The sequence below is a fragment of the Mesorhizobium sp. M1428 genome, from assembly GCF_040317515.1.
Classification (GTDB): Bacteria; Pseudomonadota; Alphaproteobacteria; order Rhizobiales; family Rhizobiaceae; genus Mesorhizobium.
On record NZ_JAMYKT010000008.1, the window covers coordinates 220,086 to 267,452 of the forward strand.

Genomic DNA, 47,367 nt, shown 5'->3' on the forward strand with positions numbered 1-47,367 from the left:
GCCAGGACGCATGACGGTCAGGCTCCGCCAGGATAATTCGGGCTTTCGCGGGTAATCGTGACGTCATGGGCGTGGCTTTCACGAAGTCCGGCATTGGATATCCGCACAAAAGTGGCGCGCTCGCGGAAATCGGCAAGGTCGCGGCCACCGACATAACCCATAGCGGCTTTCAGGCCGCCTGCAAGCTGGTGCAGCACGCCAGACACAGGTCCTTTGTATGGGACCTGCCCTTCGATGCCTTCCGGGACCAGTTTCAGCGTGTCGCGCACCTCGGCCTGGAAATAACGATCGGCGGAGCCGCGCGCCATCGCGCCGACCGAGCCCATGCCGCGATAGGCTTTGAAGGAGCGGCCCTGGTGCAGATAGACCTCGCCCGGGCTCTCGTCGGTGCCGGCCAGCAGCGAGCCGATCATCGCCGCGCTGGCGCCGGCGGCCAGCGCCTTGGCGAGATCACCCGAATATTTGATGCCGCCATCGGCAATGACCGAGACGCCCGATTTATGCGCTGTCTCGACCGCTGACATGATCGCCGAGAGCTGCGGCACGCCGACGCCGGCGACGATGCGGGTGGTGCAGATGGAACCCGGTCCGATGCCGACCTTGACCGCGTCGGCGCCGGCATCGATCAGCGCCAAGGTGCCTTCCGCGGTCGCGACGTTGCCGGCCAGGATGCGAACCGAGTTGGACAGCTTCTTGGCCCGCGTCACCGCATCCAGGACGCGCTGCGAATGACCGTGCGCGGTGTCGATCACCAGAAGGTCGACGCCGGCGTCGATGAGGCGCTCGGCCCGCTCGAAACCGTCATCGCCGACACTGGTGGCGGCGGCGGCGCGCAGGCGTCCCTGCGCATCCTTGGTGGCGTGCGGGTTGAGCTGCGACTTCTCGATGTCCTTGACCGTGATCAGCCCGACGCAATTGCCGTCCCGGTCGACCACAACCAGCTTCTCGATGCGGTGCTGATGGAGCAGCCGCTTGGCCTCGTCCTGATCGACGTTCTCCTTGACCGTGATCAGGTTCTCGCGGGTCATCAGTTCATAGACCTTTTGCGCCGGGTCGGAGGCGAAGCGGACGTCGCGGTTGGTCAGGATGCCGACGAGCCGGCCGACCGTGTGACCGCCGCTGCCGCCGTTCTCGACCACCGGAATGCCCGAGATGCTGTAGGTGCGCATCAGACCCAGCGCATCGGCAAGCGTTGCCTCGGGACCGATGGTGACAGGGTTGACCACCATGCCGGATTCGAATTTCTTCACCTGCCGCACCTGCTCGGCCTGTTCGGCCGGCGAGAAATTGCGGTGGATGACACCGATGCCGCCGGCCTGGGCCATGGCGATCGCAAGCCGCGCCTCGGTAACCGTGTCCATGGCGGCCGACAGGATCGGCACGTTGAGGTCGATGTCGCCGGCGATGCGGGTGCGGATGTCGGTCTCGCCGGGCATAACCTCGGAATGACCCGGCTGCAGCAGCACGTCGTCAAAGGTGAGCGCCAATGCGCCGGTGGACGTCTCGATGATTTTTGCCATGGCCAGCCCTCGGAATGCAGGAAAGGCGCTCGCCCTGATGGACAGCGCCGACTCGTCTTCTTCCCTTTCAGGATTGGCGCTGGCTCGTAACACGTCCCGTCGCCGTTGAAAAGCCGATGGTTGTGTAGTGGCAAAGCTGTATTTGCCGCAGGTGCGGCAAGACTTGCGGTTCGCACAAACGTGACAGCAAATTAATGCGACATCCGGGCCAAGCCATGATAACCGCCCTAGCTGTCGGTTTGGCCCCCGAGGCCGGCAAGCAATCGCGACGCACATTTCAAGGCCGGATCCATCGTGAACCGCACCATTCCGCTTATCCTGGCGGTCGCTCTATTCATGGAAAACATGGATTCGACCGTCATTGCGACATCCATGCCGGCGATCGCCATCGACATCCACACCACCCCGATCGCGCTCAAGCTGGCCTTGACCGCCTATCTGGTATCGCTGGCGATCTTCATTCCGATCAGCGGCTGGATGGCCGACCGCTTTGGGGCCAAGAATGTCTTCCGTGCCGCTATCGCCGTGTTCATCGTCGGTTCAGTCGCGTGCGCCATTTCCAATTCGCTGCCGGCTTTCGTGGTCTCACGCTTCCTGCAAGGCATTGGCGGCGCCATGATGACGCCGGTCGGGCGTCTGGTGCTGGTACGCGCGACGCCGAAAAGCGAACTCGTCGCCGCCATGTCGTGGCTGACCGTCCCGGCTCTGGTCGGCCCCCTGGTCGGCCCGCCGGTCGGCGGCTTCATCACGACCTATTTCTCCTGGCATTGGATTTTTCTGATCAATGTGCCGATCGGCCTGATCGGCATCTGGCTGGCCACGCGTTTCCTGCCGAAGACCGACCCTGCCGAGACACCGCCGCTCGATTTCATCGGCTTCGTGCTGAGCGGGCTGGCGGCATCCGGAATTGTGTTCGGCCTGTCGGTGGTCAGCCTGCCGGCTCTGCCGCCCGCTGCCGGCTTTATCACCGTTGCCGTCGGGCTGGCATCGGCGGTGCTTTACCTGCTGCACGGACGCCACGCCAAGAATCCGCTGCTGGCGCTCGAGCTGTTTCGCAATCGGGTGTTCCGCTCGTCGGTGCTCGGCGGCGGACTGTTCCGCATTGGCATCGGTGCCGTACCATTCCTGTTGCCGCTGATGTTCCAGATCGGTTTCGGGCTGACGCCGTTCCAGTCCGGCATGATCACCTTCGTCTCGGCAATCGGCGCCATGGGCATGAAATTCGTCACCGCGCTGATCTTCAGGGTCGCCGGCTTCCGCCGTGTGCTGATTTCAGGCTCGCTCATCGCCGCCGCGTCCATCGCCATCAACGGCCTGTTCACACCCGACACGCCCTATGGGCTGATCCTCGCCATGCTGCTCGCCGGTGGCTTCATCCGCTCGATGTTCTTCACCGGCACCAATGCGCTTGCCTACGCCGAGATTTCGGCCGCCGACACCAGCAAGGCGACGCCGATCACGGCGGTGTTCCAGCAGTTGGCGATCGCACTCGGCGTGGCGCTGGCCGGCGGCATCCTGGAAGTGTCGACCAAGATCCATGGCGGCCCGCTGACGCTGAGCGACTTCCACACCGCCTTCTTCATCGTAGCGGCGGTGTCGGCGGCGGCCTCGCTGTCGTTCATGCGGCTGGCGCCGGACGCCGGCAATGCCGTGTCGGGACATGGCCGACTGACGCCGCCGAAGACCCTGGAGCCGGTGAGCCCGCCGGGGCGTTGACCTTTGCTCGTGCTTAGGGACGCCGGAGGGACAGCGCCCCCCTCTGTCCTGCCGGACATCTCCCCCACGAGGGGGGAGATCGTGACATCGGCCTTCGCCAATGTTCAACGTTGCAGGATTAGACGGCGCGCCGAAGCTGCCAATCTCCCCCCTCGTGGGGGAGATGTCCGGCAGGACAGAGGGGGGCGCGAAGGATCGCTACAGAGCGATTTTCACGCCGCGCCGTTTCCGCCCTTAAAATCCTTCGCCAACAAATAAAGCTCTACCGACTCGTCGCGCGAGGCCGGCGGCTTGACGTGATGGACCGAGCGGAAATTCCGCTTCAGCCTCGCCAGCAATTCGTTCTCGGCGCCGCCCTGAAACGTCTTGGCGAGAAAATGCCCGCCCGGCTTCAGTACCGACAGCGCGAAATCGGCCGCCACCTCGCACAGATGCATGGTGCGGATGTGGTCGGTCCGCTTGTGGCCGGTGGTGGGTGCGGCCATGTCGGAGAGCACGATGTCCGGCTGGCCGCCCAGCGTCTCGGCCAGCATCTGCGGCGCCTGCGGATCGAGGAAATCCATCAGCAACACCGGCGCGCCCGGCACGGCGTCCATCTCGAGATAGTCGATGCCGACGACGTTCGGGTGTTCCGCGGTAGATTTCGTACGTGCTGCGGCGACCTGGCACCAGCCGCCGGGTGCCGCACCCAGGTCGATCACCTTCATGCCTGGCTTGAGCAAATGGTGCTTGTCGTCGATCTCGATCAGCTTGTAGGCCGCGCGCGAGCGATAGCCGTCGGCCTTCGAGCGCTGGACATAAGGATCGTTGATGTGGCGCTGCAGCCAGCGGCGCGACGATTCCTTCAGCCCGCTTTTCTTCTTGATCTTCGTCTTCAGCACGCGAATGCCGGCGGAGCTCGGTCTTTCCGGTTTCTTGGTCATTGCCGGCCTCGCCGCCAGACGCCATCATCGGCCATCAATTCGCTCAATATGCCCTCGCGCAGGCCGCGGTCGGCGACACGCAGCCGCTCCGACGGCCAGACGGCGCGGATCGCCTCCAATATTGCGCAGCCGGCCAGAACCAGGTCGGCGCGGTCGGCGCCGATGCAAGGGTTGGCGACGCGCTGCTGGAAATCCCAGCCGACCAGCTTTTCGACCATGCGGTCAACGCTGTTGCGATCCATCCACAGCCCGTCGACGCGGCGGCGGTCGTAGCGTTCGAGATCGAGGTGAACGCCGGCCAGCGTCGTCACCGTACCCGAGGTGCCGAGCAAATGGAATTTCGGGCTAGACAGGAGGTGGCTCAGACGGTCGCGCCCGTCGAAGGCACGCAGCCGTATTGCGACATCCTCGACCATGGCGCCAAAGATATCGCGCGTCACCGTGCGGCCGCCAAAACGCTCGGCCAGCGAGACGACGCCGACCGGCAGCGATGTCCATGAGACGATATGGTTGGCAAGCCTTGGCGAGCGGTGACCAGTGAGGTCGATCAGCGCGATTTCGGACGAGCCGCCGCCGATGTCGAACAGCACGACGCCTTGCGTGTCGCGCTCGACCAGCGAGCCGCAGCCCGACACCGCCAGCCGCGCCTCGGTCTGGCGGTCGATGATCTCGAGCTTCAGGCCGGCCTCGCGCTCGACGCGCTCGAGGAACTCGACGCCGTTGGCGGCGGTGCGGCAAGCCTCGGTGGCGATCAGCCTGGCCTTCCTGACCTTGCGGTTGCGCAATTTGTCACCGCAGATCTTCAGCGCTTCGACCGCGCGGTCCATTGCGGCGTCGCCAAGCCGGCCATTGGCGGTAAGGCCCTCGCCCAGCCTGACGATGCGCGAGAAGGCATCGATGACGCGGAACTGGCCATGACGCGTCGGCACCGCGACTAGCAGGCGGCAATTGTTGGTACCGAGGTCGAGTGCGGCAAATACCGGCAATTCCTGCAGCGGTGGCGGCGTGCGGGGACCTTGCCCCAGCCTTGGCGAGGCTGGAGGCAATTGCGTGATTGGAGATGGAGGCGCGATCGAAGCAGCTGGCTGGGGCTGGCGAGCGGCCGGGGGCGCGCCGGCGGCGGGCACCGAAGTGCCTGTTATTACCGGACGAGCCTCGTCGCGTGCGAAAACCTTGCGCCCGCGCCGACGCTTGCGCCGCTTCTTGGGTTTGCCGTTCTGATGAGGGCCGTTCTGACCCTTGTGATCGTGGGACGTGTCGCCAGCCTGTCCATTGCCGGACCGGGGCTGCACCTGACGGCCGTAGCGTCCGGCGGATGGGCTTGCCTGGCCGGGCGGCGGCGAACCCCTGGACACGCCCACTTCCGGCGCACCAGCGCCGGCTTCGTGGTCTTCCACTGTCGTTCCTTCCGGCGCCGCGCGAACCGAGACCGGACGCAGCAGGCGCTTTTACATGTTCAAGTTGCGGCCAGACTATCAGCGCCGGGCCGGATCACCAAGAGTGCTCGCGGCGAATTTTGCCGGCGGCGTTGTCTCGCCCCTGCCCTCGGCCCGATGATGGCGAGCGTTCCCGGTTGAATAGCCGGCTTCAATGAGGCATTTCTGAAATGGAGGGGTGAAACATTCGGGACCGCGGGCGGTTTGCCTGCTGCGAACCGGAAAACGGGTACGGGCTGCAACGCATGATCCTCACGCCATGAACTGGAGGCGCTATTTCTGGCCCGTCATCGGCATCGCCGCGGTGGTGTTCTCGCTGTGGCTGTTGCTGCACGAATTACGCGGCATCTCGCTCGACGACGTCTGGGCCGGCATAATCGCCATCCCGGCGCGCGGCTGGGTGCTGGCGGCGCTGAGCTCGGTCATCGCCTATGCCTCGCTCGCCGGCTACGACCACATCGCGCTGCTGCACATCGGCAAAAAAGTCTCGTGGCTGTTCGTCACCTTCTGCTCGTTCACCACCTACGCGCTGTCGCACAATATCGGCGGCTCGGTATTTTCCGGCGCAGTGATCCGCTACCGCGCCTACGGCACCAAGGGCCTGACCGGGCAGGATGTCGGCATTCTGGTGGCGATCTGCTGGATCACCTTCGTGCTGTCGACGCTGTTCGTCTCAAGCATCGTCCTGCTGCTCGAGCCTGAGGTGATCGACCGGTTTTCCGGCACGCCGCACCACAAGCTGTCGCAAGCGGCAGGGCTTGCCATGCTGCTCGTGGTGGCGGCCTATGTCTTCGGCAGCTGGCTGCATCTGAGGCCGCTGAGGATTGGCAGCTTTCAGCTGCACTATCCCGCGCTGCCGATCGTGGCGCGGCAATTGCTGGTCGGCCCGATCGAGCTGCTGGCCGCGGCGGCGATCATCTTCTTTGCCCTGCCCGCCACCGGCAATCCCGGCTATTTCATCGTGCTCGGCGTGTTCCTGGTGTCGTTCTCGATCGCGCAGATCTCGCATGCGCCGGGCGGGCTCGGCGTCTTCGAGGTGGTGTTCCTCGCCGGCTTGTCACATATGGACCAGGTCGGCGTGCTGGCGGCGCTCCTGGTATTCCGGCTGTTCTACCTGATCATCCCGCTGCTGATCGCGCTCGGCGTGGTGCTCTATTTCGAGCGCTCGCAATTCAGCCGGAGTGAGAGTTGAAGCGCCGGAAGCCGACGATTGAGCCTAGACACAGGGTTGACTATTTTCCGGCGGCGGCTACAAGGCACGCGCGGCGACATCGTCGCCCTGCCCGCGCGGTTTTCAACAACCGCGCCTGCTGGGGAATAGGTTAACGGTAGACCCACGGACTCTGACTCCGTTAGTCCTGGTTCGAATCCAGGTTCCCCAGCCAAACTGGATGCCCTGCGGACGATTGCGCTCACCACAGGACGGTGCCCGTCGAGCGAGTTTTTAGCAGCCCATTTCCGCAGCCTATTAATGTGCAACTTGGGAAGCTGCCGACATCAATTCCTCGGGATTCAGCGCTCTGAAGGTGTTGAGGCCATCCTCCAGAACTTCAGTGAAGTTCCAGCGTACGATGCCCGCCCGGTCGATTAGGAACTGACCGACAAGCTGCGCCTGGCTGGAAGCCATCGCCTGCTGATCGACTTCCGTAATCTCATATCCTTCCTTCTTGTTAAGAAATTCATTCATTGCCATGACGTCCATAGGCTCGGGCAACTCGCCCGGGAGATGGAACGGTATCGCCATGACCGTGTCCATCCCGACCTCGCGCAAGCCGAAAGCACGGTGCGAGGCGCGCTCCGGGTCGGATGCGGCGAGAAGATCGGGTGCCGGGTGGTAACGGAAATAGAGCCGCGCCCGCTCGACCGGCGTATTGACCACCGCCAGGCATTCGACGCCTTTCTCACGCAGGGCCGGCTTAAGTTGCGCCATCGCCGCGACATGGCGCCGGCAGAACGGACAGTGCAGGCCTCGGAACAAACCGATCAACAACGGGCTACGGCCTCGAAAATCATCGAGTGCGATCTTGCCTTCGCGTGAGATCGCATTGAGCACAACATTCGGTGCCCGGTCACCCGGCTGCAGCGGGCGGTCAACACTACTCGTGGACATGGACAACCTCCTCGCCCGGGTCAGTCAGGGAAAGCAGCACACCCACGTTTCGGAGGCGATCAAGTGCTGGGGGCGAAAGCTTCCTGTGCCAAGGCAATAGCTGTCGACCTCTGCCATATTGCCGAGGTCGAGATTACGCGCATTGCAAGCCCATCATAACACGAAAAAGCATCTGCGGGTCGCCGCCAAATGTGGTGAATGACCTCACGCGAGCGCACCCCCGAATGCTCTTGCGCTGAAGGTCAGGTTCCCGACCTCGATTTGGAGGTTCAAGTCTGCAACGCCCAAGGTCGCAACGGGTCGGTTCCGGACGATAAACGAAGGTCCGCTCCTGAAAAGCATCGGGAATGTCTGGAAATGGCGCAACAACGACGTCCAAGGTGGTCGCCGGCAACGTCCGCTATCGGGCAACAGCGAAGATCACCTCAACGGCCGACATGAGGCGCATAGCCGCCGTTCGCACGTAGAACTATAGGGTGGCTTTCGTGCTGATGTTCACGACCGGGGAGGCACCCGCGAGCCAGAAAGTCGATGCCTCCTCAAATGTTTCCTAAGACCGAATCTAATGCCCCAAATTGTCCCATAAGCGCCTGCAATTCGGGCTGAGGCGCGACCCAGAAAGTTCGAAAAGCTTCCAGGAATCCCAGCCATCTCTTTATTTAAGGGTGAGCCTTGCGAACCGCGCAATCGTTAGGGCCTCGCTTCCGCTCACCTGGCCGTAGAGGAGTCCCAAAGAAAATCTGGGCGAATTCCCGCTTTTATCAGAGTTCGGCCAAGTCTCCCCAATTGGCCCATAGCACCAACGTCGGGCTCCGTACCGGCGGTCCAACATTCCTGAAGCCCAATCAGCAGTTCCGTCAGGGCCTGATTGAAGGCGGCCGACATTGCTGCATCGGCCTTAGATTGGCTGAAATTATAGCTTTCGGGAAGGATGATATTAGGGCCGCTGAAAGCCCATTTCCCAGATGAGTCCCGAATTAGACCTTTCCCAAGGAATATCTGTTTGAACACGTAATAGTGCGCCAATAGCATTGCATCATCGGGAGGCTGGTCAGGCGAGCCTGGCGTTCCTTCTCCCTCGCCCTTAATTCTCGCAATCGCAAGTTGCGCGTCGGCGGCACTTCTGATCGGGCTCGCATCAGGCACGTCGACAAAAAAGGCATTCGGATCAAAGGTAGGATTCAGGGACGAAAAACCACTAGCTATTGCATCATAAAATTCACCAATTGTCGCCGGACCGGTCGACTTTCCCAGCGCAACAGGCGGAAATTCGGGATATTCGATCTGCATGAATACCGCCAACTGATCCATTGATAGCGGGTGGAGGTCGACCGGCAGCACCTGTGGAATACCGCCCGGCAACTCATCTGTAGGGTAGCTCGGAATAAACGTGGCGTTCGCGACATCGACTGCGCCGCCAATTGCTGTGAGCATGTTACCCGCCAACGCGAAGTGGTACATTTCTTGTACAACAATATCGTGAATCATGCCCCGAACACCGTCATGATCAGTTTTGATCGACCACTCAGCGCAAAGATAGGGTGGGATTGTAGAAAACTCTAGCTGCATGGCAATCTTCAATGCGGCCTGCAGCTCTTCTAGCGCAGAAATGCCCGTTCTTACATATTGCTCAATACTTTTCATTAATTATCTCCATGCTCGATGCTCCGCCGTTTCCCGGCACGGAGATCTCAATCCAAAGAAGTGCACTTCTCAGGCTGATCGGAATTACGGCGACAGTGCACTTTTACCATGTCGCCGCCGCCGCAGCATGGTGCACCTGCCGGCGTTCCAGGTCTGCCGCGTACCCAGCGCCGTACGGGCGGGCCAAGGTGTCTTCACGTCCGAGCACTATGTGTTCCACAAGAACTGCTCATCGAGTATTGCCGCGTCGTCGATGTCGCGGTTATCGGTGCACCCGTGGGCCGAGCATCGCCGGGCATCGGCAACACGTGAAACCCGGAAAACGAGGCACGCGGCGAAAAGAAAATAGTGCACTGTCACCGTAGTTTCACAGTAAACGTCGCTGAGAGGCCTCTGCTTGCTTTGTTCGGGCGCTGAAGCCGCTCGATGAGACAGAGGCTAGACCTCTGCAAAACCATTCTGGAATGCCCAGTTGCCGACTTTGTTACCAAGCTGGATGCCGTCCTCGCCATCCTGCCGCCAATGAACACCCAACCACACACGGCTGAAGGCATTTTCAAACTCAGCATCCTGCAAAGCCACGAATGAAAGCGGCAAATATCGCCGGGGTTTTGCGTCATTGACCCCTTTGTGCTTGCCGTTGAACTCATCTGACACGAGCACGAAGGGAGTATCGTCGCCGGTGTCCTTGAAAATCATCCGCAAAACCTGGAACAGCGCTCCCCCGAAAGTTGCATGGCCGGACGGGTACGCGGGGAAAGGAGGGGTAAAGTTGGCCTTCTTCGAATCCGTATTGGGCGATCCGAGCGGTTCCCACGTCGGGTCCGGCACATTGGATGCATCCCCCTTTGCATCCCCTTCCATTCCTGGCCAGCGAATGCCGGTTACTGGGCGCCAGTAGCGATGCGTGAATTTGGAATCCCAAGCCGCAATCGCTGCATCGGCCATTGCTGTGTTGCAAAGAGCCAATATCCTAGCCAATTCTGCGGGATCGGATATTTTTTTATCAGCGGTAATAGTCCTCACCAGCTGATTGTATAGACGTGGGGGCGCGCAGAGATTTGGCGTCCCGTCATAGCCCCAGAAGATTGCGCGGAACGTCTCACCCTTCTTTCGCGAGGTGTCCATCGGATAAACGCCCTTCTTTCCGATGTCCTTTACCTCGTCGAACGCCGCAATATACCGCGCATCGTTGAGTTTGGGCGGATCGGGGAGCCGGAACTGATCGCCTTTCATCAGCAAGAACGGTGTCACGTCTTTCCATTTAGCGCCGAGTGCCGTCTCAATCTTGCTGACAGGATCAATCGACCATTTTAGGGGCCCATTGTCCGGTGGCAGATCGGCGAATTTGATCTCTTGGTGGTTTGTCCCGTCATCCTTTCGTTTCTCGATGATGGATTTCGCCGCCGCCTGACCGATCTTGCGTCCAGCCCCAATGTCGATCTTGTCGCCCGTCGGTGATGTACCGGACATGCGGGCAATATCTCTGTCCAAGACACTGCGAACATCAGCTGCCTTGAACGGGTACAGGTGCGCGAGGGCATCATGCATAGCCTGGGCGATCGCACCGTCCAACGATGCGTCCGCAGGCGCTGATGGCGCGCTGCTGAAGCCGGTATAGCTCTGATATTTCTTCGAATTTGCGCTCTTGGGGAACGCATTGACTGCCTCAAAGACGGCTATCTGAGCAACTGCCATTGCGTATGAGGACCGATGCGGACCAAGCTGCTCACCAAACCGGCGCGGGTCCGGTGCACTCGAGCCGCCCCCGTCCAATTGGTCCGCGGCCGGGGTATGGTCGATCGCGGATATATTGAGCCCTACGTTGTTCCAGTAGTAGACCCGGTCAAGAGGCCCCTCCGGGAGAATCTCGGTATCGGTGATTGCAAAAAGATGGCGTCGCATCTCGTCCTGCGTTGCCAACAGATCTTCGAATTCCCTCCGGCTCGCATCATCAAGGTGTGTTTCCTGTCCATAGGCACTTGCGGCTACGGTAGTAAATCCCGCTGCCGGGAGCACTTTAATAAACGTACGACGGTCCATAATTTCCCCTCCCTGGATAACTAATTTCTTTAACTTCGGACGAAATTCGGATTTGATTTGAGCAGGCGAAAAGAAGTCTTAATCGCGTCAGCTCACAGTTTCGACATGCCACGGACTATGCCGTGCACGTGCACCAGTATATCGGTACTTGCCTTCGAATATTTAAGCATGAAGCGACTTGCCTCAGGCTTCTTTCACGCTCGATAAAAGGCAGCTTCGCCCCCGCCGAATCAGCAACGAATGCCCAATCCCAAGTATCGTCCGTACAGTCGCCAGCGCCGGCTCATTCACCTCGACATAAGCGACGATGTACCACTCGAATTACGGTAACGGTGCACTTTCTACCATGTCGCCCCGGGGCATAGTATACGTTTCCTGCGTTCCCGGTCTGCCGCATCCCCCAGCACCGTACGGGCGTGCCAAAGTGTTTTCACGCCCGAAGCCCATCCACAAAAACTGCTCATCGAGTATCGCCGCGTCGCCGATGTCACGGTTTTCGATCCACCCGTGGGCCGAGAGCATCGCCAGGCAAATCGGCAAAGCCGTGAAACGAACGAAGCAGGCGGCGAAAAGAAAATAGCGCACTGTCACTGTCATCGCGCGGGCTCATTGCGCACAATCTTAACAAGGTGACTAAGAAGAATGTCTGGACAAGCAAAAATGCACGCCGCGCTGGTTGAGTGCACTATTTCAGCGCCATACTGAACCCGGCATGATGCTTCACAGAGCCAGAATTGCTGTAGTGTATGCAGATCTTATCCCCCTTCCTCGTGGGGCTGGAGAACACCCCTTTGTTTATACAATCTTTCCCAAGCTCACATCTGTAGAATGACCCATGTTGTGTATCCAGCCTTGTCGTGCATCTCAGCTGTACGACTTCACTGCCCTTGGGCGCATCGGCACACAAGTCTTTCGCTTGGCCAGGATCCACAATGGCGATTGCACTGGAAATGGGTTCACCGTTTCGCAACCCGTAAGGCTCACCACACACAAGGTTGTCTGCGCCGAAAGTCGGACATACGGTGATCCCAATCCCAAACAGTGCCCAAAACGCGAGAGAGGCGCGGGTTAGCCGAGTTTCCATAAGCGTAATCCCTCCTTCAATGGCTATTGCTGCTCACATCCTACAATTGCAAATGAATAGTAATCTGTACCCTCCCCGCGGGTGCATCCAACATACGCGCGATCTCCTGCCGAGACCGTGTTTATGTCGTTGCGAAAAAAAGATCCATTCTTTGTCATCGTGGAAGTTATTTTATAAGTATGATCGCGTGAATTATTCTTTTGATATGCCGAGTCTCCAAAAGTCCCTACCCCACAGTCACGGCGTGTATATTCAATATAGCAGGGGTCGGCGTTGGCCTGGCTGTACGCCGCAAGCATGACAGCAAAAGATCCAATCAATACTTTCATCGTCTAAGTTCCTCATCAAGTTCACGTAATGTGGTGGTTGCACAATATTCAAAATCGGCAAGCACATCCTACACATTATTGCCGAAGCTCACCCCGGTGGAGGCAAGCACTCCAGTCGAAGACCGCTTTTTCGGCCTAGCCGGCCGGTTTGGTCGACCTAGGCTGCGTTACCAAGCCTCAGAGCGTTATCAATGAACGGCAATTGAATCCCACGCCTCACAAGCAACGAATGCCCAATCCCAAGTATCTTCCGCACACTCGCCAGCGCCGCCTCGTTCACCTCGATATACGCGACGATGTACCACTCGCCGTTTTCTTCCCTGGCCATGCCCATCGGCTCGGCGCGCCACTTCAGCGCGCCGTGGTGTGGCATGAAGTAGGTTTCCTGGACGCCGCCGACGGCGCTGAGTCCCTCGTCGAGTGCGTATTCCATCACCGCGCAGCACAGCTGCGTCAGCGTTCCCCTCAGTCCGGCAGTTCGCTTGTCGGGAACGACGAATGTGCGGGTCCATTCGGCCCAATCGGGACGCCTTGGGACGCCCGATTTTTCGCACATGTGAGAAAAAACCTCCGAGACCATGTGCGGCTCGCTCGTTGGGATCAATCGAGCCGAAGTCACTACGCGATCGTCTTCAATGCCCAGCAGGTATGTCGCCGCGTCTGTATCGAATTGATCCAGCTCGCGACCATCCGGGCTCGGAGGGCGCCAACGTTTTTGATGCACGAAGAAATCGTGCCGCCGGCGCAGAAATTCGTCGAATTCATTTTCGTAGAGATGCTTGTTATGCGCGTTGACTACGTGGGCTGTTATCATGGCGCGATCCCCCGATCGTTCTCACCGGTGATATTTGCAGCCTCGCTAATGTACGTCACCTGTCCGATGGGACAGTTGACGCGTTTAGGGGTGGATCAGGCGCCGGCGCACCGCTTCGACGACCGCTTGCGTGGTCGTTGCGACGCCAAACGCTTCCCTGGCACGGGTGGAGTGCCATTTGACGGTGCGCTCGGTCAGACCGAGGATCTGGGATGTTTCCGACGAGGTCTTGCCGGCCGCGGCCCAGAGCAGCACCTCTTTCTCACGGTCGGTCAGCATGCCTTCATCGTCATCATAGTCATCCGCCAAGGCCTGGATCGACATGCCGGCATACACCGCCATCGTCACCAGTTGCACTTGATGGCGCGGCGAAAGGGTGCAGGACTTCGCCGAAGAGGCAAACGACAGCACGGATTGCCAATGGTGAATGCTGAGCATTGGCACAGCGAAGCCGCTCCAGATGCCGAACTCCGTCGCCTCGCCGGCGACCCGTCGTGAACCTTCCGTATCCGACCACTTTGCCGGAACTTCGGACCAAAGGAACGGCTTCAGGGTCTTTGCCGAGTAGATGCAAACACCGTCGACCGCGGCGTGCTCGGCCTCGACATAGCGTTCGAACCAGCCGGCCGGCCAGCCATTCAGTTCGACCATCGGTGCAAGTTTCTGGCCACTGAGCGGAACCCCGCTCAGGATAAGGTGCTCGAAGCCGAGATTCCTCACGGTATCAAGAAGGTCGCTCAGCAGCGGCCCGGTGGCTGTATGTTTCCTGCAGCGTTCGACAAAGTCGAACACGTCTGAATCGATCATGACAGAGACCCCCGTCTCCACGCCCGAAAACAAAGTTTAACTCAAATTAGCGACTTCGAATACTCCCAATAAGTGTGTCCGCCACGCAGGACGCGTGCACCAAAATCAGCTAAATCAGCCGGATCGTGATCAGCAAAGCAGGACCAGAACGCATGACGCCATCACTGCCGAAACGAAACGAGCCGTTCCGGGCCGGCGAGACCGCGCTGCTCTTAGTCGACATGCAGCGCGTCTGGCTGGAGCCCGGCGCAGATCCGGCGCATCCGGAGCACGGTCCCGATCACTATTTCTACCGGCAGACGGCGTCGCAAACGATCCCCAACCAGGAGCGCCTGCTGGCCGCGGCGCGGGCCAACGGCGTCGAGGTGATCCACACCATCATCCAGAGCCTGACAGAAGACGGCCGCGACCGCTCGCTCGACCACAAGCTGACGCCGATCCATATCGCGCCGAGCCGGCCGGAGGGCCTGCCGGTGCCGTCGCTGACGCCGGTCGGCGACGAGATCATGCTGCCGAAGACATCGTCGGGCGTCTTCAACTCGACCAACATCGACTATGTCTTGAAAAACCTCGGCGTTCGCTACCTGATCGTCGCCGGCATCATGACCGACCAGTGCGTCGACATGGCGGTGCGCGATGCCGCCGATCGCGGCTACCTCGTCACCTGCGTATCGGACGCTTGCGCCGCCGCCTCGCAGGAGCGCCATGATGGCGCGCTCAAGGCCTTCGGCGGCTATTGCTGGGTCGCCGACACCGCCATCGTTACTGCCCGTTTCGAAGCCTTGGGAAAAGCTGCATGACCGTCGAACCGCTCGTTGCCGTCGTCACCACCGACCTTTCGGCGATCACGCGCGGCCGCTCGGTCGTCGAAAGCAGGCTGCAGAAGATCGCTGCGACCGGTGTCGGCTGGCTGCAGGCCAACCTGTCGCTGACGCCGTTCAATTCGATCGTCGACCCCAATCCGTGGGGCTCGTCAGGCGATGTGCGGCTCGTTCCCGATCTCAACGCACGGTTCCGCACGGCGCTGACCGGATCGGCGACGCCGTTCGACATGGTCGCCGGCAACATCGTCGAACTCGACGGCGGCCCGTGGGTGGGCTGCACGCGGACCATGCTGAGCGATGCGCTGGCGGAATTGAGGGCGGCGACCGGGCTTTCGGTCATCGCCGCCTTCGAGCATGAATTCCACATCGAGGGCGACTTTGGCCCGGCTCATTCGATGTCGTTAGCCGCATTGCGCCGCACCGATCCGTTCGCCGCCAATCTGATGGCGGCGCTGGCGGAAGCCGGCGTCGCGCCCGAAGTGGTGATCGCCGAATTCGGCACCGACCAATTCGAGGTGACATGCGAGCCAGCCGATGCGCTTGCCGCGGCCAATCGCGCAGTCGCCATCCGCGAGATCGCGCGCGAAGTCGCGCGATGTGCCGGCTGGCGGGCGAGCTTCGCGCCAAAAATCGCGCCGGATGCCGTCGGCAACGGCGTCCACATCCATTTCAGTTTCGTCGACGAGGCCGGCAAGCCGGCGACCTACGACCCCGCCCAGCCTGGCGGCCTTTCCGGCCAGACCGCTTCGTTCTGCGCAGGCGTGCTCCGCCACCTGCCCGCAATCACCGCCATGACGGCGGCGAGCGTGTCGTCCTACTACCGGCTGAAACCGCACAGCTGGAGCTCGTCCTACACCTGGCTTGCCGACCGCGACCGCGAGGCGAGCCTGCGCATCTGCCCGGCGGTGACGATCGGCGGGCGCGATCCGGCGCGGCAGTACAACATCGAATACCGGGCAGCCGACGCCACCGGCAATCCCTATCTGTCGCTGGCGGCAATCGTGCGCGCCGGGCTGGAGGGGCTGAAGGCCAAGCTGCCGGCGCCGCCGCTGGTCTCGGGCGACCCGACGCAGATGAGCGTTGCCGAGCGCAAGAAGCTAGGGCTCGTACGGCTGCCGGAAACGCTGCCTGCGGCACTCGACGCGCTGGTCGCCGACAAGACCGTGACCGGATGGTTCGCGCCGGTGTTCGTCGAGACCTTTGTCGGCCTCAAGCGGCATGAGACCGAGCGCCTTGCCGGGCTTGATCCAGTGGCTGTCTGCGATGTCTACCGGACGCTCTATTGATGGCTGCGCGGCTTGCCAGTGCCATCCAGCCTCAGGGTTGGCCACCCGCCGTCGAAGCGATCAACGAAACGGGCCGTTCCGATATCGTTCTGATATGCGAGCATGCGTCCAATCATGTTCCGGCCGAGTATGCGAGGCTCGGTCTCGACAGCAGCGATTTGCAGCGCCACATCGCCTGGGACATCGGCGCCGCCGAAGTGACCCGCGCTCTGTCGAAGCTGCTCGATGCTCCGGCTTTCCTCAGCTCCTATTCGCGGCTTTTGATCGATCTCAACCGGCCGCTTGGTTCCAGCGGCAGCATTCCGGTGCTGTCGGAAGACACCGGCATCCCCGGCAATGTCGGCCTCGATCCTGAGGAACGAAGCCGGCGCGCCAAGATCATGTTCACGCCGTTTCATGACCGCGTGGCCGCCCACCTAGACGAGCGGGCGAAGCAGGGCAGAGCGACGCGGATCGCGACGATCCACTCCTTCACGCCGGTCTTCCTCGGTATTGCGCGTGCCTGGCATGCCGGCGTGCTTTACGACCGGGCAATCGACTTCGGCCAGGCAATGCTTGCCGGCCTGCGCGCCGATAGTGCGCTCAATGCCGCGGCAAACGAGCCCTACGTGATCAGCCGCGACGGCGACTACGCCATACCGGTCCATGGCGACGATCGCGGCATTCCGGCCGTCCTCATCGAGATCAGGCAGGACCTGCTGGCGGGCCGCTCCGGCATCGAGGAATGGGCGAAGCGGCTGGCCGCAGCGTTGCCGGCGCAGCGGAGGAAGACTTCCTGAACAAGTTCGGCTTCCCGATGCGATGAAGGCGGCCAGATCCCTTGCCGCTATGAGAAGATTTGCGACAGTTCTTCGACGCTGGTGCCTTCCTTGACCTGACGCAGCTCGACATAGCTTACCGCAGTAGCAATCGACATCACCATCGACGTTACGCTCGTCACCAATGCGTCCACGACAGCACCTACCATCCCTCCTCCAAACAGGGCGATTGCGGCGCCAAGCGCCAACTGAATGGTCACCACGGCGATGATCAGGATAAGGAACAGGCCGAACAGCGCCCAGCGGCTTCCCTTGGTCAGATCGCGGCTGCGCGCCATGCTGCCGAATACGCCGAGCCGCTCTTGCACCAACGCTGGCACTGCGACCGACCAGCGGAGCGCCAACATGATGCCAGGCACGATAAGCAGCATAAAACCGATGCCCGCGCCCAAACCGACCAGCAGAGCAATCGCGAGTGTCGGCAACAGAAAGGAGACCGCTTTCGCGATGCAATCACCGAACGAAGGCTGCTTGCCATTCAAGTCCTCGATGGTTGCACGCACCAGCGATGCCTGGAGCAACAATGAAAGAATGTAGGAAACCAGCCCGAAGCCTATCGCGACGCTGGAATAGCTCCACACGAAAATTGGCTCAATCGAGGCAGGCACCGGGGTAACCATTGCGAGCCGAGTCAAAACCCAAAGCTGAAAAACAAGTGTTGGCAGGCCCGAAAATACCGCGGCAAGCCCCAGGCAGAGCCCTGCATTGCGGCCAATGACCGCAAAGCTATTGTTGAACACCCGGCCAATCTGGAATTTCTCAGGCCGTTCCAGTGTCACTGATGTCATGATGCTTCCCCCTGCCTCACCGCCACATGGCTGGCGGCCCCGCTGGTAAATCTGCCAAGATTGGTGGTCGCCGTCCAGCCCACTTGCAATTCTTGTGCTGCATTGTCAGTGTCGGCTGGGAACCACAGGTTGCAGGGGAGCGGGTGGCGTTGGCACAGCCAGGCACAGCGGAAGCCGAACGGCTGACCAATCTGCACAAGCAGCTGATCGCCGATGCGTCGATCCAGTTCGACCTGCCGGCCTATGTGCCGCCGAAGCCGCCCGAGTGGCTGAAGCCGCTGCAGGACTTTTTGTCGTGGCTCGGCCCCTACATGATCTATCTGTTCTGGGGGGCGGTGATATCGGGCGTCGCAATCATCCTGCTTTTGGTCTTCCTCGAGGTGAAAGGCATCGCCTGGCGGCTGCCGTGGCAGCGCGCTCGGCCCGAGGCCGAAACCGAAGAGACCTGGCGCCCAGACGCCAGCGCCGCGCAGGTCCTGCTATCTCAAGCGGATGCGCTGGCCGCGCGCGGCGACTATGACGAGGCGGTTCACCTTTTGCTTCGGCGCAGCGTCGCCGATATTGCCGGCCGGCTGCCGGACTTCCTGCGCCCGTCGCTCACCGCGCGCGACATCGCCAATGCCCCTTCCCTGCCGGGAAGGGCACGCCATGCGTTTACCGAGATCGCCCGCATTGTCGAGGCGGCGCTGTTCGCGCGCCGGCCGGTCGGCGCGGAAGGCTGGCGGCAAGCACGCGGCGCCTATGAACGTTTCGCCTTCCGGGATGCCTGGACGTGAGTGCACCAGCGGTCGAGGCACAGGAGCCATTCAATCGAAGGACACTGTTTTGGGGGATTTTCGCCAGCCTGCTTGCGGCGGCCGGTTTCTTCCTGCTGTCCACCTATGCCCCCGATTTCCGGCAGCCCGGCAATGGCGGCGCCACGCCGCTGTCGAAAAGCGGCGTCGGCTACGCCGGCCTGGCGGAATGGCTGCGGCTCACCGGCGAAGCGCCCTTGATGGCGCGGACCGAGGACGATCTCGGCACCGACATGCTGCTGATCGTCACCATTTCGCCCGACAGCGATCCGGAGGCGCTCGACCACATCCTGAAACTTCGCCAGGACCAGAACACGCTCTTCGTGCTGCCCAAATGGCAGATCCTGCCGCTCCAGGGGCATGAAGGCTGGAACATGAAATTCGGGCGATTGCCCGGTTCGGTGGTGAACGAATGGCTTGGCCGCATTGCCGATGCGAAGATCGGTGCTGGCCAGGGCACGGCAAAGCAACTCGACATCGAAGGCAACATGGTTGCCGCACCCGAAGAATTGCAGTGGGTGGCCGACAAGTACCCTCTCATCGCAGCCGGCAATGACAAGGCTGTGCTTACCGAACTAGACGACAAGCCGTTCTACATCCTGACCGACCCCGACCTGATCAACAACGCCGCTCTCAAGGATCCCGAAAAGGCAGCAGCCGCGCTCGGGCTGATTGCCTTGCTCCAACCCGACGACGGCCCGGTGATGTTCGATCTGACGCTGCACGGCGCGGGGCGAAAGTATGATCTGGCCAAGCTCCTGGTCGAGCCGCCGTTCCTGGCGCTGACACTGACGATCCTGATCGCTGCGGCGCTGGCGTTCCTGCATGGCCTTGGCCGGTTCGGGCCGCCGCGCGCCGACCAGCGCGCGATTGCCTTCGGCAAGCGTGCGCTGGTCGATACGACGGCGATGCTCATGCGGCGGGCCGGCCGGCTGGACGAGCTGGGAGGCCGCTATGCGGCCTTGATGCGGGTACGCGCCGGCGCGCTGCTCGGGGCACCGCAAGGGTTGCAAGGCAAAGCGCTCGACCACTGGCTCGACTCTCGCGATAAGGAGCAAGCTGGCGGTTTCACGACGCGTTCGCAAGCCGCCGGCGAGGCGAAGAACCTGACGCAGATGCAACAGGCAGCAGAACGGCTGCACGACTGGACGGCAAGGAGGCTCGGTGAACGTCGATGATGTGAAGGCCCTGGCGACACGGATCAGGGAAGAAGTGGCCAAGGCGATTACCGGGCAGCGCGATACGGTCGACCTGATGCTGACCGCCTTGTTTGCGGGCGGGCATATCCTGCTCGAAGGTCCGCCCGGCACGGCCAAGACCATGACCGCACGCTGCTTCGCCCAGGCGCTTGGGATCGCCTACGGGCGGATCCAGTTCACGCCGGACCTGATGCCCGGCGATATCGTCGGGTCGAACATCTACAACTTCCAGACCGGGCAGTTCACGCTGACGCGCGGCCCGATCTTCTGCGATCTCCTGCTTGCCGACGAAATCAACCGCACGCCGCCCAAGACACAGGCCGCACTGCTCGAGGCGATGCAGGAGCATGCGGTCACCTTCGACGGCACCACGCATTCGCTCGGTCGCAATTTCATGGTCGTCGCGACCCAGAATCCGATCGAGCACCAGGGCGTCTATCCCCTGCCCGAGGCGCAGCTCGATCGCTTCCTGTTCAAGCACCGCGTCAGCTATCCCGGTCCCGAGGAAGAACGGGCAATCATCGTTCATCACGGCGGCGGCTCCGCCTCGCACGACATCGCGCAATATGGCATCAAGGCACAGACTAACCGCGAGACGCTGCAAGAGGCCCTTGAAGTCGTCGGCTCCGTCACCCTCGTCGACGATGTCGTCGGCTACATAGCGGCGCTGGTTCGGGCTACGCGCGAAAATGCCGATCTCGAAGTCGGAGCCAGCCCGCGCGCCGGCGCCATGCTGGCGCGGGCGGCGCGTGCCCGGGCGGCGCTGGACGGACGCGCCTATGTGATCCCCGACGACGTCAAGGCGTTGGCAGTGCCGGCGCTGCGCCATCGCGTCATCCTTTCGCCTGCCGCACAGATCGATGGCCGCCTGGTCGAGCAGATCGTCTCCGACCTGGTCGACCAGACGGAAGCACCACGTTGATCTATCCCAGCGGCCGAGCGGTATGGGCAGCGGCGGCCGGCGCGGTGCCGGCCTTCCTGGTCGCGCTGGCACTGCCGTCGTTCTGGTATCTGGGATTGCTGTGGAGCTGCCTGCTGCTTGCCTTCCTGGCGGTGGATGCCGCGGCCGGACGCGGACGGGCATCACTGAATGCCAGCATCGACGCGCCGCAGCAGGTCGGTGTCGGCGGCGAGTTCGGCGTGCAAATCGCCGCCCGTCACTCGGGGCCGCGTGCAGCGGAGGCTCGCGTCGGACACGATGCGCGTCTGGCGCCGGTAGACGGCAGCGGCGGGGCCTTGCAGCCGACCGTCGGAGGTGGGTCGCTCTACCTGCGCTTCCAGGCGCTGCGGCGCGGCGTCGCCAGCTTCGACCGTCTCTGGGTGCGCTGGCACGGGCCGTTCGGGCTGGTCTGGAACCAGGTCGTGCTGCCGGTGGAAAGCAAGGTTGCGGTGCTGCCCGACGTCAGCAGCGCCCGCGGCGAGGCGATCACGCTGCTGCAACATGCGGCGCTTGCCGAAGGCCATGCGCAGCGCCGCGCCGGTCAAGGCCGCGAGTTCGACGCGCTCAAGGATTACCAGCCGGGCATGGGCCGGCGCATGATCGACTGGAAGCGCAGCGCCCGCCACGGCAAGCTTTTGGCGCGCGAGTTCCGCATCGAGGAGAACAACAACATCGTGCTGGCCATCGATAGCGGACGCCTGATGTGCGAGCCGGTCGACGGTGTGCCGAAGGTGGACCGGGCGGTGACGGCCGCCTTGCTGTCGGCATTCATCGCGCTGAAGGGCGGCGACATGGTCAGCCTGTTCGGCTTCGATGCAAGGCCGCGCGTTTCAAGCGGGGCGGTACGCGGCCCCGCCAGCTTTGCGATGATCCAGAAACGGGCGGCCGAGATCGACTATTCCAGCGAGGAGACCAACTTCACGCTGGCGTTGACGACGCTGGCGGCGAGGCTTGACCGCCGCTCGCTGGTCATCATCTTCACCGATTTCGTCGATCCGATCAGCGCGGAATTGATGCTGCGCACCGTGGGCCGGCTCACCGAACGGCATCTCGTGCTGTTCATGATGATGAAGGACACCGAGCTGGAAGGCCTGGCCGACATGCCGCCACGCTCCGGCGAGGACGTTGCCCGCGCTATCGTTGCCGGAGGGCTCTTGCGCGAAAGGCAGGTCGTCATCGGCCGCCTGCGCCTGCTCGGGGCACATGTGATCGAAGCTGACCACAACCGGCTCGGTCCCGCGCTGGTCGAGCACTATCTGCAGTTCAAGCAGGAGGATTTGCTGTGACGGCGCCGGTAGCCGGCAATGCGGTGCGCGGCGATGCGGTACGCCAGTCGCTGGCCAGCTTCCGCCGCGAGCGCGAGGCCGACTGGAAAGCATTCGAGGCACTGCTCGCGCGTGTCGAGAAGCGTGCGCCGCGAACGCTTTCCGAAGAGGAGCTGCTGTCGCTGCCCCTGCTCTACCGATCGGCGCTGTCTTCTCTTTCCGTGGCACGGGCGACCTCGCTCGACAACGCGCTGGTAGCCTATCTCGAAGCGCTGTCGTTGCGCGGTTATTTCTATCTCTATGGCGCACGCCGTGGGCTGCGGCAGCGCCTCGCCGATTTCTTCCTGCACGACTGGCCCGAAGCCATTCGCGACCTGTGGCGCGAGACATTGGTTTCGGTTGCGCTGATGGTGATCGGCATTGGTGCAGGCGCCTGGCTGGTGGCATCCGACAAGAGCTGGTTCGACGCGATCATCCCGCCCGGCCTGGCAGGAGGCCGCGGCCCCGACACCTCGGCCGAACTGCTGCGCGGCATGCTTTATGATGGCGACAATGGCTTTCTCTCAGGCTTTGCCGCCTATCTGTTCACGCACAACGTCCAGGTCGCAATCCTGGCCTTCGCCCTTGGCTTCGCCTTCGCGGTGCCGACGGTGCTGCTGATGCTGTTCAATGGCTGCATGATCGGGGCGTTGTTCCAAGTCTATTGGTCCAAAGGGCTTGGCATGGAGCTCGGCGGGTGGCTGGCCATCCACGGCACCACCGAATTGTTCGCAATCTCTTTGGCCGGCGCGGCGGGCATGCGCATCGGCACCAGCATCGCCTTTCCCGGCGAATTGACACGCATGGCGGCAGCGGCTCGCGCCGGACGCATCGCCGCGAACGCCATGGTCGGGGTCTCGATCATGCTGCTGTTTGCCGGGCTGCTCGAGGGCATTGGCAGGCAGACCATCACCAGCGACGTCACGCGCTACGCCATTGGCGGTGGCATGCTGGCGCTGTGGATCGGTTATTTCTATCTGTTCCGGGCGGTGCGGCATGGCGATCGTTAAACGCGCCGCCTTCGCGGCTATACGGCCGCTGATCACGCCCGAAGGCGTCGATCTCCGGATCAGGCTGGCCGACGCCGGCACGCGGGCCTCCGCCTTCCTTCTCGACATCGTGTTCATCGCCGTGGCTGCAATCGTGATCACGATCGTCGCGCTGTTCGGGGTGGGCGGCCTTGGCAGCGAGGGATTTCAGCCGCTCTTCGTCGTCTGGATCATCCTGATCTTCTTTCTGCGCAACGCCTACTTCATCGTCTTCGAAGCGGGCCGGCGCGCGGCTACGCCCGGCAAGCGGATCGTCGGCATCCGGGTCGCGTCGCGCAGCGGCGACGGCCTGTCGATCGACCAGGTCATCGCCCGCAACCTGATGCGCGAGATCGAGGTGTTCCTGCCGCTGTCGATCATCGCCGGACGCAGCGGGACCGACCTTGCCGACACGCTGACGACGGTCTTCGGACTGGTGTGGACGCTGCTGTTTGCCTTGTTCCCGCTGTTCAATCGCGACCGCATGCGGATCGGCGATCTGCTGGCGGGGACCTGGGTGGTCGAAGCGCCGAAGCGTGCCTTGCTTGAAGATCTGTCGGCCCGGCAGGATCCGGCGGCCGGCGCCTTCCGGTTCAGCCACGCCCAACTCGATGCCTACGGAATTGCCGAACTCCACAAGCTGGAGGAGGTGCTGCGCCGCGACGACTATTTCGCATTGCGGACGGTGGCCGAAACGATCGGACGCAAGATCGGCGCGGCACCCCAGGCCCATGACGCACGCGCGTTCCTGACGGCGTATTACGGGGAGTTGCGGGCGCATCTCGAACGCAAGCTCCTGCTGGGCAACCGGAGGGCCGACAAGCACGCGCGTTAGCAACGCTCCACGGGGCTGTCATGAACACATCTCTATCCGAGCTTGAACTTCAACAGATGGAAGCCCGAGTTGCCGCGGCCCAGGCTGGCCCGTGGAAATCGTGGGTCGAGGGCCGGGATTTTTCCGGAGGATCGAATTTCGTCCAAACCGGCCAAGGACCGGATAGAGGTGAAGACATCGAAATGACTGGCGCGACGATTGCCGACCAGGATTTCATTGCCGCCGCTCGCCAGGACATCCCTCGCCTGATCGCCGAAGTCCGCAGGCTACGTGGAATTGCTAATCGCACGAATTGAATTCGTGGTCCTTTTTTCGACAATCCTGCCGACTCTTCTGCCCTACCCCACCCACTTCTCGTAGTCGGACACCAGCAAATGCAGCGGTGCTGTGTTCTCGTCGATGTCCGCGAAGCGGCCGATCGGTTCGCGGAAGACGTTGTCGGTTAGATCGTCGTTGACGGTCGAAACCTCGCCGATCAGCACGTCCTTGCCCTCGGCCCAGAAGGCGTGCCAGACACCCGGCAGCAAAGTGACGCTCTGGCCCGGGTCGAGCTTCAGCAGTCCACCCGCGGGCAGCCTGTGGATGGTTCCGTCGACAGGCACCGATACTTCGGCCTTCGGATCGATGCCGCCATCGCGATCGTGCATGAACAACTCCAGCACCAGTTTGCCGCCGCCACGGTTGATGATGTCTTCGGCCTTGATGTTGTGGCGATGCATCGGCGACAACTGGTCCTTGCGCGAGATCATGATCTTCTCGGCATAGAGCATGCCCATGCCCTTCTTCATGTCCTCGTAGCGGCCGTTGCGGACGGTGAACAGGAACAGGCCGAGTTCGTCGAATTTCTCCTGGCCGTAATCGGTGATGTCCCAGCCGAGCCGGGAGGAGAAGATGGCCGACGAATCCTGCCGGCGCGCCTTCATCTCTTCGGGGCTCCAGTAGGCGAAGGGCGGCATGATGTAGCCGAACGAGCGGATGAAGGCGTCGGCGTCACGGATGATGTCGTTGATGGCGGAGCGTTTCATAATCGTGGTTCCTTCCCGTCGCTTTTCGAGGCGCTAACGCAATAGCCGAACGTCAATCCGGTGTCGATGCAAACTGCTGTCGCTGGCCTCATGACATGCGGTCCGATCAGGGCCATAAGGTCAACCAATTTTCCGATGGTGAGACCATGCGCAGCATAGACGACCTCGATACGCCGGCGATCCTGATCGACGCCGGCCGCGCCGAAGCCAATATCGCGCGGGCGCAGGCCCATGCCGACCGGCACGGGCTGAAGCTCCGGCCGCACATCAAGACCCACAAGCTGCCCTACTGGGCGAAGAAGCAGGTCGCGGCCGGCGCCATCGGCATCACCTGCCAGAAGATCGGCGAGGCCGAAATCATGGCCGATGCCGGACTGACCGACATCTTTCTGCCCTACAATATCCTCGGGCGGGCCAAGCTGGAGCGCCTCAAGGCGCTGCATGACCGCGTAACCCTGTCGGTGACAACCGACAGCATGGACACGCTGATGGGACTTGCCGCCACCTTTACCGATCCCGGCCACCGCCTGCCGGTGCTGGTCGAATGCGACACCGGCATAGGCCGCTGCGGTGTGCAGTCGGCCGGCGAGGCAGTCGCGCTGGCGAGCGAGATCGGCAAGGTCCGAGGGCTCGTCTTCGGCGGCTTGATGACCTACCCGGGGGCGGGCCGCGCCGCCGAGACCGAGGCATGGCTCGCCGATGCGCAGCAAGCGCTTGCCGCATCCGGCCTTGAATGCCAGCGCATCTCCAGCGGCGGCACGCCCGACATGTGGCGTTCCGGCGAGGATAGCGTCGTTACCGAATACCGCCCCGGCACCTACATCTATCTCGACCGCTACCAGGTCGCCAAAGGCGTCGGCAGTCTCGACGATTGCGCATTGACGGTACTGTCGACGGTGGTCAGCCATCCAACGCCGACACGCGCCATCCTCGACGCCGGCAGCAAGGCCCTGTCCAGCGACACGCTGGGGCTCGCCGATTTCGGCGAGCTGCTGGGCATTTCAGGCGCAAGTGTGACCAGCCTCAGCGAAGAGCACGGCAACGTCACACTTTCGGGCGGCGCCGAGCTTCGCATCGGCGAGCGCGTGCGCGTCGTGCCCGACCATTGCTGCGTCGTCACCAACCTGTTCGACGAGGTGCATCTGATCGAAGGCGACAAGGTGATCGAGACGCTGCCGGTCGCGGCGCGCGGGCGGATGCAATGAGTAATTTTGCAATCCACTGGGAATACGGAATCGACGACGTAAGAAAGTTTGAGCTTCGTCAAAAAGAATGGTGCAGCGACGTCTATGTCGTTTCGAACGAGCGGATTTATCGCTTCGAATTCATTTCAAAACAACGCCTGATGCAGGAGGCATCTGATTCCATATCTCGGGCAGGATACCATCACGTAGACAGAGATACTTTTGTTCTAGGCGATTTTTCCTACGAGGAAATTGTGAGAACTCTGGAGAGCCTGAGATCGACCGGATACTTTGACAGAAAGCCAGACTGACAAGGGCACCCAGGACGGTGTTAGCCGGTCGGCGTCTACTACCGCTCGGCCTGCCTTGCCGCGACGCGGCGCATCGAAATGACGCGGCGGCGCCGGATCTCGGTGCGCATCGCCATCAGATGCAGCGCAAAGAACAGGACTGTGAAGCCGACGGCCATGACCAGCAACGGCCACAACAGGCTCGGATCGATGGTCGGCCCACCAAGCCGGAACACCGAAGCCGGCTGATGCAGCGTGTTCCACCAGTCGACCGAAAATTTGATGATCGGGATGTTGATGAAGCCGACCAGGGTGATGATGGCGGCGGCCCAGGCGGCGCGCCCGGCATCGTCTAGCGCGCGGGTCAGCGCGATGATGCCGAGATACATCAGGAACAGGATGAAGACCGAGGTCAGCCGGGCGTCCCACACCCACCAGGTGCCCCACATCGGCTTGCCCCAGATCGAACCGGTGATCAGCGCAAGGGCGGTGAAGACGGCGCCGATCGGTGCCGCCGATTTCAGCGCCACGTCGGCCAGCGGATGGCGCCAGACCAGCGTGCCAAGCGCCGAGACCGCCATCAGCGTGTAGCACATCATGGCAAGCCAGGCGAAAGGCACGTGGATATACATGATGCGCACGGTGATGCCCTGCTGGAAATCCTCAGGCGCCGTGAAGCTCATATAGAGACCGACAGCGAGGATTATGGCGGCCACGCTCGCCAGCCACGGCACGACCTTGTCGGCCAGCCCGACGAACCGCGTCGGGTTGGCAAGGTCCATCCAGCCGGAGAGGCGTGAAGTCGTGTCGCTCATGCGGCTTTACATAGACCGCCGGCGGAGTTGCGGCAACCACAGCGGCGCGCCTTCCCTTCTCCCCTTGCGGGAGAAGGCAAGGCGCGCCGCTCAGGCGGCTTCGTTCACCGGACGGCTGAGGCGGCGGACCTCCTCGTCGTTGAGCAGGCCGCCGGCGCGCAGCAGGCTGGCGAAGCGGCCGTTGCGCAGCGACAGTTCGGTGAACCCGCCCATCTCGACCACCCGACCCTTGTCCATGAACACGACCAGATCGGCGTCGCGAACGGTGGTCAAGCGGTGGGCGATGATGAAGGTGGTGCGGCCGCGCCGCAGCTCATCGATGGCGTCCTTGACGCGATCTTCCGTCTCGACGTCGAGCGCGCTGGTCGCCTCGTCGAGAACCAGGATGGGCGCGTCCTTCAGCACGGCGCGGGCGATCGCGATGCGCTGGCGCTCGCCACCGGACAGCTGTCCGCCGCGTTCGCCGACGACCGTGTCGTAGCCCTCGCATTTCGACAGGATGAAATCCTGGGCGGCGGCCGCATTGGCCGCAGCATGGACCTCGTCATAGGTCGCCTCCGCACGGCCGACGCGGATGTTGTCCTCGATCGAGCGGTTGAGCAGGCCGGCATCCTGGAACACGGTGGCGATCGAATGGCGCAGCGATTTGCGGGTCACCGTACGGGTGTCGATGCCGTCGATCAGGATACGGCCGCTGGACGGGGTGAAGACGCGCTGCAAAAGGTTGATGAGCGTGGTCTTGCCGGCGCCCGTCGGGCCGACGATGGCGACGGTCTGGCCGGCCTGGACCTCGAACGACGCGTCGTCGACGCCCTGCCCGGAATTGCCGAACTCGAAGCAGACATTCTCGAAACGCACATGACCGGTGACGTTGACAAGCTCGCGCAGCCCGTCGGGCTCGGCGGCATCGGAAGCGGAGTCCTCGAGATGGTAGAATTCCTCGAGCTTGGCGCGTGCCTCGGAAATCTGGTTGGCGAAAGCCGACATCTGGTCGAGCCGGGCAATCAGCAGCGTGGCAAAGCCGGTAAAGGCGATGACGTCGCCGATGCGCAACTGGCCGTGCGTCACCAGATAGGCGCCAATCAAGAGCACCACCATCATCGAAATCGTCGACGACAGGCGGTGCAGCGCGTTGGCCATCGCCCACCAGTCGAGCACGGGATTCTGCGCGTCGAGCAGGTTCTTGACGTAGCGCTTCAGCGCCTCGGTCTCATGGCCGATGCGGTTGTAGCTCTGCAGGACGGCGACGTTGCTGACCGAGTCGGTCACATGCGCAAACACCTTGTGGTAATGCCGTTCCACGGCCGCCTGGCCTTCCTTGGTGCGCCGCATCACCAGCCGTCCGATGCCGACATAGAGCGCGCCAAGCGCCAGCAGCACCATCGACATGCGGATATCCATGCTGAGCGCCGTGGGCACCAGCAGAACCAGCGCAACCGCGGTCGACAGATGCTGCCGCATGAATTCCAGCCAGAGGCTGAACAAGGTCTCGACCGCGCGCAGGAGCGTGTGCAGGGAATTGGAGGTGCCGCGCTGATGATGCCAGGCAAGCGGCATGGTGATCACGCGCTCGAACGACTGGCAAAGAACCTCGCTGCGCCGCTGGTGGGCAAAGCGGTCGGCGCCGCGCGCCACCAGCACGAAGGCGATGATGTTGAACGCGCCGAGGCCGGCCCACATTGCGAGCGTCGCGAATACCGAGCCGCGGTCCGAAATGGCGTCGATCACCCGGCCGAACATGATCGGCTCGAGAATGGCGATAATGGCAAGCGCGACATTCGCCCCGCAGATAAACGCAACGCGTTTCCTGTCGGCAGCGAGATAACCAAGGGCTCGCCAGTAGATTTGCAGAAGTGACACTTCAGCTACTCCGCCAATTATTTATGGTGCAGTGCGTCATTTTTTGACTCGTATCGGTTGACGCGTCGCAAAACAATGCTCGTCTAGCTCTTCCGTTCCCATTCCGCGAACAAAAGATGACGACGCTTCGAAATTTGCCGTGATCGTCTAACAGTTTGAGATAAAAGGTGAAATGTCAGCGTTGCGGCAAAATCATGGCAGCTGGAAAGCACTGCCACAATTTTAATCAGCAAGACCCTGGGCACGCCGTCTAAAGTCGTGTGCAGGCATTCAGCAAGGTCAAACGCAAATATAACCGGTAGAGGCACTTGGAGCGCCCGTGCGTGCCCTGGGGAACCCTGAGCGACGCTCCAAGTCCTTGAATCTAGGCCGGTATTCTGACGACCACCTCGGCACTATCTCCGGCTTTTGGCTCGAAGGACGAAGATTTGGTCTTCGTGCCGTTCACTTCAAGTGAGATGGCCCGGGCCTTTTTGTCGCGGACGACGCGTACTTTGATCTCGGCGCCCAGCATCTTCAGGGTTGCCGAATAGCCGTCCCAATGGCTGGGAAGTCTCGGCGTGAACTGGAGGCGCTGTCCGCGGCGCTCTATGCCGAGAATGCTCTCGACCGCAGCGCGATAAAGCCAGCCCGCCGACCCGGTATACCAGGTCCAGCCGCCGCGGCCGCCCTTGTCTTGCTCGGAATAAACATCGGCCGCGACGACGTAAGGTTCCACCCGGTAGCGCTCTGCCGCGGCTTCGTCGAGCGCATGGTTGACCGGATTGAGCATCGAAAGGCAACGGTAGGCATCGTCGGTGCGACCCATCTCGGCGAGCGCAATGACGAACCATGTCGCCGCGTGCGTGTATTGGCCGCCGTTTTCACGGACGCCCGGCGGATAGCTCTTGATGTAGCCCGGGTCCTTTTCCGTCTTCGAGAAGGGCGGGGTGAACAGTTTGACGATCTTGAGCTCGTCGTCGACGAGCGCTTTCATCGCCTGCCCCATTGCAGTCGTCGACCGCGCCGGGTCGCCCTCGCCCGAAAGCACGCTCCAGGACTGCGCGATCGAGTCGATCTTGCACTCGTCCGATTTGCGCGAGCCGAGCGGCGTGCCGTCGTCGAAGCTGCCGCGCCGATACCACTCGCCATCCCAGGCGGTGCTTTCCAGCGCCCGCTTCAGCACCTCGGCGTGCTTTGTCCAGGCTTGCACGCGCTTGGCATCGCGCTCCGCCTTGGCGACAGCGGCAAAGTCGCCGAGCGTCTTCAGCAGGAACCAGCCCAGCCACACGCTCTCGCCCTTGCCATGCTCGCCGACGCGGTTCATGCCGTCGTTCCAGTCGCCGCCGAGGATCAGCGGCAGCCCGGCTGGGCTGCTGCGCTTGACGGCAAGATCGAGCGCCCGCGCGCAATGGTCGTAGAGCGAGGCTGTCTTCTTCGAGATTTCCGGGATGAAGAAAGCATCGTGCTCGCCTTCGCCCAGCGCCTGCCCTTCGATGAAGGGCAGTTGCTCCTTCAGGATCGCGGTGTCGCCTGTCACCAGCAGGTAGCGGGCCGTGGCGTGGGCCAGCCAGACCACGTCGTCCGAGATCATGGTGCGGACGCCGGCCTCGGTGCGCGGCAGCCACCAATGCTGCACATCGCCTTCGGGGAATTGCCGCCGCGCCGCGTTGAGGATCTGATCGCGCGCCAGCTTGGGGTCATGCGCCAGCAAGGCCAACGTATCCTGCAACTGATCGCGGAAGCCGAAGGCACCGCTCGCCTGATAGAACGCAGAGCGAGCTCGGATGCGGCAGGCCAGGCTCTGATAGGGCAGCCAGTGATTGACCATGGCGTCGAGTGCCTTGTCCGGCGTCTCGACCTGGATGGTGTCGAGAAAGCCGCGCCATGTGCGCTCGTTGTCGGCCAGCCGCTGATCGAAATCCCTGGAGCGATGGGTCTGCACCAGCGCGCTGGCCTCCTCGGGCGAGGCCGCATCGCCGAGCAGCCAGAGCAGCGTGACGTCGCCACCGGCAGCGATGTCGATGTCGCGTGCGATGGCCGCGCAGGGATCGTCGCCGGCCTCGACGCGGCCCGACAGGCCGGTGCCGCTCAGCACGGCATGCGGAAACTCGCTCGTGCCTTGCCTGCCGATGAACTCGCCGCGATCGGCGGTGACCGAATGCACCGCACCGTCGGCGGCCAGAAAGGCGATCCGCTCGCCGAAATCGAGCCCATAGGGATTTTGCGCCAGCAATGCGCCGGTTGCGGCATCCCTCGACGGAACGATGCTTGCAGCGGTGCGCGAGCGATGGCCGCCAAGAACCCATTCCGCATAGGCATAGATACGCAGCCGCATCGACACCGAACCCGAATTCTGGATGCGCAGCCGCGATATCTTCACCGGATCGACGGGATCGACAACATGGGTCAGGTCCATCGACAGCGGCCCGCGTTTTGAACGGAACGTCGAAAAACCCTGCCCGTGCCAGGTTTCGTAGGTCATTGTCGGATCACGCACCACGGCAGCCATTGGCGAGAACGCCCTGCCACTGGCATGATCGTAGATATAGATGCCCTCGCCCGGCCGGTTGGTGACCGGATCGTTCGACCATGGCGTCAACTGATAGTCGCGGCTGTTGCGGCTCCAGGTGAAGGCAGCGCCTTCAGCCGAAATGTGGAACCCGAACGACGGGTTGGAGATGACGTTGATCCACGGCTGCGGCGTCGTGCGCCGGCCGGCAAGACGCACGACGTAGTGGCGTCCGTCCCCGTCGAAGCCGCCGAAACCGTTCCATTGGTCGAGCCCGCTGCCGTCGACGCGGCCCTCGATCAGTGCCTGGGCGGCAGATGCTTGCGACGTCGGCACCGGCAAGGACGGCTCGCGAAGCGCTGCAAGGTCTGCCGGCTGGAGGGCGGCGTCCCGCGCCTGCAGTGCCGCGGCCTCGGCGCGCTCGATCTGGTCGAAGATGGTGCCGTTGCGCGTATGCAGCACCACCCGGGCGACGGCGAGCAAGGTCCTGTAGGTCGTTTCCTCCATCAGATCGCGGCGCACCGCGAAAATGTGCTGGCGGGGTCCGAGCTCCTTGCCGCGCAACCGGCTGTTTTCGCACAGCGTCTCGACCGCGCGCTGCAGGTCCTGCACGTAGGATGACGCCTGCTCGTTGACGACGACAAAATCGATCATCATGCCGCGAGCGCGCATGTATTCCTGGAAGCGAAGCGCCTGGGCGACGATCTCCAGATCGGCGACATCGGCGATCCTGACCAGGAAAATCGGAAAATCGCCGGATATGCTGGTCGGCCACAGGCTGGACTGCCTGCCGAGCCCGGAAACGATGGATTCGCCGGGAAGGCGCAGGAACGGATCGGGATAGATCAGATAGCGCGCCAGCTTCTGCACATTGGCGGCGTCGGACAGGCTGAGGCCAAGGTGCCGGGTCTGCACCTGCGAGCGCGTCCAGGCGAGCATCGCCTGGCGGGCGAAGCTTTCGGGATGGTCGAGCCGTGCGATGGCGGCATCCAATTCGGCCCGATGGGTACCAACGACGGTCCAGAAGGTCAGCGAAATCTTCTTGTTGGCCGGCACGCGCACCTGCCGGCGAAGCGATGCGATCGGATCCAGGGTGAATCCGGAATGGCCGCCAAGCTTGGCGCCGGGATCAAAGGCAGCCGCCTCGGTGATGGTGCGGCCGCGGCCGATGAAAGCGCGCCTGTCGGTTTCCGCCTCGGCGTCGCGCGCCGATCCAGACGGGTCGGTGACGAAATGCACCATGGTGACGTCGGGTTCGTCCTTCTCGCGCTTGCGCCTGGTGGCGAAGATCGCGCCGTTGTTCGACGCGATCTCGGTCTCCACGAACATCTTCGAAAAGGCAGGATGGGCATTGTCCGAGGGCTCGGAGCCCAGCACCAGTTCGGCAAACGAGGTTACTTCGATATGCCGGTCGGCGGGGCCATCATTGTGGAGCGTCACCCGTCGGCCCTCACCATTGCCTTCCGAGATGACGATACACTCGACTTCCGAACGCAGCGATCCGATCGATTTGACGAAGCTCGCCTTGTCGTCGGAAAACAGCGTCTGCGCACGCTCGCCGGCGGCGCGCTTCGGCTCGGCGGTGGCCGACCACCAGTCGCCGTTGCTGGCGTCGCGCAGGAAAATATAGGAACCAAGGCGGTCCTCGGTCGGATCCGGCTGCCAGCGCGTGACGGCAAGTTCGCCCAAGCGGCTGTAGCCGGACCCGGTGGCGGTGACCATGACCGAGTAGCGGCCATTGGACATGACACTGGTCGAGCGCAGCGCCCTGATCGGATCGAGCACGATGCGCGTATCCGGGCTTTCCAGCTCGGTCTCGTCCTTCGAGCGCTCGTCGGCCTCGGTCCTGACGGTCGCGGTCGGGATGTCGCGCGGCGCCCTTTCCTGCAGCAGCAATTCGGCCGACTCGATCACCGGATCGCTGTGGAAGCGGTCGCGCAGGCGCCCTTCGAAGATCGCATCGGCAACGGCGGCAATCGACATGCCGGAGTGGTGGGCCATGTAGTTGAGCACGACGGCGTGGTCGGTGCCCTCAGGGACGCGTTGCGGCGTGAAATCCACCGCGTCGTAAAAGCCGTGCCGGCCCAGCGCGCCCAGCCGCCTCAGCCTGGCCAGGTTCTGCACGGATTCATGCGGCGTGAACTGCGCTGCCAGCACGGTCGCGTAAGGCGCGATCACCGTATTTTGGCCAAGGCCGCGCTTCAGGCCGAGCCCGGGCACGCCGAAATTGGTGTACTGATAGGTCAGCTCGCGGTCGCGGGCGTTGTAGGCCGCTTCCGAAATCCCCCAGGGAACGTTCTTCGACCGGCCGTACTGGATCTGGCGCTTGATGATCAGCTTGCTGGTCTGGTTGAGAATGCTGCCTTGCGGCTCCTTCATCACCAGCGGCGGCATCAGATATTCGAACATCGAGCCGGACCAGGACATCAGTGCGCCCTGGAAGCCGATCTCGACGATCGGCCGGCCGAGCCGGAACCAGTGCTCGGTCGGCAAATCGCCCTTGGCGATGGCGAACAGGCTGGTCAGCCGCGCCTCGGAGGCCAAAAGGTCGTAGCAGCTTTCGTCGAGCTGATGCTCCTCGACCCGGTAACCGATCGACAGGAGCTTCCGTTCGGGCCGCATCAGGAACGAGAAATCCATCTCGAAGGCGAAACGGCGCGTGCGCTCGCGCAAGGTCAGAAGCTTGGCCCGCAATGCCGCGACGGCGTTTTCGTCGCTGTGCGCGTCGTGCACATGGGCCTCGCAGGTGGCTTCGAGCCTGGCCGCCCAATCGGCGATGGTGTCGCTCTGGGTCGATGCGGCTTCGGTGTGGATGGCTGTTGCGAGCTTGCGTATCTCGCCGGCCAGGACGGCCAGATTGATCGTGCGGATCGACGCCATCTCCGGCTGCGCCTTGATCAATTCGACCGCCCGCCGCATGCCGTCGAGACGGTCGGCGAGCCGCTGGCGCAAGGGCCGCAATTGACGCCGGTCGTCGGGCAGTTCCTCAAGGCTTTCGTCGAGGATGGTGACGGTGTCGAGGATGCCTTCGAAGTCGCCCTGCACATGCACCGACGGCGCTTCGGCCCATTCGGCGCAGGCAGCAGCCACGGCCACCAGATGGCCGGCGAGATTGCCGCTGTCGACGGCAGAAATGTAAAGCGGGTAGAGCGGCTTCAGGGTCGTCGTGTCGTACCAGTTGAAGAGATGGCCGCGGTCGCGCGGCATGCTCTCGATGGTCGACATGGTCGCGTCGATGCGGTTGACGGCGTCGGAGAGGCTGATCCAGCCGAAATCGCGTGCCGAAATCACCGACAGCAGGTAGACGCCGATATTGGTCGGCGAGGTGCGGGGCGCCACTACGGGTGCCGGGCTTTCCTGGAAATTGTCCGGCGGCAGATGGTGATGCTCGGCCGTCACGAAGGTCTCGAAATAGTGCCATGTACGCCGCGCCACGGTGCGCAGCGCGTGGATGTCGGCGGCAGATATGCGCAGGCGGTCCTCGGTTTCGGCCGAACGGCTGATCCAGCAGGCGATGGCGGGCGAGCCGATCCAGAACAAGGCAAAGAAGAAGGCGACGAAGGCGCCGGTGGAATCGGCCAGCACCGGGACGGCGAGGCCGACGACGCCGATGATCACCGCACCGTACATGATGCTGTAATAGGAGCCGAGATCGTTGTCGCCGCCCTTGTGTGCCTGCGAGGCGGTGCGCCATTCGAGCAGGTTCTGGCGGCTGACGAACAGGCGGTAGAGCGTGCGGATGATTGCGTCGCCCATCATCCAGGCAAGATGCGCCATCAGCACGATCTTCAGCGCCACCAGGGCGGTACCGAAGGCAACGTCGCGCGCCAGCGCCGAGAAATGGCCGCGCGGCGTCTGATCGCCGCTCTTCGGCAGGATGGCGTTGACGATGTCGAAAGTGGGCGCCATGAACAGCGTAAGGATCAGCAGCGCCTGCCATTGCGCGGCCTGCGTGAAGGGCAGCAGCGTCCAGCCGGCGATCGCGGCCATCATCCAGAAGATCGGCGTCACCGAGCGGCGCAGATTGTCCACCATCTTCCAGCGCGACAGCGCAGGCACATTTGAGCGCGGGCCGAGGATGAATCCCAGAAGCTGCCAGTCGCCGCGTGCCCAGCGATGGTGGCGCGACGCGTCGACCGAATAGCGGGTGGGATAGTCCTCGACCAGTTCGACGTCGGTGACCAAAGCCGAGCGCGCCAGCGCCCCTTCGAGCAGATCGTGGCTGAGGATGGTGTTTTCCTCGATGCGGCCCTTCAGTGCCGCCTCGAAGGCGTCGACATGGTAGAGACCCTTGCCGGTGAAGGAACCGTCGCCGAAGATGTCCTGGTAGAGATCCGACACGGCAAAGACGTACGGATCGAGCCCGCGATTGGCGGAAAAGACACGCTGAAAGAACGACGCCTCGTCGCCACTGGTCAGCGACGCGGTGATGCGCGGCTGCAGGATGGAATAGCCTGCGATGACCTCGCGCCGGGCCACGTCGAAATGCGGACGGTTGAGCGGGTGGCAAAGCTTGCCGGCCAGCGCAGCGACGGCGTCGCGGGTGGTGCGGGTGTCGGCGTCCAGCGTCATCACGTGGACGACGCTCTCCGGCAATGGCACTTCCAGCGGCAGGAAGGTGGTGTCGCTGTCGCCGCGCAGCAGAAGGTTCAATTCGTGCAGCTTGCCGCGCTTGCGCTCCCAGCCCATCCAGACGCCTTGCGACGCGTTGTAGAGCCGGCGCCGATGCAGCAGATAAAAGCGCGGCGCGCCTTCCGAGGGATAGCGGGCGTTCAGCCTGGCGATTTCGGCGCGGGCGAATTCGAGGATTTCGACATCCGCCGTATCGATTTCGGTCTTCGAGTCCGGCCAGTCGGAAAGCAGCGCGAAATAGACCTCACCCGCCGTGTTGGCGAGGTGATGCACCTCGATGTTGCGGATGTTCTCCTCGACATCGTCGCGCGAGCCGATCAGCGACGGCACCACCACCAGCGTGCGCGCCTCGGCCGGCACACCGTGCCTGAAATCATAGCCGATGAGACGCGTCGGCTTCAAAAACAGCGAGACGACGGTGTTGAAGAATGCGAGCGCACCTTCGCTGGCTGGCACCGCGAACAGGGCCAGCATCAGGACGATCGACGGCACCGACAGGCCGAGATTGGCAAGCGCATTGCCGGAAACGACCAGAAGCAGGACCGTCAGCGCAAACACCGGCACGACGATGCCCAGCCATCCGGTCTTGCGGAACGTCCGGGTGATCGTCTTGCCGATGGTCGGCCGGTAGCCGATCGACCGCTCGAGCTCCATCCGGCGCGGGCCGACCAGAAAGAAGCCGACGTCGGTGTGAGCGATCGGACCGGTTTCGGAGCCCGGTGCATCGGCAGCATGGCCGGCGAGTTCTATCGCCCTTTCGGCAACGCGAAATTCGGAGAGATCGGAACGGCGTGCCAACTCCTCGATCGCAGTCCGGTACTGGTCGCGCGAAAAGAAATCGAGCGCCGCGAAATCGGTGCGTTCGCGCAGCAAGGTGTCGATGCGGCTGACGCCCTCGAACCACACCGTCCAGTCGATGTCGTTGATGAGGCGCAGGCCGCGGATGATGTTGCCAGTGGTCACGTTGCCGCTGGACAGCGTGTGGTGCTCGCTGAGGATGATCTCCTCGGCGTCGGAGCCGGTCCTTTCCAGCTCGCCCTCCAGCCATTCCAGCGCCCTGCCGGCATTTTGCGAGCCGTCACGCAGCCGGTAGAGCAACTGGGTGGCGAAGGTGGTGTCCTGCGCATGGGCGCTGTAGTGGGAAAGTATCGCCTGCCGGTCGGCGCTGTCGTCCGTCGCCAGCACACGGTCGGCGACCTCGTTGGCGATCTGGCGCAGTTCCCGCGTGCGATTGACGCGGACCGCGATGCGGCGAAGGTTCTCGATCAGGACGAAGCGCAGCAGCGACGGCAGCGCCCATAATTCGCCGATCTTCAGCGGCTCGACGGACTGGAAGCCTTCAACGATCGCCCTGAACATGGCCGACGAGACGGAACTGTCGGAATGCGCCACATAGGTCCATGCGACCGCCAGCGCGCGCGGCACGCTGGATCCGTCGGACAGTTTCAGCGTCGGCAACTGACGGTAGAAGCGGCGCGGCAGGTCGCGCTTGACCTGAAAAATGGTCTCCTCGACCAGGTAATTGTTGTCGAGCAGCCACTGCGCCGCCGGCGTGATCGTTTCGCCCCTCGCCTGGGCAGCGTTGGTGGAACGGTAAACATCGAGAATCTTCCTGGCGCTGTCGCGGATGCGCGCCTGAAAGTCGAAAGGTGTCAGACCGAACAAATCCTTGGCATCGCCATTGGCAAGGGCTGCGCCCAATGCGCGCAGCCGATCTTCCGGCAGGAAATTGGAGCGGATCGGCTCGTCGGTGACAGCCGGGAAGCTGGCGCTCGTCTTTTCGATTTGTGCGAGATTGGTCTGGATATTCATCTAAGGTTCCGTGTTGGGGACGCGGTGCGGCGTCACCGCCACGGCAATGTCCCTAAAACCGGTCCAAATGCAATTGGTTGCATCGCAACACTTGGCCGAATGTTTGTTTCCGCACCACGACAAGGTGTCGTCTTTCGACAAGTTCCAGGCGAGCGCTCCGAGCATCGTTTCGGCTTCTGATCGGCGGAAGATTCAGGCTTTTTCGTGATGCAGCGACCAGCTTACGCGATATTTGGCCGGCATCGCGATCATGTTTGGAAACAGGCGTTAATCGTTGCCGGCAATGCGGTCGATGCGGATCACGAACAGCATCGCCGGCCGGACGGGATGCAGGCGCAGTTCAGGTGCTTGCGGCCCGAGCAACAGCGCATCGAGCGGCCCCAGTTGCACGGACGCTGCGCCGGCCACCCTGAGCTCGCCGTCGACGCACAGGATGAGCGCCGCATCGGCGTCGGCCCGGATCTCCGTCGGAGCCGAAATCAGCAGGCGCTCGACCGTGTGGGCCGCCCGGGCGCGGCGCGTCATGACGTTGAGGTCGGTGATCGGACCGGCGATCAGCGTCGCTTGCGTCGGCACATCGGCTGGAAAGGCAAGCGGTGCGGAAGCCCGGGTGATTTCGACCGGCGGCCGGCCGGCGATGTCGAGGACCATGCCCTCGCCTTCCAGCAAGGCCAAGGTCCGGTCGACGCCGGCGAAGCCGGAGAACGGCCCGCTGCTCTCGACGCGCGCCATCGAGACGCGCCAGTCGAAATCGTCGAGCCCGGCACCTGGCGGCGAGACGGCAATCTCCGTCGTCACCCCGCCACCGTTCTTCCACGGCATCGAGCGGTATTCCGGAGCCCGAAGGATGCGCAAGGCGCGGCTCAGCCCAATATGCCGGGCAGGTTGAGCTGGTTCTCCCGGGCGCACTCGATCGCGATGTCATAGCCGGCATCGGCGTGGCGCATGACGCCGGTCGCCGGATCGTTCCACAGAACCCGCTCCAGGCGCTTGGCCGCCTCGGGTGTGCCGTCGGCGACGATGACCATGCCGGCATGCTGCGAAAAGCCCATGCCGACGCCGCCGCCATGGTGCAGCGACACCCAGGTGGCGCCGGACGCCGTGTTGAGCAAGGCATTGAGCAACGGCCAGTCGGAGACGGCATCGGAGCCGTCCTTCATCGCCTCCGTCTCGCGGTTCGGCGAGGCGACCGAGCCGGAATCGAGGTGATCGCGGCCGATGACCACCGGCGCCTTCAGTTCGCCCCTGGCGACCATCTCGTTGAAGGCGAGGCCGAGCCGGTGGCGATCGCCAAGCCCAACCCAGCAGATGCGCGCCGGCAGTCCCTGGAAGGCGATACGCTCGCGTGCCATGTCGAGCCAGTTGTGCAGATGGGTGTTGCCGGGCGTGAGTTCGCGCACCTTGGCATCGGTCCTGTAGATATCCTCGGGATCGCCGGAAAGTGCTGCCCAGCGGAACGGGCCGATGCCGCGGCAAAACAGCGGACGGATATAGGCCGGCACGAAACCCGGAAAGGCAAAGGCATTCTCGAACCCCTCCTCCTTTGCCACCTGGCGGATGTTGTTGCCGTAATCGAGCGTCGGCACGCCGGCGTTCCAGAACGCCACCATCGCCTCGACATGCTCGCGCATCGACGCGCGCGCCGCCTTCTCGACCGCCTTCGGGTCGCTGGTGCGCTTCTCGCGCCACTCGGCCAGCGACCAGCCCTTGGGCAGATAGCCGTTGAGCGGGTCATGCGCCGAGGTCTGGTCGGTGACGATGTCGGGGCGCACGCCGCGTCGCACCAGTTCCGGCACGATATCGGCGGTGTTGCCGACCAGGCCGACCGATTTCGCCTCACCGGCTTTGGTCCAGCGCTCGATCTTTTCCAGAGCCTCGTCGAGCGTGTCGGCGCGCTCGTCGACATAGCGGGTGCGCAGCCGGAAATCGATGCGGTCGGGATCGCATTCGACCGCCAGGCAGCAGGCGCCGGCCATGACCGCGGCGAGCGGCTGGGCGCCGCCCATGCCGCCGAGACCGCCGGTCAGGATCCATTTGCCCCTGAGATTGCCGCCATAATGCTGGCGGCCGGCCTCGACGAAGGTCTCGTAGGTGCCCTGCACGATGCCTTGCGTGCCGATGTAGATCCATGAGCCGGCCGTCATCTGGCCGTACATCATCAGGCCCTTTCTATCGAGCTCGTTGAACTTCTCCCATGTCGCCCAGTGCGGCACGAGGTTCGAATTGGCGATCAGCACGCGCGGCGCGTCCGGATGGGTGCGGAACACGCCGACCGGCTTGCCGGATTGCACCAGCAGCGTCTCGTCGTCGCCGAGCGTCTTCAGCGAGGCAACGATGCGGTCGAAATCGTTCCAGGTGCGCGCCGCCCGGCCGATACCGCCATAGACGACCAGCTCGTTGGGGTTTTCGGCAACGTCCGGGTCGAGATTGTTCATCAGCATGCGCAACGGCGCTTCGGTCAGCCAGGTGCGGGCGGTGAGCTCGCTGCCACGCGGGCTGCGCACTTCACGGATGTTGTGGCGAGGATCGGTCATGATTGTCCCTTTCGAATGAGGTGCACCGCATCAGCGCTGGGCCCACGCGATCGCGGTTTCCAGGATCTTTCTCAGCGTAACGCGGATCGGCGCCGCGAATTCGGCGTCGTAAGGCACCGGCCAATTGCCGGGCATGCCCTTGCCTTCGGGCTCGCGCAGATAGCCGCGGTTGGAGAGCTCCATCTGCAGCGCGTGGACGCCGGCTTGCGGCTGGCCGAAATGGCGCGTGATCCAGCCGCCCTTGAAGCGGCCGTTGACGACGAAGCTCTCGCCGGTTTCGGTGAGGATTTGCGTGACGTTCTCCTGCAGCGTTGGATCGGCGCTCTTGCCGTCATTGGTGCCGAGATTGAAGACCGGCAATTTGCCTTCGAAAAGACGCGGCAGCACCGAGCGGATCGAATGGCAGTCATAGACGACGATCTTCCCCTGCAAAGCGCGCAGCCTGTCGATCTCCGCCTGCAGCGCGGCATGATAGGGTACGAAGAATTTTTCGCGGCGTTCGTCGATCTCCGACGGTCCCGGCTCTTCGCCCTCACGGTAGAGCGGATCGCCGTCAAAGGTCTCGGTCGGGCAGAGCCCGGTCGTCGTCTGGCCGGGATAGAGCGAAACGCCCGACGGATCGCGGTTGACGTCGATGACGGTGCGCGAAATCGCCGTATGCACCACCGTCGCACCAAGGCTCTTGGCAAAGTCATAGAGCTTGTCGATCCACCAGTCACAGTCGCGGCGCCCGAGCCAGGGCGAGACCAGTCGGCTGTCGAGGCCGGCGAGGTCGATGCCGGTATGCGGGATCGAAACCAGCAAGGGTGCTGTGCCACGCTTCACAGTGAGCCAGGAGGGTGAGGTCATCGGAAGTCTCCGCGCGACAGAACGCGACCTTGCAATTGTCCGTGAACACCGACCTCGCTTTTTGCCGGCCGTGTCGTATTTTGTTCTTGCTTTGTGCCGGCAGCTATGCTACTAATTTCGGTATGGTGCTGATTCGGCCCCACGACCCGCCTTCGAGGCGGGTTTTTTGTTCCTGACCTTGAAAGTTTCGGTGTTGCCGGGCTGAGGTTGGCGGGACAGCGCCCCCCTCTGTCCTGCCGGACATCTCCCCCTCTAGTGGGGAGATTGGCGGTCACGACTGCTTTCGCCAATCTCCAACGTTGCAGTAATGAACGCGGGACCGCAGCTGCCAATCTCCCCCCTGGAGGGGGAGATGTCCGGCAGGACAGAGGGGGGCGCGACGGAACACGACCCGTGCCGGCGTAACGCAGCGACGACGGCTTCACGACGTCACCCCCGGCAGCCTTACCGCGCTTGCCGCTTCCACCGCCGCGCCGTTGCGTACCATGGCGATGGCCTTCTCCATGTCGGGGTGGAAGTGCCGGTCGTTGTCGAGATGCGGCACCTCTGCCCTGACCAGCCGGCGCACCGCCTCCAGTGCCGCGCTCGAGGCCAGTGGCGCATGGAAATCGCAGCCCTGCGCGGCGGCCAGCAATTCGATGCCGATGACGGCCGTCGCATTCTCGACCATGCCGATGAGCCGGCGCGCGCCATGCGCCGCCATCGAAACGTGGTCTTCCTGGTTGGCCGAGGTCGGGATCGAATCGACGCTGGCCGGATAGGCCTTTTGCTTGTTTTCAGAAACCAGTGCCGCGGCCGTCACCTGAGGGATCATGAAACCGGAATTCAGACCCGGCTTGGGTGTCAGAAAGGCCGGCATGCCGGACAGCGCCGGGTCGACCAGCATGGCGATGCGCCTTTCCGACAACGAGCCGATCTCGCAGACGGCAAGCGCGATCATGTCGGCGGCGAAGGCGACCGGCTCGGCGTGGAAATTGCCGCCCGAAAGTGCTGAGTCATCCTCGGCAAAGATCAGAGGATTGTCGGTGACGCCGTTGGCCTCGGTGGCGAGCGTGTCGGCGGCCTTGCGGAGCACGTCGAGCGCTGCGCCCATTACCTGCGGCTGGCAGCGCAGGCAGTAGGGATCCTGCACGCGCTCGTCGCCGACGCGGTGCGATTCACGGATGGCGCTGCCGGCCATCAAATTGCGCAACGCCTCGGCCGTCTCGATCTGGCCGCGATGTTTCCGGAGCAGATGGATACGGGGGTCGAACGGCGCGTCCGAACCCTTGGCGGCATCGGTCGACAGCGCGCCGGCGACCAGTGCCGACTGGTAGAGCACTTCCGCCTCGAACAAAGCCGCCAGCGCATAGGCGGTCGAAAACTGGGTGCCGTTGAGCAGCGCCAGGCCTTCCTTGGCGCCCAATATCACCGGCTCCAGGCCGTGCGAAACGAAGGCGACCTTGGCGGGAAAGCGGCCATGCGGGGTAAAGCATTCGCCGACGCCGATCATCACCGCGGTCATGTGCGACAGCGGCGCAAGGTCGCCGGAAGCGCCGACCGAGCCTTGCGCCGGCACCACGGGGATAACGTCGTTGGCCAGCATCGCCTCGAGCAGTTCGATGGTCCGCGGCCGCACGCCGGAGGCGCCCTGGGCCAGGCTGGCCAGCTTCAGCGCCATCATCAGCCGGCAAATTGCGACGGGCATCGGCTCGCCGACGCCGGCGGCATGCGACAGCACGATGTTTCGTTGCAACGTTTCCAGATCGGCGGCGGGGATGCGGACGCTGGCCAGCTTGCCGAAGCCGGTATTGATGCCATAGACCGGCTCGCCCTTGGCAACGATCCTGGCGACGGCCTCGGCGCTGGCCTTGATCTTCGGCCGGCAGGCATCGTCGAGCCTCAGTGCGGCGCCGCGATAGATGGCGCGCCAATCGGCCAGCGTGGCATTGCCTGGCCTTAGCTTGAGTTCGGTCATTGTCCCCTCCAGATGCGGGCATGCAGCGGGTTGAAGCCCATGCGGTAGACGAGTTCGGCCGGGCGCTCGACGTTCCAGATCGCCAGATCGGCGGATTTTCCGGCCTCCAGCGTGCCGGTCTGTCCAAGCAGCCCGAGCGCGCGGGCAGCCTCGCGGGTGACGCCGGCAAGGCATTCATCGACGGTCAGGCCGAACAACGTCGCGGCCATGTTCATGGTCAGCAGCAGCGAGGTCAGCGGCGACGTGCCGGGATTGTTGTCGGTGGCAACGGCCATCCTGACGCCATGCTGGCGAAACAGGGCGATCGGCGGCTTCTTGGTCTCGCGGATGAAGTAGTAGGCGCCGGGCAAGATGGTCGCCACGGTTCCGGCCTTCGCCATCGCCGCCGCACCGGCCTCGTCGGTATATTCGAGATGGTCGGCCGATAACGCATCATAGCGCGCCGCAAGTTCGGCGCCGTGCAGATTGGACAGCTGGTCCGCATGAAGCTTGACCGGCAGGCCGGCCGCCTTGGCCGCATCGAACACGCGGGCGATCTGCTCCGGCCAAAAGGCGATGCCTTCGCAAAAACCATCGACGGCATTGGCCAGGCCCTCGGCAGCGACGGCCGGCAAAATCTGCTTTGCAACAAGATCGATAAAGGCGTCCTTGTCACCTTTTGCTTCGGGCGGCAGCGCATGAGCGCCTAGGAAAGTGGTCCTGACCGTCACCGGCCGCTCATCGCCCAGCCGTCGCGCGGCGCGCAGCGACTTCTTCTCGTTTTCGAGGTCGAGGCCGTAGCCGGATTTGATCTCGACGGTGGTGACGCCTTCGGCAATCAGCGCATCGAGGCGCGGCAACGACTGGGCGACCAGTTCGTCCTCGTTCGCCGCGCGCAATGCCTTGACCGAGGAAACGATGCCGCCGCCGGCCTTGGCAACCTCCTCATAGCTGGCGCCGGCCAGCCGCATCTCGAATTCATTGGCACGGTTGCCGGCATGGACCAGATGGGTGTGGCAGTCGATCAGGCCGGGCGTGATCCAGCGGCCTTCGCAGTCGGTCGCCTCGGCGTCTTTACCAAGTGCTCTGGGGCGGAGTGCTGCCGGCATGTCGGCTTCCGGCCCGGCATAGACGATCCGGCCGTTGCGCACGGCGATTGCACCGTGCTCGACGACGCCTAACCCGGCGCTGCTTTCGGCCATGGTCGCGAGGCGCGCATTGCGCCAGAGGCGAACCTCCCCTGCCCGGCTTTTGCTCTCTGCAGCCATCATCTTTTCCGTTTCAATCGGTGATGATTATGTATATACATATCAAAAGGCACTGCAAGCGCTATCATCGCATGGCAGGCCGGGATTTGGAGAAAAACGTGACGGCAATCTTTGCGGAACAGGCACTTCTGCCCGACGGCTGGCACAGTAATGTGCGGATCGTCATCTCCGACGGCAGGATCGCCACGGTCGAGGCGAATACCTCGCTCCTGCCTGGCGACGAGCGCCATGCCATCCTTTTGTCCGGCATGCCGAACCTGCACAGCCACGCCTTCCAGCGCGGCATGGCCGGCCTTGCCGAATTGCGCGGGCCCTCCGCCGACAGTTTCTGGAGCTGGCGCGAGGTGATGTACCGTTTCGCGCTGTCGATGACGCCGGACCAGGTCGAGGCGGTCGCGGCCCAGCTCTATGTCGAGATGCTGGAGGCCGGGTTCTCGCGCGTCGGCGAGTTTCACTATTTACACCACGACCGTGACGGCCGGCCCTATGCCAATATTGCCGAGATGGCGGAGCGCACCGTTGCTGCAGCCGCCGAGACAGGCATCGAGCTGACTTTGCTGCCCGTGTTCTACGCGCATTCCTCTTTCGGCGGCGCTGCGCCAAATGAAGGCCAGCGGCGGTTCATCAACTATGTGAATCAGTTCTCGCGACTTGTTGAGAAAAGCCGCGAATCCATTCGCGCGCTGAATCAAGGCGTCGTCGGCGTCGCCCCGCACAGCCTGCGCGCCGTGACGCCGGGGGAACTGGAGATCATCACGGCGATGGCGCCGGAGGGGCCGATCCACATCCATATCGCCGAGCAGATGAAGGAGGTCGAGGATTGTCTTGCCTGGTCCGGGGCGCGGCCGGTCGAATGGCTGCTTGCCAACGCCAACGTCGACCAGCGCTGGTGCCTGATCCACGCTACCCACATGACCGAAGCCGAGACGATCCAGATGGCGAAAAGCGGCGCCGTTGCCGGCCTCTGCCCGATCACTGAGGCCAATCTCGGCGACGGCACCTTTGCCGCGCCGCTGTTCATGCAGCATGGCGGCCGCTTTGGCATCGGCTCGGATTCAAACGTACTGATCGGCCTGCCGGACGAGTTGCGGCAACTCGAATATTCGCAACGCCTCGCCCACCGCGCCCGCAATGTTCTGGCGGTGGCCGGCGGCTCGACCGGTCGCGCGTTGTTCGATGCTGCGCTCGATGGTGGCAGTGCCGCGCTGGGCGCCGGCGCTTCGCAGATCGCCGCAGGTGCCTCGGCCGATTTCGTCTCGCTCGACGGCAAGCATCCATCGCTGGCCGGCAAGACGGGCGATGCAATCCTTGACGCCTGGATTTTTGCCAACGGCACCAAGGTCGATTGCGTCTGGGTGCATGGCAGGAAACTGGTCAGCGACGGCATGCATGCGAAGCGCGATGCCATTGCCGAGCGGTTCCGCAAGGTCATGACGGCGCTTTCGGCATGAGCATGATCGGGATAATAAGCGCGGATTCTGGAAGCGCGGATGGCGGCGAGGTTCTTTCGCTGCACCAGCGCATCCTGTCGGACATCAGCGAACGGATCCTGTCCGGTGCCTGGGCGCCCGGCCACCGCATTCCGTTCGAGCATGAACTGACGGCCGAATACAATTGTTCGCGCATGACGGTGAACAAGGCGCTGTCACAACTGGCCAAGGCCGGGCTGATCGAGCGCCGGCGTCGCTCCGGCAGTTTTGTCCGCCGGCCGCAGTCGCAGGCGGCCGTTCTCGAAATCCACGACATCCGGATTGAGGTCGAGGCGCTTGGCCTGCCCTACCGCTATGAGCGCATGGCGCGAAGCAGAAGGCGCAGCAGCGCCGACGACCGCGCCCTGCTGGAACTCGACGTCGCCGGGCCGGTGCTGGTGCTGGAATGCCGGCATTTCGCCGGCAACCGGCCGTTCGCCCACGAGCAGCGGCTGATCAACCTGTCTGCCGTGCCGGAGGCCGCCGAAGAGGCGTTTTTCGACACCGCGCCCGGTCCGTGGCTGATCGGGCGCGTCCCGTGGAGTGCCGCCGAGCATCGCATCCGCGCCGTTGCCGCCGAAAGGTCTATCGCCGCGGCGCTCGACATCGAGACCGGCGCGCCGTGCCTGGTGATCGAGCGGCGGACATGGAGCGCCGAGCACCCGGTCACCCACGTCCGGTTCACCTACGCGGCAGAGAACCACACGCTGGTGGCGCGGTTCACGCCGTCGCAGGGGTGAGCTCCTAACCCTCCCCCTTGAGGGGAGGGTCGCGGAGCAAATTGCCGCACGGCGGCATTTTGTGACGCGGGGTGGGGTCGGAGCAACCTCGCCGGGCGCCCCCCCCCGCGGCGGGGGCGGGGGGGGGGGGGTGAGGCGGGCCCCCGCCCCGCCCGGGGGGGGGGGGGGGGGGGGGGGGGGTAGGCCGGCGGGGGCAGAAATATAGAGGCGCGAATTTTGG

At 63.2% G+C, this 47,367-nt stretch carries 35 protein-coding genes and 1 tRNA gene; 16 read left to right on the forward strand and 20 right to left on the reverse strand.

Translation table 11 applies throughout. The features are described 5' to 3' along the window. Positions 1–17: 17 nt before the first annotated feature. Positions 18–1,520, reverse strand: a complete 1,503-nt coding sequence (guaB, locus tag NKG60_RS14410; protein WP_352662893.1) for an IMP dehydrogenase — start codon at positions 1,518–1,520, stop codon at positions 18–20. Between the two features lie 294 nt (positions 1,521–1,814). Here guaB and NKG60_RS14415 point away from each other — a divergent pair, with 294 nt between their 5' ends. Then, entirely contained in the window at positions 1,815–3,236 is a 1,422-nt protein-coding gene (locus NKG60_RS14415) for an MFS transporter (protein WP_352662896.1), read from the forward strand. Positions 3,237–3,448: 212 nt separating this feature from the next. Here NKG60_RS14415 and NKG60_RS14425 read toward each other — a convergent pair whose 3' ends face one another. Both NKG60_RS14425 and NKG60_RS14430 read right to left on the reverse strand, forming a co-directional pair. Next, complete coding sequence (locus NKG60_RS14425; protein WP_352662899.1) at positions 3,449–4,159, reverse strand: RlmE family RNA methyltransferase; 711 nt, start codon at positions 4,157–4,159, stop codon at positions 3,449–3,451. Then, on the reverse strand, positions 4,156–5,556 hold the full coding sequence (locus NKG60_RS14430) for a Ppx/GppA phosphatase family protein (protein WP_352662902.1): 1,401 nt from the start codon (positions 5,554–5,556) through the stop codon (positions 4,156–4,158). Before NKG60_RS14430 ends, NKG60_RS14425 begins: the two co-directional genes overlap by 4 nt. 298 nt (positions 5,557–5,854) lie before the next feature. On the opposite strand from NKG60_RS14430, the gene NKG60_RS14435 reads away from it, so the two are divergent. Together NKG60_RS14435 and NKG60_RS14440 are read left to right on the forward strand one after the other, a co-directional pair. Next, positions 5,855–6,787, forward strand: a complete 933-nt coding sequence (locus NKG60_RS14435; protein WP_352869188.1) for a lysylphosphatidylglycerol synthase domain-containing protein — start codon at positions 5,855–5,857, stop codon at positions 6,785–6,787. A 119-nt stretch (positions 6,788–6,906) separates the two neighbouring features. Next, a tRNA-Gln gene (locus tag NKG60_RS14440) sits at positions 6,907–6,980 on the forward strand. 83 nt (positions 6,981–7,063) lie between these two features. Here NKG60_RS14440 and NKG60_RS14445 read toward each other — a convergent pair. The 7 genes from NKG60_RS14445 to NKG60_RS14475 form a co-directional block, all read right to left on the reverse strand. Further along, a complete protein-coding gene (locus NKG60_RS14445) occupies positions 7,064–7,705 on the reverse strand; it encodes a peroxiredoxin-like family protein (protein ID WP_127206661.1) in 642 nt (213 codons plus the stop codon). Between the two features lie 708 nt (positions 7,706–8,413). After that, a complete protein-coding gene (locus tag NKG60_RS14450) occupies positions 8,414–9,349 on the reverse strand; it encodes a ferritin-like domain-containing protein (RefSeq protein WP_352662908.1) in 936 nt (311 codons plus the stop codon). A gap of 438 nt (positions 9,350–9,787) precedes the next feature. Continuing rightward, positions 9,788–11,392, reverse strand: coding sequence for a vanadium-dependent haloperoxidase (locus NKG60_RS14455; RefSeq protein ID WP_352662911.1), 1,605 nt, complete (start codon positions 11,390–11,392; stop codon positions 9,788–9,790). 321 nt (positions 11,393–11,713) lie between these two features. Further along, positions 11,714–11,989, reverse strand: coding sequence for a hypothetical protein (locus tag NKG60_RS14460; protein WP_352662914.1), 276 nt, complete (start codon positions 11,987–11,989; stop codon positions 11,714–11,716). A 510-nt stretch (positions 11,990–12,499) separates the two neighbouring features. Next, positions 12,500–12,805 (reverse strand): hypothetical protein, encoded by a 306-nt coding sequence (locus tag NKG60_RS14465; protein WP_352662917.1) that lies wholly within the window; start codon positions 12,803–12,805, stop codon positions 12,500–12,502. 157 nt (positions 12,806–12,962) lie between these two features. Beyond that, the gene (locus tag NKG60_RS14470; protein ID WP_352662920.1) at positions 12,963–13,619 is read right to left on the reverse strand and encodes an acyl-homoserine-lactone synthase; all 657 of its coding nucleotides are present in this window, start codon (positions 13,617–13,619) and stop codon (positions 12,963–12,965) included. Positions 13,620–13,703: 84 nt separating this feature from the next. After that, positions 13,704–14,426 carry a LuxR family transcriptional regulator gene (locus NKG60_RS14475; RefSeq protein WP_352662923.1) on the reverse strand — a complete coding sequence of 241 codons (723 nt, stop codon included), beginning with the start codon at positions 14,424–14,426 and terminating at the stop codon, positions 13,704–13,706. Positions 14,427–14,578: 152 nt separating this feature from the next. Between NKG60_RS14475 and NKG60_RS14480 the strand changes: the two genes are divergently transcribed. From NKG60_RS14480 to NKG60_RS14490, 3 genes are read left to right on the forward strand one after another with little or no spacing between them, the layout of a single operon-like run. Next, positions 14,579–15,226 (forward strand): cysteine hydrolase family protein, encoded by a 648-nt coding sequence (locus tag NKG60_RS14480; protein WP_352662926.1) that lies wholly within the window; start codon positions 14,579–14,581, stop codon positions 15,224–15,226. Then, positions 15,223–16,536: a type I glutamate--ammonia ligase gene (locus tag NKG60_RS14485; RefSeq protein ID WP_352975011.1), complete on the forward strand. Its 1,314-nt coding sequence runs from the start codon at positions 15,223–15,225 to the stop codon at positions 16,534–16,536. The genes NKG60_RS14480 and NKG60_RS14485 overlap by 4 nt, the downstream gene beginning before the upstream one ends. After that, positions 16,536–17,315, forward strand: a complete 780-nt coding sequence (locus tag NKG60_RS14490) for an N-formylglutamate amidohydrolase (RefSeq protein WP_352662932.1) — start codon at positions 16,536–16,538, stop codon at positions 17,313–17,315. Before NKG60_RS14485 ends, NKG60_RS14490 begins: the two co-directional genes overlap by 1 nt. A gap of 47 nt (positions 17,316–17,362) precedes the next feature. On the opposite strand, the gene NKG60_RS14495 is transcribed toward NKG60_RS14490, so the two are convergent. Continuing rightward, positions 17,363–18,142, reverse strand: a complete 780-nt coding sequence (locus NKG60_RS14495; protein WP_352662935.1) for a hypothetical protein — start codon at positions 18,140–18,142, stop codon at positions 17,363–17,365. A 143-nt stretch (positions 18,143–18,285) separates the two neighbouring features. Between NKG60_RS14495 and NKG60_RS14500 the strand changes: the two genes are divergently transcribed. Genes NKG60_RS14500 through NKG60_RS14530 form a run of 7 tightly spaced genes read left to right on the forward strand, consistent with a single transcriptional unit; the run spans position 18,286 to position 24,538 of the window. Beyond that, positions 18,286–18,918 carry a DUF4129 domain-containing protein gene (locus tag NKG60_RS14500; RefSeq protein WP_352662938.1) on the forward strand — a complete coding sequence of 211 codons (633 nt, stop codon included), beginning with the start codon at positions 18,286–18,288 and terminating at the stop codon, positions 18,916–18,918. Further along, a complete protein-coding gene (locus NKG60_RS14505) occupies positions 18,915–20,114 on the forward strand; it encodes a DUF4350 domain-containing protein (protein ID WP_352662941.1) in 1,200 nt (399 codons plus the stop codon). The genes NKG60_RS14500 and NKG60_RS14505 overlap by 4 nt, the downstream gene beginning before the upstream one ends. After that, positions 20,101–21,057 (forward strand): AAA family ATPase, encoded by a 957-nt coding sequence (locus tag NKG60_RS14510; protein WP_352566293.1) that lies wholly within the window; start codon positions 20,101–20,103, stop codon positions 21,055–21,057. The genes NKG60_RS14505 and NKG60_RS14510 overlap by 14 nt, the downstream gene beginning before the upstream one ends. Beyond that, entirely contained in the window at positions 21,054–22,361 is a 1,308-nt protein-coding gene (locus tag NKG60_RS14515) for a DUF58 domain-containing protein (protein ID WP_352662945.1), read from the forward strand. Before NKG60_RS14510 ends, NKG60_RS14515 begins: the two co-directional genes overlap by 4 nt. Continuing rightward, on the forward strand, positions 22,358–23,389 hold the full coding sequence (locus tag NKG60_RS14520; protein ID WP_352869171.1) for a stage II sporulation protein M: 1,032 nt from the start codon (positions 22,358–22,360) through the stop codon (positions 23,387–23,389). The genes NKG60_RS14515 and NKG60_RS14520 overlap by 4 nt, the downstream gene beginning before the upstream one ends. After that, a complete protein-coding gene (locus NKG60_RS14525; RefSeq protein WP_352662951.1) occupies positions 23,376–24,242 on the forward strand; it encodes an RDD family protein in 867 nt (288 codons plus the stop codon). Before NKG60_RS14520 ends, NKG60_RS14525 begins: the two co-directional genes overlap by 14 nt. Positions 24,243–24,262: 20 nt before the next feature. After that, on the forward strand, positions 24,263–24,538 hold the full coding sequence (locus NKG60_RS14530) for a hypothetical protein (RefSeq protein WP_352662954.1): 276 nt from the start codon (positions 24,263–24,265) through the stop codon (positions 24,536–24,538). A 42-nt stretch (positions 24,539–24,580) separates the two neighbouring features. Here the strand turns inward: NKG60_RS14530 and NKG60_RS14535 are convergent, their stop codons facing one another. Continuing rightward, complete coding sequence (locus NKG60_RS14535; protein WP_352662957.1) at positions 24,581–25,267, reverse strand: D-lyxose/D-mannose family sugar isomerase; 687 nt, start codon at positions 25,265–25,267, stop codon at positions 24,581–24,583. 146 nt (positions 25,268–25,413) lie between these two features. On the opposite strand from NKG60_RS14535, the gene NKG60_RS14540 reads away from it, so the two are divergent. Continuing rightward, a complete protein-coding gene (locus tag NKG60_RS14540; protein ID WP_352662960.1) occupies positions 25,414–26,472 on the forward strand; it encodes a D-TA family PLP-dependent enzyme in 1,059 nt (352 codons plus the stop codon). A gap of 328 nt (positions 26,473–26,800) precedes the next feature. Here NKG60_RS14540 and NKG60_RS14545 read toward each other — a convergent pair whose 3' ends face one another. The 8 genes from NKG60_RS14545 to hutI all read right to left on the reverse strand — a co-directional run bounded on the left by NKG60_RS14545 (position 26,801) and on the right by hutI (position 44,938). Next, positions 26,801–27,556 (reverse strand): heme ABC transporter permease, encoded by a 756-nt coding sequence (locus NKG60_RS14545; RefSeq protein WP_352525380.1) that lies wholly within the window; start codon positions 27,554–27,556, stop codon positions 26,801–26,803. 90 nt (positions 27,557–27,646) lie between these two features. After that, a complete protein-coding gene (locus tag NKG60_RS14550) occupies positions 27,647–29,416 on the reverse strand; it encodes a glucan ABC transporter ATP-binding protein/ permease (RefSeq protein ID WP_352566279.1) in 1,770 nt (589 codons plus the stop codon). A gap of 364 nt (positions 29,417–29,780) precedes the next feature. Beyond that, positions 29,781–38,351 carry a glycoside hydrolase family 94 protein gene (locus tag NKG60_RS14555; protein ID WP_352868130.1) on the reverse strand — a complete coding sequence of 2,857 codons (8,571 nt, stop codon included), beginning with the start codon at positions 38,349–38,351 and terminating at the stop codon, positions 29,781–29,783. A gap of 267 nt (positions 38,352–38,618) precedes the next feature. Next, positions 38,619–39,206: a HutD/Ves family protein gene (locus NKG60_RS14560; RefSeq protein ID WP_352662966.1), complete on the reverse strand. Its 588-nt coding sequence runs from the start codon at positions 39,204–39,206 to the stop codon at positions 38,619–38,621. A gap of 8 nt (positions 39,207–39,214) precedes the next feature. After that, on the reverse strand, positions 39,215–40,885 hold the full coding sequence (hutU, locus tag NKG60_RS14565) for a urocanate hydratase (RefSeq protein WP_352868127.1): 1,671 nt from the start codon (positions 40,883–40,885) through the stop codon (positions 39,215–39,217). A 30-nt stretch (positions 40,886–40,915) separates the two neighbouring features. Next, a complete protein-coding gene (hutG, locus tag NKG60_RS14570; protein WP_352662972.1) occupies positions 40,916–41,734 on the reverse strand; it encodes an N-formylglutamate deformylase in 819 nt (272 codons plus the stop codon). A gap of 421 nt (positions 41,735–42,155) precedes the next feature. After that, positions 42,156–43,691, reverse strand: a complete 1,536-nt coding sequence (gene hutH, locus NKG60_RS14575; RefSeq protein WP_352662974.1) for a histidine ammonia-lyase — start codon at positions 43,689–43,691, stop codon at positions 42,156–42,158. Then, positions 43,688–44,938 carry an imidazolonepropionase gene (gene hutI / locus NKG60_RS14580; protein ID WP_352662977.1) on the reverse strand — a complete coding sequence of 417 codons (1,251 nt, stop codon included), beginning with the start codon at positions 44,936–44,938 and terminating at the stop codon, positions 43,688–43,690. The genes hutH and hutI overlap by 4 nt, the downstream gene beginning before the upstream one ends. A 98-nt stretch (positions 44,939–45,036) precedes the next feature. Here hutI and NKG60_RS14585 point away from each other — a divergent pair, with 98 nt between their 5' ends. Together NKG60_RS14585 and hutC are read left to right on the forward strand one after the other, a co-directional pair. After that, a complete protein-coding gene (locus tag NKG60_RS14585; RefSeq protein WP_352662980.1) occupies positions 45,037–46,389 on the forward strand; it encodes a formimidoylglutamate deiminase in 1,353 nt (450 codons plus the stop codon). Continuing rightward, positions 46,386–47,147, forward strand: coding sequence for a histidine utilization transcriptional repressor HutC (gene hutC, locus NKG60_RS14590; RefSeq protein WP_352662983.1), 762 nt, complete (start codon positions 46,386–46,388; stop codon positions 47,145–47,147). Before NKG60_RS14585 ends, hutC begins: the two co-directional genes overlap by 4 nt. The last annotated feature ends 220 nt before the right edge of the window (positions 47,148–47,367 follow it).

Bases quoted from the DNA above. Each gene is read 5' to 3' on its own strand.
- guaB (WP_352662893.1), bottom strand. From the start codon at position 1,520: ATGGCAAAAATCATCGAGACGTCCACCGGCGCATTGGCGCTCACCTTT.
- NKG60_RS14425 (WP_352662899.1), bottom strand. From the start codon at position 4,159: ATGACCAAGAAACCGGAAAGACCGAGCTCCGCCGGCATTCGCGTGCTG.
- NKG60_RS14435 (WP_352869188.1), top strand. From the start codon at position 5,855: ATGAACTGGAGGCGCTATTTCTGGCCCGTCATCGGCATCGCCGCGGTG.
- NKG60_RS14445 (WP_127206661.1), bottom strand. From the start codon at position 7,705: ATGTCCACGAGTAGTGTTGACCGCCCGCTGCAGCCGGGTGACCGGGCA.
- NKG60_RS14450 (WP_352662908.1), bottom strand. From the start codon at position 9,349: ATGAAAAGTATTGAGCAATATGTAAGAACGGGCATTTCTGCGCTAGAA.
- NKG60_RS14455 (WP_352662911.1), bottom strand. From the start codon at position 11,392: ATGGACCGTCGTACGTTTATTAAAGTGCTCCCGGCAGCGGGATTTACT.
- NKG60_RS14460 (WP_352662914.1), bottom strand. From the start codon at position 11,989: ATGACAGTGACAGTGCGCTATTTTCTTTTCGCCGCCTGCTTCGTTCGT.
- NKG60_RS14465 (WP_352662917.1), bottom strand. From the start codon at position 12,805: ATGAAAGTATTGATTGGATCTTTTGCTGTCATGCTTGCGGCGTACAGC.
- NKG60_RS14470 (WP_352662920.1), bottom strand. From the start codon at position 13,619: ATGATAACAGCCCACGTAGTCAACGCGCATAACAAGCATCTCTACGAA.
- NKG60_RS14475 (WP_352662923.1), bottom strand. From the start codon at position 14,426: ATGATCGATTCAGACGTGTTCGACTTTGTCGAACGCTGCAGGAAACAT.
- NKG60_RS14480 (WP_352662926.1), top strand. From the start codon at position 14,579: ATGACGCCATCACTGCCGAAACGAAACGAGCCGTTCCGGGCCGGCGAG.
- NKG60_RS14485 (WP_352975011.1), top strand. From the start codon at position 15,223: ATGACCGTCGAACCGCTCGTTGCCGTCGTCACCACCGACCTTTCGGCG.
- NKG60_RS14490 (WP_352662932.1), top strand. From the start codon at position 16,536: ATGGCTGCGCGGCTTGCCAGTGCCATCCAGCCTCAGGGTTGGCCACCC.
- NKG60_RS14495 (WP_352662935.1), bottom strand. From the start codon at position 18,142: ATGACATCAGTGACACTGGAACGGCCTGAGAAATTCCAGATTGGCCGG.
- NKG60_RS14525 (WP_352662951.1), top strand. From the start codon at position 23,376: ATGGCGATCGTTAAACGCGCCGCCTTCGCGGCTATACGGCCGCTGATC.
- NKG60_RS14530 (WP_352662954.1), top strand. From the start codon at position 24,263: ATGAACACATCTCTATCCGAGCTTGAACTTCAACAGATGGAAGCCCGA.
- NKG60_RS14535 (WP_352662957.1), bottom strand. From the start codon at position 25,267: ATGAAACGCTCCGCCATCAACGACATCATCCGTGACGCCGACGCCTTC.
- NKG60_RS14540 (WP_352662960.1), top strand. From the start codon at position 25,414: ATGCGCAGCATAGACGACCTCGATACGCCGGCGATCCTGATCGACGCC.
- NKG60_RS14545 (WP_352525380.1), bottom strand. From the start codon at position 27,556: ATGAGCGACACGACTTCACGCCTCTCCGGCTGGATGGACCTTGCCAAC.
- NKG60_RS14555 (WP_352868130.1), bottom strand. From the start codon at position 38,351: ATGAATATCCAGACCAATCTCGCACAAATCGAAAAGACGAGCGCCAGC.
- hutU (WP_352868127.1), bottom strand. From the start codon at position 40,885: ATGACCGATCCTCGCCACAACATCCGTGAAGTGCGCAGCCCGCGTGGC.
- hutG (WP_352662972.1), bottom strand. From the start codon at position 41,734: ATGACCTCACCCTCCTGGCTCACTGTGAAGCGTGGCACAGCACCCTTG.
- hutH (WP_352662974.1), bottom strand. From the start codon at position 43,691: ATGACCGAACTCAAGCTAAGGCCAGGCAATGCCACGCTGGCCGATTGG.
- hutI (WP_352662977.1), bottom strand. From the start codon at position 44,938: ATGGCTGCAGAGAGCAAAAGCCGGGCAGGGGAGGTTCGCCTCTGGCGC.
- hutC (WP_352662983.1), top strand. From the start codon at position 46,386: ATGAGCATGATCGGGATAATAAGCGCGGATTCTGGAAGCGCGGATGGC.